Consider the following 57,671-nt stretch of genomic DNA (forward strand, 5'->3'; position numbering starts at 1 on the left):
AATGGGCGTGGGCGCTGTTCATTTTTGTGATTGTATTGAACGCTTACCACTTTTGGCTTGAGTATCGATTTAGCAAGAGCAAGCAAGCGTTGGAGCAGACATCGTTACGTTTAAAAGAGAAAAGTGAACAGTTAGAGCATTCACAAAGAGTCGCGATTGTCGGTGAAATCGGCACCAGTCTTGCCCATGAGCTCAATCAGCCATTGGCAGCCATTCGCAATTATAGTGAAGGCGGTTTACTTCGCTTGGCCAAAAAACGCCCACATGAAGATATTGTCCCTGTGCTTGAGAAAATACAGGGCCAAGTTGAAAGAGCCGATGCAATTATTCAGCGATTAAGAACGTTGATTCGTAAGCGCAGTGTCGACAAAACGTCGTGTGATCTTCAAGTACTTATTGATGACACGATTGAGTTGCTCCATTTTAGAATGCAGAAGCAAAACATTTCTATTGTGGCCAGTACAGAAGGGAACATTCGTCCGTTACTTGTCGATGCAGTTGGCGTACAACAGGTTTTAGTTAATGTGATCAGCAACGCGATTGATGCGTGTACTTTGTTCCAAGAGAAATATCACTCATCAGGTTATCAAGGTAAAATTGCCCTGCATTGCGATTACCAAATCAGTCAACTCTCTATTCGAGTGTTAGACAATGGTACAGGGTTGCAGCAAGAGAATCCGACTCAAGCGTTTGTGAGTAGCAAAGAAGAAGGGCTTGGGCTAGGGTTAGCCATTTGTCGCGATGTGATGGAAATGCATGGTGGCGAGTTTGTCATCAGCTCGATAGCACCACATGGTTGTTTGGTTGAGCTTGTGTTTCCATATCAAAACTAATCTGAACTAGGCATAGGAGCACTCAATGAGCAGCGGTGAAAAGCAGCTACCTGTTTTTGTAGTCGATGATGATGAATCGGTGCGTGACTCGCTCGCTTTTATGTTGGAAGAGCATGACTTCAACGTGACGACTTTTGCTGATGGGCAATCTTTTCTCGATAAAGTGAACATTCATCAGGCCGGATGCGTGATCCTTGATAGCCGAATGCCCAACCTTCGTGGCCAGCAAGTGCACCAAATTTTAAATCAAGCCAACAGCCCGCTAGCCGTTATTTATCTGACAGGGCATGGTGATGTTCCGATGGCGGTCGATGCATTGCAAGCTGGGGCGGTCAATTTCTTCCAAAAACCAGTCAAAGGCGATGAACTGGCACGAGCTATTTTGCAGGGACAGGCGCAGTCTGCCACAAACCTCGATATGGCAGCAGCTAAATCGGCTTATGAATCGCTCACACCTAGAGAAAAAGACATTTTACGTTTGATTATTGAAGGAAAGCGCAACATTCGTATTGCTGACGAACTTTGCATAGCAATGCGAACGGTTGAAGTACACCGAGCTAATCTATTGAAGAAGTTCTCGGCAAAAACCGTCGCAGAGTTGGCATATATTTATGGCAAGCTAGATTAAAGCTTACCGAGTGAAGCCTCTTAAGGTTATTTAGAGGATACAACTTGAGCTTTATGACGACTCGCGTATTATCTTCTTCGTTCTTACTTTATCTGAATTCTTATGAGTTTGTTGACTAAACGACATCACACGCCACATAAGCGGGCAAAATGGCTACTGGCGATTATTGGCTGGGTGGTGGTTGTGTGTCTGATGCAAAATTCAGGCTTTGCATCGTCATGCTCTATGAAATATGAGACGGAATCGCCCGCGGTTTCACTTGCTGATGAGCGTTCGAGCGTCAAGTCGATTGATACTAAAGAAACTAGCAAGTGCGAATTGTCTGAAAAGTTAATTCAGTTTTCTCAACATCAACTCGATGTATTTATTGTTGTTCTGTTTGTAGGTCTTTTTGCTTCGGCAATTTGGTTGTGCAGTGCCTATATTGGTGCGCAACATTGGACGGAACCGATAGGCCGTAAGTATCGAGTCCATCTGACTTTCTGTGTGTTCCGAGAATAAAAGCGTGCTTTCTGACCACTAGCGTCAGTTATTTAGCACCTTTGTCTTTTAACTAGGAATCACTATGAATCAAATTACTAAACTGACTCAGTTTGCGTCCATGTTTTTTATGACGCTTGCTTTGAGTTTGCTCTCTCTGAGTATTTCAGCTCAAACTAATGATACAGGTTGGCTGACCAACCCACAACATCCTCCAGTGCAAACGCGCTTTGTGCTCACTGGTCAACAAGATCCGCAAGCCAAAACACTTACAGGTTATTTGGATGTCAAGTTAACCGGAGACTGGAAAACTTACTGGCGTTCACCTGGTGAGGGCGGCGTAGCACCATCTATTGATTGGCAAAATTCACAAAATTTATCCAAAGTGGATTGGCAATGGCCGCACCCACAAAAATTCGAACTATTAGGTATCGAGACTCTTGGGTATAAAGGCGATACTTTGTTCCCCATGACGCTGCACGTCGAAGACATGTCCAAACCTGTCACGATTGATGCGGTACTGACACTTTCTTCTTGTACGACGATTTGTGTGCTGACCGACTATCAAATTCAATTGACGTTCTTGCCTTCTGATCTAAAAGTCGATGAAGACGTGATGTTCAGTTACGCTCAAGCAGTGAGTAACGTGCCGCAGCCATCGCCGTTTATTGATGTTACTCAGGCGAGTTGGGATGCGAACCAATCGAAACTACAAATCAAGCTACAGAACAGTCAGGGTTGGCAACAACCACAAGTGCTGGTGGATGGCGTCGATGAAGCAACGCGAGACTATAGCTTCAAGCTTGAAGGAATGAATCAGGAAGGAAACATCGTCACCGCGAGCTATATCGTTGATACTTGGCTGGGCGATGTGGAGTTAGATGGTCAGTCGCTGTTTGTGACCATCAAAGACACCAATTTACTAGCAGAAGAAACCACTCAAGCAACTGCTGAGGCAATAGTTGAACCGCTGCCGAGCACGTCTCTAACGAGTGTTTTTCTATTCGCGTTGCTCGGCGGTTTAATTCTTAACATTATGCCTTGCGTTCTTCCGGTTTTGGGGATGAAGCTAAGTAGTATTGTTGCCGCTCAAGGTATCGAGCGTCGTCAAATTCGCGCTCAGTTTGTTGCCTCGTCACTTGGTATATTAACGTCGTTCTGGATTCTCGCTGGTTTTATTTTGGTGCTCAAGCTAACAGGTAATGCCATTGGTTGGGGCGTGCAATTTCAAAGCCCCTGGTTCTTAGGTTTGATGGTGTTGGTCACCACTTTGTTTGGGGCCAATATGCTGGGGCTGTTTGAAGTCCGTCTATCATCGGGTACCAATACATGGCTGGCCTCGAAAGGTGATAACTCCCTAGTTGGTCACTATGTTCAAGGTATGTTTGCTACATTGCTTGCGACGCCTTGCTCCGCGCCTTTTCTAGGAACGGCCGTGGCGTTTGCTTTGGGTGCCGATGTGGTTACGCTGTTTGCTATTTTCACCGCCTTAGCGTTGGGGATGGCGTTGCCTTGGATTATGGTGGCAATTTTCCCAAGTATTGCGCTTAAATTGCCGAAGCCGGGTCAGTGGATGAACGTGGTCAAAAACGTATTTGGTGTGATGATGTTGGCCACCAGCGTTTGGCTACTGTCTTTGATGGCCAATCACCTCCCAGTGTTTTGGGTCATTTTCGCCGGTTTAGTCGCGTTTATTGTTCTGATGATTCGCGTTAAACGCGTTCATGGCGATAAAGCACTCGTGCTATCCGGCTCTGCATCGCTTATCTTAATTGCTGGTGGCCTGTTACTTGGTAGTGTCACTGCCGACCAATGGGCGACACCGCTTCCTGAGGACTTAGCGTGGCAGAAGCTTTCTAACTCGGCGATTGAAGATCACGTCAATAATGGGCGAGTGGTGTTTGTGGATGTCACTGCGGATTGGTGTGTCACGTGTAAAGCGAACAAGATCGGTGTGATCTGGCAAGATCCTGTCTACTCATTGCTGCAAAGCCCTAATGTAGCGACGTTAAAAGGGGATTGGACACATCCGGACGGCTCGGTAACGGACTTTTTACGAGCTCATGGGCGTTACGGTGTGCCGTTTAACATCGTCTATGGCCCGGCAGCGCCACAAGGTATCCCGTTACCTGTGATCCTGACTGATGATGTTGTTTTAAGTGCGGTGAAGCAAGCGAGTGGGGGAGCTATTCAATGAGTTCGACAAAGCGGCGTAGAACATTCCGATATTGGCTCGTTCAAATCGTACAGATGGTGCTCATTGTCACCGTCATTTCCATCGCGATGGATTGGTATCGCACTAAAGATATTCCTAAACAGGAGGCACCACCATTGAGCTCAGTATTGAGCGATGGTGAACACTTCGATGCAATCGCGCAAAGTTATGAACAACCTGTCGTTGTTTATTTTTGGGCGACTTGGTGTCCCGCTTGTAAATTTGTAAGCCCAAGCGTGAGCTGGCTGAGTGATGACTACACCGTAGTTGGCGTTTCTGGCTCGTCGGGACCGAATGAGCGTGTGGCGCAGTTTATGAGGGCAAAAGAATATCGTTTCGAAAACATAAACGATCCTTCAAGCGATATTATGCGCGAATGGAAAATTAGCGTGACCCCAACCATTTATGTTTTAAGAAATGGTGAAATTTCCTCTGTAACAACTGGCGTTACCACTCCGATAGGAATACTAGCGAGAATTTGGTTAGCTCGATAACGTAATAAAAATCCGATATTCAAAATATAGAGTATCGGATTTTTTCTTTTTATTTTCTCGCTCTAACGGGAATAATAATGTGTGCGTATGGCATACCATTCCACATCACGTATGGGCCATCATAACTTGAACCGATGGGTAGATAGTCGAGCAACACTTGGTCTAGGGTAATAATCATCATGTGTGGTTCTTCCAAAATCCATTGGTTATCGTCCGTTATTCCTTCTGAAAATGGGTCGGTGTTATTGGCGCCGCCATCACCCGCTAACATGCCAAAAAGTACAATTAACTGAAATGAAATTAGTTAAATAGTCAGATTAATAAATTAAAGCTCAATTTAATAAAAATTAAAGTTTGATAAATTTAATTATAGAGTGTCCTTAAAAAGGAAGTGTTATCTAAATTTAAAATAGTAATTGATAGTTTTACTATGTTAATTTAAGTGTTCATTTATAAACATTTTTTCGTCTATTAATACGCATGGTTTAAACATCTGGGCTGTCCTGCTTTGAAGCGTGACCAAAAGATGATAAATAGGTGTTTTTAGTGATATGAGCTGAGTTTATTTGTAATCTATATTTTCAACACCTAATTCCCCTCGTATGGCTAATCGTATAAGACAACATTTTATCTTTATTGTTGTCACGCTAAAGCGTACTTTCTTAATTATATGATTAGTTATAAAGGTAACGAGAATGGGATTAAAAATCCGTGGCTCTGTTGGTATAAATGGCACTAATTCGAAAAATGATGTTAAAGCAGTTCAACAATTTTTAAATGATAACCAAAAGAGAATAGGTTTTACCCGACTGTTGGTTGTTGATGGCTCGTTAGGGCGGAGTCCTCATTTGTCGAAAACAGTAGAGGCAATAAAAGTGTGTCAGCGTAAGCTACTTTATATGGTAAAGCCAGATGGTCGGATCGATGTAAATGGTAGAACTCATCGTAAGCTCAATGGATTACCATCCTATAGTTCAGTGAAAAATGATCCTCATGATGCTCAAAAACTAGTAACCAAAGTGCCTTGGATGAAAACAGCGTTGGGAGAAATTGGACAAAAAGAAGTTTCAGGCACTAAGGCCAATCCAAGGATTTTAGAGTATTTTACAGCATCTAAGTTCTGGGGCACTGATGACTCTGGAGGTCAAAATGCTTGGTGTGGTTCGTTTGCCGCTTGGGTTTTTAAACAACACGGAATCACTCCAGTAAAAGAAGCTTATCGAGCAAAGGAGTGGAAGGGTTTTGGTAAAAACATCTCAGAACCTATACATGGAGCTCTAGGGATTAAATCGAGAAAAGGTGGTGGGCATGTTGCTTTTGTCGTGGGAAAGAGCCCTGATGGTAGGCATTTGTACATGTTAGGAGGAAACCAAAGCAACCAAGTCAATATAGCAAAGTACTCTATTGATGTCTGGGACAAGTTCGTAGTACCGAGTAACTACGATGAAACAAAAGGTACTTTACCTGTATATACAAAAGGCTCTGCCTTAGCAGGAACGGAAAGTTAAATATGAAGAAATTTATAAGTTTGCTAGGCTGTGTGAGCTTATCAGCTTGCGCTTCACAGGGAGTGTACTCTCAGAATGAGGTACTCAAAGATGCGATATTTCAAACGCCCTATTCTGCAGTGGTGAAAATTACAGGTTTTGAAAAGTTTGCTGAACACGAGGAAGATGTTCTCTTTAAAGTTCAAGCAGAAGTGATTCAGAAACTTCGTGGAGACGTTGGGTCTGAGATTACTTTCAGTATGTATGGCGAGCTAGGAGATGAGCCCAATATAAACAATGATCCTGTCATTCTCACACTATGTCGTGATAAAGATACATATTATTGGCCTGGAACGGGGGCTGAGTTTGGGGCTAATCAAGAGAACATATTAAACGCTCAAGAAACAGCTACTCACTTGGATACAGAACAGCGCCATTTTGCACATTGTTCAGAATGAAATTGATAGCGGTTGAAACGAGCGGTTACAGAGCATGTTAGTCGCCATCGTAGATAGCGTCTTTGCTGAATGATTCGTCGAGGTTTTTTGGTCTTTGATTGTCAGAGCCGACTGACAAAACCATACCAACTGTGACAACCAAACCGCTATTAAAGCAGGATATTATTCCTTCAACTTTGTGTTTTAGGAGTAGTCATTAGACTACCCAATAAATGTTGGAATAAATAATGACGAAACGTTGGCTTGTCTCCGCTGTGAGCATTGCGCTGCTCGGCGGTGGTACGTATTTCTATCTCCAATCTGCCGCTCAACCAGAATTACTGCCTACATTGATTGTGGAAAAAGGCACGATTGAAAAACAAGCGGTGGCTGTTGGTAAAATTGTCCCTGCACACTCCGTGTCTATCAAGTCACAAATCGACGGTATCGTCGGTGAAATTTACGCGAAAGTTGGTGAAAAGGTGAAGCAAGGCCAGCCGCTGATCAAAGTGCGTCCAAACCCAACCCCCCAAGCATTAACGGATGCATCGGCAGAACTCATGCGTAGTGAAGCCGATCTGGAATCCGCCAAACAAAAACTGTCCAACTTAGAAAGCTTGGTCAAGCAGGACATTATTCCAAGTAACTACGACGAATACGTAAGTGCGCGCTCGGCAGTCAAATCTGCGCAAGCGGACGTATTGCAAAAGCGCCAGAATCTCGAACTCATCCGCAGTGGTGAGGCGTCTATCGGTGATGCGCGTTTAACGTCGACGATCTACGCGCCAATTGATGGCACGGTACTCAACCAGAAAGTTGAGGTCGGAGAGCCGATCATCTCGACTCAATCAAGCCAAGCCGCGACTGAAATGATGTCATTGGCCGACATGAACAGTCTGATTTTTAAAGGTAGCGTCAGTGAGCATGATGCTGCGCAGTTGTCTCCGGGAATGCCCGTTATGTTGACGGTTGCGCCTTATCCTGATGTGGCGATTTCTGGTGTGCTAACCAAAGTAGCGATTCAATCTGAGAACCTTAACTCACCAGAAGGCAACGCTTCGGCTAAAAGTTTTGATAACGGTTTTGAGGTTGAAGTGGGAGAACTCAAGATCCCACAAGATGTGTTGCTTCGTTCTGGTTTTTCATCGACGGCTCAAATCATTCTGAAGACTTCTGAAAACGTGCTCACGCTACCGGAGCGCGCTCTGCAATTTGATGGTGACGCACCGAATGTTCTGATCCCCGATAGCTCAGAACAAGGGTTTCATAAACAACCTGTGAAACTCGGTCTGTCAGATGGCATCAATGTCGAAGTGCTTGACGGCGTGGAGCTTGATGAAGAGGTTATCGACAACAGTATGATGGGAGCGGCGCATGGTTAAGCTGCAACGATCAACAATCGCCTTTGCATTGTTGGCTGCCACGCTCAGTTTGCCGACCTACGCAATTTCTATTGAACAAGCTTGGCAACAAGCAAAGCAGAACGATCCAAATTACGAAAAAGCGAAAATCGGCGTCCAGCTTGGCGAGGTTGGCGTACAGAGTAGCCGCAGTGCGTTATTGCCGGGTTTAAGTGCCAGTGCGTCAGCGGATTGGAATGAGTCCTCAAGCCATTCCAACAGTTACGGCGCTACCTTATCTCAAACTATTTGGGATAGCAGTTTGTGGTCGGAACTGGATCAAGCGAATGCCAATTATCTCAAAGCACAGTTAGAGCTATCTCAATCACATAACGAGCTTGCGCAGAAGTTGCTCACCGCTTACCTAGATGTGGCAAGCGCACAGGGCGACCTCAAATTGGCGCAGTCCAAGCTGGAGGAGGGGAAGGAACTTCTCAACATCATCGAGAAACGCTATCGAGCAGGCAAAGTGAAGTCGGTTGATGTTGAAGAGATGCGAGCGAATCAAGTCTCTGAGCAAGCAAGTATCCTCAATGCAAAAGCCGATCTCGAAGTGAAAAAAGCAGAGCTTGCGGCGTTAATCAATCAAATGCCGGAGAGTGTCGACCAAATTCGAACGGATTCTCTAATTCAGCCGCCGATGCTGGTGGACTCTCTGGATCAATGGCTAAAGCTGGCGAAAGACAGCAGTCCAGAGCTGTTGGTAGCGGCGCAGATGGTGAAAACGAGCGAGTTCGCGAAAGATTCAGCTAAAGGTGGATACTACCCGACCGTCAAAGGCAGTGTGGGCTACAGCGATGGTGACAATCGTTCAAACGGCGAGTTTAACGCTGGGATTAGTTTGAGTTTGCCGATTGACCTCAATGGTGCAGTGCGAGCGAGAGTGGACGAAGCATCGTTGAACATTTTAAACGCCAAGCAAGATATGCGTAGAGTGGAAATTGATATTCAGAAACGAGTTATTCAGCAGTTTACGCAGGTCGATATCAACTGGAATCAAGTTTTGATAGCGAACGAACTGGTTGAGTCGCGCGCCAGAGTGTTGCAAAGCAAAGAGAAACTTTACGACGCTGGTCTGCTTGAAGTGTCGGAAGTTATCAGTGCACACAACAGCTTGTTTGAGGCGAAAAACAGTCTGCAAACCAACTTGTACAGCTATTGGCGTAAGAGAATCGGCTTACTGCAAACCGCAGGGAAACTCGATGACGATACCATGGCGTTGATCTCTCGGGCTTTTCATTCATGAGCAGCCTGTTGCAGCAAACTTGGCAAACGTTGATGGCGCACCGCATGAAAAGCGTGCTAGCCATTATCGCGATTGCTTGGGGCGTGATCTCTGTGGTGGTGTTAATCGCACTTGGCGAAGGCTTTTATCGCCATCAGACCCAGTCGTTTTCATTTATGATTAACAATGTGCAAGTGGTGTTTCCGTCGAGTACCAGTAAACCGTGGCAAGGGTTACCTTCAAGACGCCAAATTGATATACCACAAGAAAAAGTCGACATGATCAAACAGTCGGGCTTCGTGCAACAGGCGTCGAGCGTTTACGCCAAATGGGATGCGAATATCACCAATCTCAAAGGACAGAACTTATCGAGTACGGTCAGCGGTATTGATATGTCTTACTTTCCTTTAATGCAACGCAAGCTGCAATCCGGTTCGAGAAACCTGTCACCAAGTGATATGGACAACCACACTCGCGTGGCGGTGTTAGGCGACCAAATTGCGCAAATGGGCGGAGTCCAAATCGGGGATAGGCTCAAAGTTAACGGCATTCCGTTTTTGGTGATTGGGATAACCGTCGGTGAGGACACTGGCATTTCATTCGGCGATAGCCGCACGGTTTTCATTCCTCAAACAACGTACCGCGATTTGTGGGATGCGAAACCTTGGATGGTATTGATGAAGCCGAGAGACGGGATGGATGCACCGTCGTTTCGACAAAATATCGTGAACTTTTTCGCCAAGCAGCTTCATTTTGACCCAAGTGATAAAGATGCGGTCGAATTACCCGATTTTAGTGAAGGTGCGGCGGTCATCAGTGGAATTTTGCGTGGCATTCAGATTTTTCTCGGAGCGAGTGGCGCGATGACCATGGCGGTCGGTGCGCTTGGCGTTGCCAACATCATGTTTTTATCTGTCACGGAGCGCACGCGTGAAATCGGTGTGCGTTTGGCGATCGGGGCGACTCAAAAATCCATACTCAGTCAGTTTATTCTTGAAGGGCTTATTTTGGTAGCTGTGGGCACGGCATTAGGTCTGATGTTTTCGTATGCCGTGGTGTCTGTCCTAAGCAGCATGGCATTACCGGAATGGATTGGTTTACCTGTGATCACGCCAGATTCCATTGCTTGGTCTTTACTTGTGACGCTTATCTTGGCATTGATGGCATCGTATTTCCCAGCAAGGCGAGCATCGCGTCTCACGCCAGTCATTGCTTTGAGTGCGAGGGCCTAGTCATGTTGTTACCGATGAGACAAATTTTCCAAGAAATGGCTGCAGAAAAGCTGAGATTGGGTTTGACCATTCTGGCTGTAGCGTGGGCGACCCTCTGTATCGCTGCTATGTTGGCGGTAGGTGAGGGTATTCGTCAGGGCGTATTGAAAACCGCACAAAATGGTAACGGCAACTTGATTTATTTGACCGGAGGGATGGCCACCGTCGACCACGGTGCTTTTCACCAAGGTAAGTTTCTGACACTAAAAATGGACGATTCAGAGGTCGTTCGAGCGTTACCTGATGTAAAAAGCGTTGCGCCAACGGCGAAGTGGAAAGAGCGCATCACCGTTGGTGACAGAAGCTCGTGGCAAGAGCCGTTAGCGGTCACGAGCGAGTTTCAATCCATGACCAATTTGGTGCCGATGGCGGGGGGGCGATGGTTAAACCCACTCGATCAAAAAGAGACGCGCAAAGTCGTTGTACTGGGTTATGAACTGGCAGCCGACTTATTCAACCCGAATGAGGACTTTAGTTGGTTTGCGACAGTCACATTGCAAGTCAACCCTGTGGGGAAAAAGGTAAAAATCGGCAATGAGGAGTTCACAGTTGTGGGCGTATTGGAGAAAAACAGCGCCCAAATAGAACTGGGGGATCTTATCAACTATTCCAGCTTTGTGCCGTTAGCGACGTGGAAGCGATTTCATGTCAACGGTGAAATTGGTGGCATCAATGTGCAACCACAAGCCGATGTAAACCGAGAAGCCTTAGCAAAGACGATCAGGCAAGTGATTGCCCGTAAACACGGGGCAAGTGTCAGTGATGAACAGGTCGTCCAAGTCGATGATATGTTCCTTAAACAAAAGAGTATGCAGCAGTTTCTGATAGGTTTGCAGAGTTTTCTTGGCATTATCGGCTTCGTGACGTTAGCTGTTGCTGGCGTTGGCATCGCCAATGTGATGTATGCCACCGTAAAGCGATCTACGCGTGATATCGGCGTGCGCATGGCAGTCGGTACAACCCCAACTGCCATTCGCATGCACTATTTAGTACAGTCTTTATTGACAATGTTGATGGGGGGGGCGCTTGGGTTAGCCGTGACGTACGCGCTGGTGTCTGCCATCAGTTCCATTCCTTTAGAGGGCAATGCCTTTTATGAACAACTGGGTAAACCTGTCCCTGAGTTGTCGTGTGTCGTTGTCGCGATTGTCATCCTCACCTTAATGATCATTGGTGTGGCATCTGCATGGTTACCTGCAAACCGAGCCGCAAAAGTCAGCCCGTTGGAGGCGCTACAAAGTGAATAACAACAATAACTCTGGAAAGAACATGTCGAACAAGCCGCTTGTTGAGCTGACCAACATCTGTAAATACTACTCAAGCGGGGAGGCGGAAGTTCGCGCGCTAGACGGCGTTGACTTAACCATTAATCAAGGCGAGTTTCTTTCGATTCTTGGCCCGTCCGGTTCAGGCAAATCAACGTTGATGAACATGCTCGGCTGTTTAGATAAGCCCACCGATGGCAAGTACCAACTTGGCGGCCAAAACGTCGCAAGTTTAAGTGCGAATGAGCTGGCTGGCATTCGTAACCAAAAGATCGGATTTGTCTTCCAAAGCTTTAACTTATTGGAATACGCGACGGCGCTTGATAACGTGGCACTGCCGTTGGTTTACTCTGGTATCAAAGCCAAAGAACGTCGCCAGCGCGCAGCTAAATTGCTAGAGCAAGTCGGGCTAGGGGATCGTTTAGACCATAAACCAAACCAGCTTTCTGGTGGTCAAAAACAGAGGGTCGCGATTGCAAGAGCCTTGGTCAACGATCCGCAAATCATTCTAGCTGACGAGCCAACCGGCGCGCTCGATTCAAAATCCGGCGCAGAGATTGAAGCCTTGTTCAATCAACTTCACGCCGAAGGTAGAACCTTAATCATCGTGACGCACGATAACGCTCTGGCAGAGCGCACTAAACGCATCATCACCATCAAAGACGGCAAGGTAATTTCGGATAGGGTGCCGGTAAGTAGGGAGAAATGAGCTTTTCTTAATTGAGAACTGAGTTTTAAGGGAAATAGCGATACAGAGGCTATCTCCCTTTACTTTTTATTCGCGATGTTCGTTTTGTCTCTCTTTTATCAAGTCATGCTTTTGTTCTTTAAGTAGAGTGATTGCGAGCTTAGTGTCCTCAATCAATTTACTGTTATCGTTGAGATCTTTGCTCTTCAAAGGCAAAACTAGATAATGAATGCTGCCATCTGCATTCTGTACTCCGGTAGCGATGATGACATCACCTTCAGACGCCGTACCAAAATACTCTGATACGACTTTGGTTTCGCTGACACCGTAGCTATCCAAATAGGATGATTCCGTATTGTCAAACAAGATAGGAACCCCTTGCCTAGCTAATGTTCGCAATTGTTTTTGCTTTTTCTCGTCGAATGGATAGTCGGTCGTACTGATGTAACTTACCTGTTCAGCTTCAATAAAATCGTACAGTTCATTGCTCAGTTCATTTAATGGGGCAGATATCCAAGGTGTAGCTGGAATGACGTCGGAAGTATCATCATTGCCACTTTGTGGTGTTGGAGTGGTAACCACCTTTTGAGCAGCATTGCTCTCAGGAGGCGTTACACTTATTGTCGCAGCGTCTTCTGTCTTGATTTGCTCGTCAAGGCTTGCAACAGGTTCGGTCTGGGCATTCTTGTTATTTGAATTAATCAGAAATATGGCGAGTACTGCACCAAGTGCTAGCGCCGATCCAGTCAAGAGTTTTTTGTTACTTGTCATGTGTCATGTCTTACCGTTTATTTCATTAGTAAATACGGCGGCCACTTATTTATTCCGTGGCCGCAGGCTAATAAGTTAGTGGTAGAGATCGTCATTCCAAGAGATAGTTACGGCTCGGCTAGTCTCTGTCCATTGACTGCTATCACGATTTTTCTTCCAGGTATTTTCTGGTGTGGTATACCAGCTACACCAGTCGCGACCAAAGTAGTAATTGGTTTTTCGCCAACCAGCAACCAGCTTGACCTCTGATGTATCTAGGCCATCTTGAATGTCATTTTTTCTATATACGACGCCGACTTGTGGTTTAAAATCTGAACGCATAACGACAGGTAACTCATTGTAATCAATCAAATTACCCATGTCACAACTGGTCCAACGATACAATAACCAGTCTTTAGCTGGCGTATTATGGCGGATAGTCTTGTTTTCAATTAACCAATTAATGCTTTCGTTAGCTTGGTTAAAATCGGCAACCGTTTGAAACTCTGGCTGGTCGTACGTTACACGGTTGCTCCAGGAGATTCCCCCACTAATATTTGGAGAAGTAGAAGCACTGAATCCAAGGTTAAAATCTAGCGACTCACTGACAGATGCCGTTGCAATGGTGTTTTCTGGAGCATGGCTCATGTGGCGTAAAGGGGCGCCATTTAAATAGCTCAGTGCCAGCTTAAAAGCCGTTGGAACGGTGTAACGGTAATCTCCCCCAGTGGCAAAACCATAGATTTGTTCTTTGTTTGGAACATTAGTCATGTCGAAGCCAGAGCCGCCATTTAGGATCAACTTAGCTTCTTTAGCGCCATTTGGTAGTAAAGATTGGTTCCAGACATTTTCTAAAGAATAAATTAAGCGGATTTTTTTCGAGCGTGCATCACCATCATCAAGCTGAAGCAACGTCGAAGTGTAAGATTTTAATGTATCTTCAGCATGTGCTGGTGCTAAAGAACCAAGTAAAGCGAGTGCGATAATACTCGCGGAAAGATGCTGTTTTTCCATTATTGTTTCCTATTAGTCAGCCCATAAAGACTTTTGTTTTAAACTATCTTGATGGGCACTTTATAATTATGGACAGGTTATAAATTCAAGCTCAATAAATGAGCGGTGAAATAGTGCATCTTGTTTTTTATTAAAAAAAGAAAAAGGATAGATTCGTGGGATTAATGTCTCATAGTTTTTAAATTCACCTCTCAACTATAATAAATAAGAATTTGGTTATTAAGTCTTGCCTTTTTAAGTTATTACTTAATTTTAATTTTCTAATGTTATATTGAGCTTTTTTATTGATAAAAGTGAATTTTATAAATGTTAGCCATGTTATTTTTAGGGTTTTTGTTATACCAAACTAAGTAAAGTATCGTTATGTGGTCATCTCGGGTTTATGGTTTTAATTCAAATTAAAATAGTGGCTTATGTTTTTTTTGTTGTTGTTTTTTAGAGCTTAATGTAATAGTTGAGTGATAAAGTCCGTCAATGAAGTTGCCATGTTCGTGTATGAAGTTATATGTGCTTTTACAGCAGGGAGTTAAACTTTACGTTTAAGATGGTAAAGATAGAAAAAGAAATAAATAAGATAATTAAATAATCATGTTTCCGAGAATATAAATGTAACGTACTTCTAATTAAACGAATGCTTGAATAAACGATGGAGTGTGAAAAGTACTATTTAAGTTACGCTGTCCTATATTCCAGTTGGCATCTTGTTTATACAATGCGTTTTCTCGGCTTAAAACTGGTTTACGTACTGCTAATCTCTTATCCGTTTCTTAATTACACATATTGGCAATATGCTCGCCAAGTTACGTGTATTGGTGTCAATGAAAAACAGTATCTACGATAGCTCTCTCAGGGTTGGAACTGCCACTATGAATTTCCTTCATGTTCAATGTGAAACAATACCAATATTACTCAACTCGTGAAGCAAGTATAAAAAACGGACTGCTCTGGTGTTAGGCACTGCGACCACCGTTTTTAGTACGAACTGTTCGTCGTGAACGCTGCGCAACCTAACGATTGGGAAAACCAAAAAACAAAAAATGTCCCCATGCACAGAGTTAGGAAAAGTCTGCTTTATCTAAGGAAATAGGATACCAACTCACGATGAATAACGATTTCACATTTGCTATCAAAAGCATTCGCTTTGATGAGAATTACCAACCATCAGACAACACGCGAATCACTACCAACTTTGCTAATCTGGCTCGCGGAAACTACCGCCGAGAGAATCTGCGCAATGCGCTCCGAATGATCGATAATCGTTTTAATGCGTTGGCATATTGGGATAACGCGCAAGGTGACCGCTACTCCGTTGAACTTGAAATCATCTCCGTTGATATGGATATCCAAGGTAGTGGAGAAGCCTTCCCATCGATTGAAGTGCTCAAAACTAACATTGTTGACCACAACACTAACGAGCGTATCGAAGGCATTGTGGGCAATAACTTCTCTTCATACGTTCGTGATTACGACTTTAGCGTTTTGCTGTTGGACCACAACAAAAACCAGCCACAGTTCAGCATCCCAGCGAACTTCGGTGATTTGCATGGCAAACTGTTCAAAGCTTTCGTTAATTCTGAGTCTTATAAACAGCATTTCAAAAAGCTGCCAGTGATTTGTCTGAGTGTATCGGACAACAAGGTATATCGACGCACCGAAAACCAACATCCTGTTTTGGGCTTTGAATATCAGCCGAACGAATCTTCGTTGACGGAGCAATACTTCAAAAAGATGGGCTTACAGGTGCGCTACTTTATGCCGCCAAACAGTGTTGCACCATTGGCATTCTACTTCTTCGGTGACTTGTTGAACGATTATTCAAACCTAGAGCTTATCAGCACGATAAGCACGATGGAGACATTCCAGAAGATTTACCGACCTGAGATTTACAATGCCAACGCGGTTGCCGGTAATTGCTACCAGCCAAACTTAAAAAACCTAGACCACTCGCTAACTCAAATCGTTTACGACCGAGAAGAGCGCAGCCAACTGGCGATTGAACAAGGGAAATTTGCCGAGGAGCATTTCATCAAACCTTATCAATCTGTGCTTGAACAATGGTCTGCAAATTACGCGTAAAAGATAACGAGAATCTAGAAAGGAATGACGATGAAAACACTATTACCGACTTCAACGGCTGGCAGCTTACCGAAACCTGCTTGGCTGGCCGAACCAGAAAAACTTTGGTCACCGTGGAAACTGCAAGGTGAAGAACTGATTGATGGCAAACGCGATGCGCTACGTGTCGCTTTGCAAGAACAAGAACTGGCAGGCGTTGATATCGTCAGTGATGGCGAGCAAACTCGGCAACATTTTGTGACGACTTTTATTGAGCATTTAAGCGGCGTAGATTTTGAAAACCGCAAAACGGTGACTATTCGCAACCGTTATGAAGCAAGTGTTCCGACTGTGGTTGGCCCAGTAAGCCGCACAAAGCCCGTGTTTGTTGAAGATGCCAAGTTCTTGCGTCAGCAAACTAAGCAACCTATCAAGTGGGCGCTTCCAGGCCCTATGACGATGATCGACACACTTTATGATGATCATTACGGTAGCCGTGAAAAGCTGGCTTGGGAATTTGCAAAAATCCTCAACCAAGAAGCGAAAGAGCTTGAAGCGGCAGGTGTCGATATCATTCAGTTTGATGAGCCTGCGTTTAATGTGTTTTTCGATGATGTGAACGAGTGGGGCATTGCGTGTTTAGAGCGTGCGATTGAAGGGCTGAAATGTGAAACTGCAGTGCACATCTGCTATGGCTACGGCATCAAAGCGAACACGGATTGGAAGCAAACGCTAGGCACTGAATGGCGACAATACGAAGAAGTATTCCCGAAGCTGCAGAAGTCTAATATTGATATTATCTCGCTTGAGTGTCATAACTCACGAGTGCCTATTGAGTTACTTGAGTTGATTCGCGGTAAGAAGGTGATGGTTGGTGCGATTGACGTCGCTACTAACGAAATTGAAACGCCAGAAGAAGTGGCGAACACACTGCGAGAGGCGTTGAAGTACGTTGATGCCGACAAGCTTTACCCATGTACCAACTGCGGTATGGCGCCTTTGTCTCGTGAAGTATCGACCGCTAAGCTCAATGCGTTAAGTGCGGGTGCGGAGATCATTCGTAAAGAGTTGGTGGGTTGATATTAATACTTAGGCTCCGCACCATGAACTAAAGTTAGAGTCATTCTAGCGAGTTTAAATGAGACTAGGAATCGGTTTACTGCTCGCTAGGAAATAGCGATAACTTCCGCACTTCAAAGCTCTCGGTGGGGAGCTCCTGAATCACCTCGTCCCTCGCTGTTCAGGATGACGGATGTTGGAAGATATATTGCTCGCCACAACCCTAGTTATTAGAGCAGTTTCAGGATAGCGTCATTCCAGCGAGTTTAAACGAGACTAGGAATCTGATAACAGCTCGCTGGTAAATGACGAGAACTTTCGCACTTCAAAGCACGTGATTAGTAGATTCTGAATCACTTCGTCCCTCGCTGTTCAGGATGACGGATGTTGGAAGATACGTTACTCACATACCCAATTATTTGGCTTGTATTCAATTTTGGGTCATTCCAGCGAGTTTAAGTGAGACTAGGAATCGGGTTACTGCTCGCTAGGAAATGACGATAACTTTCGCACTTCAAAGCAGTCGGTGAGTAGCTCCTGAACCACGCTCGTCCCTCGCTGTTCAGGATGACGGATGTTGGAAGATACGTTACTCACATACCCAACTATTTGGCTTGTATTCAAATTTTGGTCATTCCAGCGAGTCTAGACGAGACTAGGAATCTACTAACAACTCACTGGAAAATGGCGATAACCTTAGAACTTTACAGCACTCGGTGAGTAGATCCTGAACCACGCTCGTTCCTCAATGTTCAGGGTGACCGTTTTAAATAAAAATGCCGCTCACAGTAAAGTGAGCGACATACATTTCCCGTTTCCAGCCTCGGCCAGATTTAATTCAACTCCACGTTCTTCATCTCAGGATGCTTTAGCAATATCACACGAATCCAGTGATGCACCACCCACATCACCATCGCGGTGAGCAGAACAGCAACGAAAATCGAGCTGAACCGGTACAAGATCGAAAAGAACGCGTCTTTTTGTTCTGGCACCAATGAAGTCGTCAGCGGAACCGATAGGGCAGACATGGCAGAAAACGCGATAGCCGCTTTAATTTGCCCCTTTGTGAGCCACAAGCAGAATGGCCCCATTGCAATGGTAAAGGCGAGCCAAAAGAGTAGCCCATGCCCATACCAACTGCCCAATATCAGCTGAACAGCCATCCCTGCGATGCAGCCTAGTGCGGTGCCGATGATGCGAATTTTTGCCATGGCGAGCGAGCCTGCTAAAGTCATTGGGGTTAGGATGATCAAAATGGAAGCTTGTGCGGATAACGAGTCATATAAGTCCGCTACTTGGAATACGATAAACGCCGCCATCGCCACTACCCAACCCATGGCAACTTGGCTGATGTAGTCAATATCGCTTTTCACTGGGGTCGACATCTCAATGTGCTCGGTGGGGGACTTTGGCTCAGGGAACAACCAATACGCGAATGCGCAAACAAAAATATTGCTGAACGCCATCACCCACATGTTGACATTGAACTCTTCAATATCCATGAAGTTATAGCTGGCAAAATTCAACACAATTGAACCCACTAACAGCCCCATGTAACCAAACAAATAGGTTTTCTGGTTCATCATCGCAATGCACTTGAACAGCATCATGATTCCGACGGCTACGGTCATTAATGTTGGATGAAACTGCAAGTATTCCAGCAAAAATGTGGCTTGTATGGTTGTCCACACCGCAGAGAAAAACACGATCAATAAAGCCGCTAGATTAAAGTGGTCCATTCTGCCCAATATAAACAGCGGCATCATGATGGCAAAAAATCCGTAAGACCAACCGAAGATCATGCTTAGCGCGAGCCCTAAAGAGCAGCCGAACCAAATTCGTAAGGTTTTCATTGTCGCCGCCTAGTAAATGAAGTGGAACCAGCTTACGAGGTGAATCTGTGCTTGCGCCATCAACTGCCAGAAAATGCTGTTGTCTGGGTACAAAACAATGGTAGCGCGAGAGCCGACAAACAGTGCTGGTGGTAACTCTTCGCTGCTGGTTAGGTTCACTCGTGTACGCTGCGCATCACGTACCCAGCGGTTGTTCACTTCCACTTTGGTCAGTGCGCCATTAGGCGTTTGTTGTGCGGCTGCTACACCGTAATCGCGGCTAGCTAAATCAAAGTCGTACACCGAACCTGGGTTGGCATCAAATGTGACCAAGGCGTGGAAAGTCTTGTCTACGTTCGCGACGGATTTTTCACGAAAATCAGCGGCTACCCAGAGTGATCCTGTTGGTACAAATGTCAGCAATGGCATGTTGGTGTTTGCCATAGTGCCAACTTCTAGTTGCAGGTTGGTCACGACACCATCACTGGGAGCGAGTACCGCGGTATTTGCCAAATCAAGTTGCGCCTTTTCGATGCCGTTTTTGGCAATTCGAACGGCGGTGCTTTGACCTTTTTGATCGCCTAATTGCGCCTCAATGACTTTTAAGTTTTGTCTTTCCGCTTTAAGCGCTGCACGTGATACCTGATTTTGGGCAAAGGCATTATCGAGTGTCGATTGAGAGATGACTTTCTGCTTCGATAACGTCAGTAAGCGGTTGTATTCGCGGTGTGCATTATCAAATGTCGCTTGTGCGCGGGCAATATTGGCAAGAGCGGCTTCGCGTTGAGAATACAGCGTTGCTTCTTTTTCATAAGCGGATTGCAGAGACAGCTCCGCCTGTTCAAGTGCTATCTTGTATTTACGATCATCAATCGTAAACAACACATCGCCTTTTTGAACGGACTGGTTATTCTCGATGAGAACGTCGGTCACTTTACCAGATACCTCGGGCGCGACTTGGACAACGTATCCTTGCACTCGTCCTTCGGTCGTTAAGGGGGCGTGGCGGTCAGCAATGATAATGTACAAAAATAGTACGATGAACAGGACAATCAAAGTTCGCATCCAGTGTTTGAATTTTTGGTCAGCCGTCATTACAAGTTCCGTTAAACATATTGGATAGCGGATTATAGAGAAGTCACTCACAATTCAGTAGAATGATAATACGAACATAAATGACCTAAAAATAGGACAATGAACGTTAGTTTTGATGATATTTACCTATTCACTCAGACGGTGGTTCACGGCGGTATAAGTGCAGCGGCAGAGGCGAATCAACTACAACGATCAAAAGTGAGTCGTCGCCTGCAAGAATTAGAGAAATCGCTCGGGGTACAGCTTTTGATTCGCACAACACGCAGCATTGAGTTGACGGAGCACGGGAAACGCTTGTTTGAGTTGGTGGGGCAGCCTATTGACCATATTCAGCAAGGTTTAAATGCCATGCACGAATATCAACAAGAGCTGACGGGCAAGGTGCGTTTAGCCATTCCTTCCGCATTGATGAGCTCTGCCGCGTTTAACGCGATCATCACCGAGTACACAACGCGGTATCCGGATATTTCGGTCGAGATTGAAAACCATCAAGAGAGTGTCGATCTCAAGCGTCAATCGTTTGATTTGCAGCTTCTTCCGAGCGTGGTCAAAGTCACCGATGACAGCTATGTGCAGTTCAGTCTTTTGCCTTATCGTAGTCACTTTGTTGCGTCAAAAGCCTATCTAGAATCGCATCCGCCAGTAAAAACGGTGGAAGATCTTAAGCAGCATCGCCTTTTAACTAATCGTTACAATGCTGATTTGCTCGATTCAGATCTGCATGTGGCGTTGCGCTCGGACGACCTCAACTTGCTGCGCTCGATGGCGATAGCAGGAAACGGCATCGCGTTTATTCCACAAATTCATTCCAAGCCTGCATTGCGAGATGGTTTGTTGGTCGAGGTGCTGCCTCAATTCGCGCATCCGAAGCAGCATCTTACTCTGATTTATCCCTCGGCCTTATTTCTGCCCAATAAAGTCAAAGCCTTGATTGAGCTAATTCGAGAGAAATTTAAATAGTCAGTTCAAACCACTCTTAACTAAGAGCAAATGTGTGAGCGAAGGTCATCTTTCTAGGTTTTAGTGCTCTAACATGAAAGGATTCTGATACATTAACTATTGCTCAACTTGTTGAGTATGGTTTGTGGTCGCACAAGATAGGAGATGGAAATGTTATCGAAAGGAAACACGGGCCTGATTGTGGTGGATGTTCAGGGCAAACTCGCTACATTAATGCATGAAAGTGACGCTCTGATTGAAAATATCACGAAACTGGTAAAGGGCGCCAAAGCACTAGATTTGCCTATTCTGTGGCTAGAACAGAATCCAGAAAAATTGGGCCCAACCGCGGAGCCGATTCGTGAAGTGCTTGAAAGCACGCATTTACCTATTACCAAGTACACGTTTGATGGTTGCAAAGAGGCGACGTTTAAGGTCGCGGTGGAGAACGCGAAAGTTGATACCTGGTTGGTTTGCGGTATTGAATCCCACATTTGCGTCTATCAAACCGCGGTTTCTCTGCGTCAGTCCGGTTATCGCGTTGAATTAGTCACAGATTGTGTATCTTCCCGAACCGCTGCCAATAAAGCGCTCGCTCTTGCGAAGTTAACCGCAAACGGTGTGGTGCTCACTGGGTTAGAAATGTGTTTGTATGAAATGGTCGAAGATTGCCGAGTACCTGAATTCAAAGAAATTCTGGCGCTCATCAAATAGTGGAATCACTGTAATCAGCAACAACTTTATTTGAACACGCTATTCAAATTCTCGTTGATATCTTGGCAACATCGACTCGTTGCCAAGTAACCCGCCTTGGTGAATGTAAATCACCGTTCTATCTGTGTTCTCTTCCAACCAAGGGGTGAGGCATTGCCACATATACGGGTCGTATAACAGGTCAAATTCGAGGTCGGTTTGTTCAAAGAGTGCTTTCCATGTGATGTAATCTTCTTCGTACAAGCGGCCAAAATGGTGTTTGTTGCGCACGCTTAAAATGGTTGGGTGGCTGTTTTCACCGAGCTGGTTGAACTGCTCAGTTAAGTAATCTGCATCGCCTACGCAAGGGCAAGTTAGCACTTCTATGCCGTGTGGGCTTAAATGTTTATGAAGATATAAAGCGGTCGTGCCAGTGCCTGATGGCAGGGCGACGGTAAACTGTTCTTTACCTCTCAATCGCGTCCAATCAAGAATTTCTCGTGCTAACTGTTTGATGCCAGCTTCAGCGAGGTGGGAACGTCCACCCTCTGGAATAAGCAATGTCGACTCATCTAATCTTCGTACCTGGTGGACGTATTCAATAGGGTGGAGTTCGCTACCGATGTCTTGCATGGCGGTGATTTTCATACCCAAATCGAGAGCGCCGCGATAGTTTCCGATGGGGGAGCTTTTTAGCCAAGATGGAATGTGATGAACATAAAACTCAAATGCCCAACCTTTAATCTGGGCGAGAGCCGCTAGCGAGTACATGGCATTAGATTGAGCGGAGCCAAAGCTTATTAACGTGGTGATGTCGGGATTTTGCTCTTCCATTAACGTCATAAACTTACGTGCTTTGTTCCCAGAAAAGTGAGAATGCAGCATGTCATCACGCTTAAGAAAAAACGTATGACCGTTGAAGTTGTGTTGAGTTATCGGGCTTTCAGAGAGTTTCATGTGACTGCTGACGTGTCCAACCACGCGACCTTGCCGTTAAAAAGGGCGCGTAGTGTAACGCCATTAAACCCAGATAAAAAGTCTGTGTTTCAGTACAACCATTTCGGTTATTCCTGATGCTCTGACGCAAGATCAATTACTGCCTCACAACCACCTTCTGGATGTGTACCAATCTTAAATTGCCAGCCATAGCGTTGGCACAAATCGTCCACAATCATCAAACCTAATCCGTGCCCATCAGAATGTGGAATGGTTGAAAAGCCTTCACCTTCATCGCGCACCGAGATGGTGTTTTCATCCATATTGATATGAATTGATCCCGAAGGTGTCGCAGCGATGCCGTTGCGAATCAGGTTGCCAAGAATAATGGTCAACACGGCATTGGTCGCGCGCGTTCTAGGGTTGCCGTCGATCTGTACATCAAAGCTGAGTGCTTTCTCATCCGCCTGAGCTTGGCTTTGGAAGATGATTTGGTTGAGTTCTTCTTCGGTGATGCTGCGCACTGGTGAATCATCTGCATTACGCTCGTAACGCACTAAGCCGAGTAGGGCATCTACCATGGTCGACATCTGCTGCGTTGCATCTTGAATTCGGTTCACTTGGCGAGTCTGGAAATCCGTGTTCGCACTTCTCGCCAGTAGGCTGCTTGAGCCTTTCATTACGGTTAACGGTGTACGCAGTTCATGGCTTGCGTATCGTGCAAAGGCTTGCTCGCGCTTGATGACTTGGTTGATTTTGTGGCGATACTCATTCAACTCATCCGCGAGGGTTTGGAACTCTTTGGCTGATCCCTCTGGCACGCTAAAAGTTTGCGTAGCATCGCCTTGATGATGGTCGAGTTGAGTTTTAAGCGCATTGACGGGTTCAATCAAGCGTTGTGATAAGCGCAGCAGGAGGCTACCAAACAGGAACACCAGCACGGCGACAATGGACAGCACCATAGCGACGACGAGAATGAATTCCTCTGAGGTGATCTCGATTTCATCAATCAAGGAAACCAGAATAACGGGATGTTCAACGCCTTTGTAGGTGTAAGCGCTCATGTAAACCATGCGCGAGTATTCACCGTCTTCTACTTCATCAAGAAAGTGCTTTTGACCAATCAGGTATTTTTGATAGCGCTCGGCAACCAATGAGATGTCGTTGTATGCAGTGGTGAGCAGGTCAAGCTGAATACTGCCTTGCTCTGGGTGGGACTGGAAATGTTCAATTGCTTCTTTTTTGTCGACCATAATACGACGCTCGCCCACGCGGTCTTCAGACCAAAGCAGGGAGCCGGTAATCAACAAAAAGCAGAAGATGCCAATCACGACCGACACAAAAGAGAAAAACAGAGCGAGTCGCCCTGTCATACTTTGTGTGCTTTGCGTGCTAGCAAGTAAGCGATTGATCATGCACCTGTCTCCAAGCGGAAGCCAACTTTCGGCACGGTGATAAGCACATGTTGTTCAAATGGCTTATCAAGTTGGTTGCGAAGTTGGTAAATGTGGCTGCGCAGAACGTCGTTGTTCGGCTCGTTCTCTTGCCAAAGTTGGAAGGCAATTTCTTCGCGTGTCACTACGTCTGGCGCGCTTTTCACAAGCATTTCCAGAATGGTGTAAGTGGTAGGGTTTAGCGCCAACAGTTTATCTTGGCGATAAGCTTTACGCGTTTTTTGGTCGATAGACACTTCACCGTATTCCAACTTGCTCGATGCGACAGTGCCACGGTAACGGCGGATCAGTGCCATCATGCGCGCTTCAAGAATATCCAGATCGAAAGGTTTGGTCAGATAGTCATCCGCACCGTGTTGGAAGCCTTTGAGCATATCGTCACGGCTATCGAGCGCCGTCAGCATAAGTACCGGTGTGTTGTTGCCCGCGTCGCGAAGTTTATTACACATGGTCAGGCCATCCATGCGTGGCAGCATGAGATCGAGCAAGATGATGTCGAAGGTGTTTTCCATCGCTAGTTTCAGGCCGAGTTCGCCGTTGTCTGCATAATCGAGTTCCATACCTGCACACTCAAAATAATCGAACAGCATGCCTGCGATTTCTCGATTATCTTCGACTAAAAGTACGCGTTTCATGTATTTCTCTCCAAGTGGGCAGGTGCTCGAAAATAAGATTTCGTCTTAACCGAACATTATTCACTAAGGACGTGAAAAAGATGTCAATAACATCTCTTTCACGTTGATGTTTGTAGACTGGATTCATTCATCGGATTTAGTGGAAGAGTAGCATGTCAACCTTCAACATTCACGCTGCAACCTTTTCAAAGGTGAGCCAACACACTGAGCCTAAAACAGTTTTGTCTGTTGTGGTGCCATTCTTTAACGAGCAAGAAGTCTTACCTGAATTTCATCGTCGTTTAGCCGCCGTTTTGGATGAAATGCCAGAACGCTGTGAAATCGTTTATGTGGACGACGGCAGCAAAGACGAGAGCCTAATGATCGCGCAAAACTTTTCTCAATCTTCTAGCGACGTTCGTTGTATTGCACTAAGCCGTAACTTCGGCAAAGAGTCCGCCATGAGCGCTGGCCTGGAACACTGCCAAGGTGAAGCGGTGATCGTGATTGATGCCGACTTGCAAGACCCGCCGGAGTTGATCCCGCAAATGGTATCAAAATGGCGTGAAGGGTATGACGTGGTGAACATGCAGCGCAGCGAACGCCACGGTGAAACTTGGTTCAAACGCTTCTCGGCCGCTTGCTTTTATAAAGTGCTTAACAGCATGGCGAAATTGGATGTGCCTGAGAACGTGGGCGATTTCCGTTTACTGAGCGCAAAAGTGGTTAAACACATCAATGCGTTGCCAGAGCGTAACCGATACATGAAAGGCATCTTTTCTTGGCCGGGTTTCAAGCAAGTGACGGTTCAGTTTGAGCGTGACGCTCGTTTCTGTGGTGAAACCAAATGGAACTACCTCAAGCTGATTGGCCTTGCAATGGACGGCATTACCTCGTTTTCCATTCGTCCTTTGCGTTTAGCGACACTTGCCGGTGCATTGGTGGCGTTCAGTGCCTTTATCTATGGCGCATTCATAGTGATGAAAACTGTTGTATTTGGTGAGCCTGTCACTGGCTACCCATCCATGATGGTCGTCCAACTTGCATTGGGCGGTGTGCAACTGCTGTCGATTGGCCTTTTGGGCGAATACATTGGCCGCATTTTTATCGAGACCAAGCAACGTCCTCTTTATCTTGTTCAGTCTGTTTACGAGCAGCCTGCAAAACATCAATCCATCCAAACCATGAAGTTTAAACTGGGAGAAACCGCGTAATCATGAGTATTAATAAAACCCATCTGTGGTTGTTGTTGGCGTTTGCTCTTTTACTCCGTCTTATTTCACTTGCCGCTTACCCTTTGATGGACACCACCGAAGCCCGCTACGGCGAAATGGCGCGCTTAATGGTGGAAACAGGCAATTGGCTTACCCCACAGTTTGATTATGGCGTGCCTTTTTGGGGGAAGCCACCCCTGTTCACGTGGATGAGTGCTTACGGCATTGAGTTGTTTGGATTGAATGAATTCGCAGTGCGCGCGCCTCATTGGTTGGCGGGTGTCGCGACTATTATTTTTGTTGCAGCCATGGCGCATCGCGCTGGCTTTAACGCAGTCATCGCAGCGTTGGTATTGGCGACGTGTGGCATCTTTTCAATTGCGGCGGGTGCAGTGATGACAGACATGGCACTGACATTGGCAATGACCATGGCGATGGTCGGCTTTTACTACTGCTGGCTTGGCAAAGACAAACACAGCCGATTGTGGGGTTATCTCGGTTTCTTTGGCTTGGCTTGCGGGCTGTTAGCAAAAGGTCCGGTGGCGATCGTGATCATGGGCATCGCAGTGTTTCCTTGGCTTGTGATTCAGCATGGTTTCTTCGGTGCCTTCAAAGCCTTGTGGCAGCGTTTTCCAATTGTGTTGGGGTTGGCGCTCATGCTGGCGATTGCTCTACCTTGGTACATCATGGCTGAAATGGCGACGCCTGGATTTATTGATTACTTTATTGTTGGCGAGCACTTTAAGCGTTTTGTTGTCAGCGGTTGGGAAGGGGACCTGTATGGCTCTGCTCATGATCAACCACGTGGGATGATCTGGGGATTCTGGCTGCAATCGGCTGCGCCTTGGTCAATTGTATTGCCTATCTTGGCAAGGAAACGTCGTAAGGTACTCAAAGCCATTGAAACGGATCATCAAGGTCTATTTAGCTTCCTGATGTGTTGGCTGATTTCACCAATGATCTTGTTCACCATGGCTGGGAATATTTTGCCTGCTTACGTGCTACCGGGTGTGCCTGCATTGGGTATCTTGATTGCAATGCTGGTGGATAAACACGATTTCAAATGGCTGACCGGAACGGCAGCGGTGTTGCCAGCCCTGCTTATGATTGCGATGTTGGTTTTGAATATGGGCAAAGCAGATAGCCGCAGCGATCGCATCATCTTCGCGCAAATTAATGACAACGCTCCGGTCTTCTACATTGGTAAGCGCCCGTTCTCAGGTCAGTTCTATAGTCATGGTCAGGCGAAAAAGCTTGAAGATAAGAATGACTTAAACAATCTGAAGAAATTCCACCTGATTGGTAAATCGCAGCAAGTGGATAGCATGATTCATGAAAATGCGTTGAGTTGTACCAATGAGTTCACAGCAAAATCGAAACGCTCACTCTACACTTGTGTGGTTGGGTAACGGAATGCGCAAATTACCAAAATTTGCTTCGCTGGAAAGGTTTGCTTCGTTAACAAGGTTTGCTCTAGTAGGTGGTGTCGGCTTTATGGTCGACACCCTTATCTTTTCTGTGTTGTTCCATTGGTTTGGTCTGGATCTGATGCTGGCTCGTGGGATAGCATTTTTGTTTGCAGCAACCACGACTTGGCTTGGCAATCGCTGGCTGACTTTCTCTCAAGCAGAAAAAACCAACCCTTTCGCTCAATGGCAAAAATTTATGGCGAGTGCCTGTATCAGTGCTTTGCCGAACTTTATTGTGTTCAAAGGCGTAACGCTCGCCCTAGGAACGCAAGGGTTGATGGTCTATTTGGCTTTGAGCTTAGGCATATTGGCAGGCATGGTGAGCAATTATTTGCTCAGTGCAAAATGGGTGTTTAGTAGAGGATAGAAAGGTTCGGGCTTACTCTCCTATCCTCGAGTTAAAAATTCGTTATTTGAACCAATTTTTCTTTTTGTACATCAGAGTAAACCTAAAGCTTTTCATGGGGGATGTAAAAAGGTAAATAAGCCAAGGTTTATACCTTGGCTGCCGTTAGTTCAGATTTTGATTGTTCGATTTCAGATTCCGTTTGCCACTTGCCGTTGTAAAGGTATTCACGCTCAGGAAGTGGGGCATTTGACGCCCTTAAATCAAATACCTCTTCGGTTTGATATTCTCTACTACAAACTGGAATACTAAAGAGCCTTGATTCTGGCTTTGCTTCAAACAGCTTTTTATGATCATCGACCTCTTTACAATCCAGTTTGTAGTCCTCTGACAGTTGTGTGACCATGGATTCTAAATCCGCTTCAGTTTTAAAGAAAACATAACAATCTGATCTATCTTGTGAGCGAAAGATAGTCTTATGAGCAGTATCTCGATATCTGCATATGTCATGCTTAAAATAGAACTGGATCACTTTCCTTTTTTTATTGTAGTCCGCAAACAGCCAATCCTCACGCTCTCCGATTCTCACTTCTGTTGGTTCATCTGGTTGGCGTTTAAGCATTTTAAAGGAGACTAATATAAAAGCACCAGCGCCTGCTAACGCCATCGGGCCAACCATCGCTACCATCACCACACACACCACTGCACCTATCCAGCCAACGGCTTGCGTGGCGGTATTCACCCACTTAGGCATGTTACGACGTTTCTTCATCACAAAGCCTTTGTCAGAAAAAATATAGTCATAGCGATAGTCGAGGCCAATCGTAAGGTAAAAGGCTCCAGACACCATCACCGATAAAATAAAAGAAAAAATAGTTACGTCAACCGTGTCACTCGTATGTATAAACAAAGTTAATAGGAATGGAGCGATCACAAATGGAAACGCAAAAAGTTTAAAGTAATAGCGAAATGGTTCCTCTACATCATACTTATGCCATGTTCTGACATTATCGCCTGCGAGTATTTCTTGCTCTTGCGCCTCTTGATAAACTGCTAATTCTTCTGGGGTGACGTAAAATGGTGAATATGCCAAGGGTTACTCCTTGGTTGTATTCAGTTCTGCTTTGCGCTGGTCGATTTCCGCTTCGCTTAGCCATAAGTCACCACGCAAGTATTTTAGTTCGGGTAATGTGGCATTCTTATTTCTCAGGCTATCTACTTCGCTTAGTAGATATTTAGTTCCTCTTACTGGAATATCTTGAAGTTTTTCGTACATTAGGCCTGTATTGAAAAGCTGTTTAATGTTGTTTTCTTCAGAGCATTCGATGTTCCACTTGTTAACTAACAACTTCAACAAGTAATCCACTTCTGATTCAGTTTTGCAAAATATATAACTTCGACCACGAGTTTGGTTTCGACTGACTTCTTTATGCTCAATGTCAAAGAAATAGCAGTCGTCAAATTTGTGATAAATCACAATGAGTTTTCGCTGTTTGTTGTATTGAGCAAACAATGAGTCTTTGCGAAGCCCCACTCGTACTTCAGTTTCTTCTTCAGGTTGGCGCTTCAGCATGCGAAATGAAACTAAAATAAATCCACCAGCACCGACTAGAGCCATTGGTCCTACTGCGATTACCATAAATACGCAGACTACTGCTCCAAACCAACCCATCACTTGCGCTGCTGAGTTCACCCAAGTAGGGAGATCACGTCTCTTTCTCAAGACCATGCCTTGCTCGGATATGGTGTAGTCATAACGATTGTCTAAACCAAATGTAAGATAAGAAACACCGGACATGATTATCGTTAAGCCTGATAATATGTAGGTCAAGAGCATCTGACTACTATCGTGCAGAAAGTAGGTAAGGAAAAATAATGGGCTGACTGCGGCTATAGCAATTGATAAGTATAAGTATCGAAAAGGCTCTTCAATATCGTGCTTGTGCCAGGTTGTGAGCTCTTTCCCTTTTAGAATTTGTTGCTCTTGTTCTTCTTGATAAGCCGAAAACTCGTCTGGCGTGATGTAAAAAGGTAAATAAGCCAAGGGTTACTCCTGTAAGCTAAGTTCACTAGTATCTGAAGTTAATGAACTTCTGATCGTTGCTTGTTTAGTATTGTCTGAAATCGCCGTATAAGTTGCACGCTGTTTTGCATTATTTTGGAACCAGTACTTACGGCTTAATTCGTTTTCATCATCGAGGATGTATTCTATCTCAAATGCTAGATAGTCAGTTGAGTCTTTCATAGGTAAACTCAATTTATACACGCTTTGAGAGTTTGTGGAGTTCATCGGGCTATTCAAGGTTTCTAGATCTACTCCGGTGTACCAAGTTCCTGATATCAATTCTCCCTTAGTTACAGAAGTATTTGTCCGAAGTTTAATTCCATCTCTTGCTATTTTGGTAGGAACTTGGATATGCAACGCAATACCAAACAGCTCCTGCATTGCTGATGGGTATTGCGTTGATGAATTGGGAACAACCCGCATCATTGGCACTTGGTAGATTGATGGTTTATTTATGATGGTTTGTAAATCAAATAGTGCCTTTTGTACTAATGAAGAGTTGTGTTTTTCTCGTTCTAACAGATCTGGAGACTGACTCCATTGTGCTCTGGCGGAATTATATCCCCACGGTAATTTATCTAACCATTTTTGAAAATCGTCTTGTTTGAACTTGCTCATTACATAGTTGCTCAAAAGGTAAATTGCAGTTAGCCCCATAATGACAAACATGATTGGCCCACCGAAAAGAACGTTTGCTGACCATACGCCAGTTATTCCTCCTACAGCTTGAAAGGTCCCTACTGCTGTAAGTCCAACTAAAGAAGAAAAGTTGAAGTATCCCGCAATTTTTGCAGTGCCATTCAAACTATCAAGTTGTTGTAACGACCGGTAAGCTTCTATCCCTGAAGCTAAAGCACCTATTATTCCTGTTACCGCAAGCCATTTGTTGAAAATTTTAAGATCACTCAAAGAAGAAATAGGTATTGTGGTATCACGTTTCGCCATTTCTTTTAGGGCAGATAAAGAACGTGCTCGTAGCGTTTTATCTACTCTTACGTTGTCCCAAAGTTTACCGGTGCGAATACCCGTCCAAGCGTTGACTGTATAAAAAAGCTTTTGTTGGATATCCAAAAATTCATCTGAGGACATTAATCCAGTGTCTTGAATACTGCTCATGGCATCACCAAGCGCGATGCAGTTAAATACTAATGCCATAAAGCCTAGACCACCGGCATTCTCGAACAGTTTATTCAAATCATCGAGCTTATTCATAGCGATCCCAGTTCTAAGCTCGACGGTTCTTTGCGGTAGATCATCGGGTAATTCAATATACTGTGGGTACTCCAATGTAGCCACAGCGAGTGCCTTCTTAATTCTCTTTTTATTTTTTAAAGCTGTTGTGTATTTAGAGTCAGCTTTGCGGTTGTTTTTCTGGAAGTCAGCAATGACCGCATCGTTTTTCTTGAGCTCACTTAGGTAATCATTTACGCGTGTTTTCCATTTTTCAAAATCGCGAGCGTAGCTTTCATTTACAGTCACCGGCATATTGTGTGCCATATGCTCTGCAATAACGGCAAACAAATAATAGCTCTGACGGTTCAGAGGTTTAGCTAAAACAGGCATCAGTAAAATCGATGCTTGTGAAGTCATGCTAACGCCAAACTCTACAACGCCTTTTGCAAGTGCACCTATTGCAGATTTAAAGATAATGTCCAGCTCTTGGAAACCTTTGGCGATATCCTTGAGAAAGTCCGTTTCCGCAGTGTTTGGGTTGGAAACAAAATCCATGATCTTAGAGTACATGCTCACACGGTTGCTGGTAGCCGAGATCCGGTCCATCAACTGATTATCAGCATCAGAATTTTCTGAGGTGATCGACTGTTCATTCTGCGCCTCAGTAATATTCTTCTCCATCACTTTAAATAAGCTTCGGCTAAACCCAGAGGCATAGAGAGCAAGTAAACTGGTTGGTTTCTCCCATTGGCTTTCAGCCCATTGGCGGTCTTCTTCTTGTATCACCAAAGTAAATGACTCAACCGCTTGCTTGTGTAGTTGATACAAGCTGTACTGCGTGTCTTCGCTGTATAGGTCGAAGGTTCTTTCGAGATGATGCGGCGTTAAGGACTCCATTACTGCGATAAAGTCGCGTTTGACCGAAACCACTTGGGCTAGCATGGTTTCTTTTTGTTCTGACAGCTCTTGCATCTCGCTCAGCATTTGCTTCCAGTTGAGTTGCTTGCGCCAGCGTTCAGTCGCTATCCATTGCTCGTATTTACCAAATCGGTTTGCTGAAATGCCATATTTTTTCTGTATGGCCTCTGCTATTTCTGAAGTGGATTTTTGGTAATCATCGATAGCTTGCTGGGAAAATGAAGACGGCATTCCTTTGATGATAGCTGCTTGAGATTCACTGGTAAGGTCAACCATTGTTGAGTTGTCATAGTAATCCGCCATGTCCATATAGAATTCAAGCTCTTGGTTTTTGCGCTTTACTCCTGTAGGCATGTCTATATTGTCACTTGCACCAAACATGCACAGCTGCATGGCGGTCTGCATCAAGTTCCACTGGTTTGAAAACTGGTCAGTGAAAAGGCGGTAAGGGCTTGCGGCACCAACAAAATGCAGTGACATATCTTGAATGTCTGCGGCGTAATCTTTTATTGCGACGAAGTATCCTGATTCTTCTTCTGGAATCGCAGAGGTTAAATCGCTTTCGACTGCGACAGGTTTAAAGACAGAACCATCTTCATCTGCTTTGGTGGCGATGCCAGAATCCGCAAAGCGACCATCATCGACGGCAGAAGTTTCAATATCAGCGACTTGGGTTAACTTATCTATTGGTGCAATGTTGTGCTGATTCTCGTTTGAGGACAGAACAATGGTTTGCATGCGATCGATATGATTACTCGGATTGTTAAGTACGCGCATGAACGTGTGCCATGTCCAGCGGTGCTCAGAGAAGCAAATCGATAGTACGCTTCCGTTGACGTAAGTAAGGAAGGGCTTTGCATCTTGTGGTGTCCCACGCTGCTCTGATTTTGGGCTTTCTGATTCTCCCAACTTATAGAGCGTGAATTGCGTTCCTTTGATTTCGTATTCGTCTAAGCTTTTGTTGATTGCATCATAGACATACAGCCAACCGTCGCGCAGTTGACGCAGGGTGTAACCAACGGTATTGAGTTTGGCTGGGCCTTGGCCTTTCCATTCTTCAGGCAAACCAAAAGGTTGTGTCTCTTCTGTTTCTAGCTGATCGATGGCATAGCGGACTGGGATAAAGTGCGCAGGTGATGCTTCCGTTGCTTCTTTCTCAGTTTTTAAATTGAGAGGCTCTGGTTCAGACGGCGGTGGCGGATCGATTTTTTTTGTTTCTCCCTCCCAAAACATACTGCGCTCTGGGGGTGAGCCAGCAAGATCATCGGATTCCGTGGTTGGAACGATATTTAGCGATTTCAGTGTACCATCGCTTTCAAATGCCTGAACGGCCTCCTCATAGGTATAGCTGTTGTCATACCAGAACATAGAAGTTTTTGGGGGAAGTGGATTATTCATCGTTAGCCCATGTTTAAGAGTTTTACTCTGTTACGCAAATATCGCACCAAAATAAAGCAATTAAAAATCAATGAGTTAGATTTTTATGGTTTGGCGTCAATCAAATAATTGTTTGTTTTTCCAATAAGTTGGTTGGTGTTTACCATTTTTTGTATTGATTGAATCAAAGTTTGAGTTGTGAGTGATGCCTCAGTGAGCCGACAAAACAAAAGGGCTCCAGAGTTACCTCTGGAGCCCTTTCTAGTATCTAAGTGCTAAAGAGTTAGCGACGCTTTGGTTTACGTTGACCAGTTGGTTTGCCTTGTGCTTGTGGGCGACCTTGGCCTTGCGGCTTGCTACCTGCCGGGCGGTTTGCACCGTTGCCGCTAGGACGTTGGCCGTTGCTTGCAGGGCGTTGACCACCTGTAGCTTTACCCGAACCGTTACGGTTGCCAGATGGTTTACCATCTTTTGAACCGCCTTCAGAGCGTTTGTTCAAATGACCACCGAAGCCTGGTTGGTTTTTGGTATGTTTGGTTGCAAAGCGGTTTGCCCCGTGACGACCAGATTTACGACGTTGCGCAGGTGTTTGTGCTTCAATGTCTTCTGCAGGAACGAGACAGCCTTGTTTGTCACCAATCAAATGTTTTTTACCCATACTGACTAGGGCTTCACGGATCATTGGCCAGTTTGCTGGATCGTGATAACGCAACAGCGCTTTATGCAGGCGACGTTGACGTTCACCTTTTGCTACAGGTACATCTTCACGTTTTTTGTACTTCACGCGTTTCAGAGGGTTTGTCTCTGAGTAGTACATCGACGTTGCGTTACACATTGGCGAAGGGTAGAAGTTTTGTACTTGGTCACATTCGAAGTTGTTCTTTTTCAGCCACAGAGCAAGGTTCAGCATGTCTTCGTCTTCTGTGCCTGGGTGCGCAGAGATAAAATAAGGGATTAAGTACTGCTTCTTGCCTGCTTCTGCACTGTATTTCTCGAACATCTCTTTAAAGCGATCGTACGTACCCATGCCTGGCTTCATCATTAGATCAAGAGGACCTTTCTCTGTATGTTCCGGTGCAATCTTCAAGTAACCGCCTACGTGGTGAGTCACGAGCTCTTTCACGTATTCTGGTGATTCAATCGCAAGGTCGTAACGTACGCCAGATGCAACCATCACTTTCTTCACGCCTTCAACTTTACGCGCTTCGCGGTATAAATCGATCGTGTGTTTGTGGTCTGTGTTTAGCTTGTTACAGATGCCCGGGAATACACAAGAAGGACGACGACAGTTCGCTTCCGCTTTTGGATCTTTACAGCCCAGGCGGTACATGTTTGCAGTCGGGCCACCAAGATCGGAAATTGTGCCGGTAAAGCCTGGAACTTTGTCGCGAATTTCTTCAATCTCGTTGATGATAGACTCTTTCGAACGGTTTTGAATGATTCGACCTTCATGCTCGGTAATCGAACAGAAAGAACAGCCACCAAAGCAACCACGCATGATGTTTACAGACGTCTTGATCATGTCGTACGCAGGAATTTTTGCTTTCCCGTACATAGGGTGAGGGACACGCGCGTAAGGCAGGCCAAACACAAAGTCCATCTCTTCGGTCGTCAATGGAATTGGAGCTTGGTTTACCCAAAGTTCACGATCACCATGGCTTTGAAGTAACGCTCGACCAGAGTACGGGTTCGTTTCTAAATGCAGTACACGACTTGCATGCGCATAAAGAATGCGATCGTTTCTTAGCTTTTCAAACGAAGGTAAACGGACCGCAGTCGTCGCAGCATCGTGGCGTGATGGGCGAATTGTGATTGGTTGTGCAACTGGCTCGTCTTTTTTAGTTTCACACTGAGTTTCTACTTCGTATGGGTTCTTTGGTACGAACGCTTCTTTACGAGGTTTTTCAATGCGAGAAGAATCAATAACCGTGTAGCCTTCTGGCGCCGCTGGCAAGTTCACGGCAGTACCACGAATATTGGTCATGGTGCTGATGTCTTCGCCGTTTGCGATGCGATGTGCTACTTCGACAAGTGCGCGCTCTGCGTTACCAAAAAGTAGGATGTCTGCTTTTGCATCAAACAGTACAGAACGGCGAACTTTATCTGACCAGTAATCGTAGTGCGCCACACGGCGTAGGCTAGCTTCGATACCACCTAAAACAATAGGTACTTCTTTGTATGCCTCACGACAACGCTGAGAGTAAACCAAAGTCGCGCGGTCTGGGCGTTTACCACCTTCGTTATTCGGTGTGTACGCGTCATCGTGACGAAGCTTTTTATCCGCGGTGTAACGGTTGATCATGGAGTCCATGTTACCCGCAGTGATCCCGAAGAACAGATTTGGCTTACCAAGTTGCATGAACTCATCTTTATTTTGCCATTCTGGTTGAGCAATGATACCGACACGGAAACCTTGTGCTTCTAGCAGGCGGCCAATGATAGCCATACCAAAGCTTGGGTGATCCACATAAGCGTCACCGGTTACAATGATAATGTCACAGCTATCCCATCCTAGGGCATCCATTTCTTTGCGACTGGTCGGCAAGAAAGGTGCCGTACCAAAACACTCTGCCCAGTATTTTTTGTACTCATGAATAGGAGTGATGTTATTGGTCATATTTTGCTCTCTGTTCCAGGGAGCGCGAATTATAGCGATTTGATTATCAGGTATCTATAACAAACTCATCTATTCCAGCTTAGTTCATCGAGTTTTATTTGGTTTGTAAAAATATCAATGCTCTATCGGCGATTTTCTGTCTAATTTCACCTTGAAAGCCTCATGGTTATAGATCGGTTCATGAAAAATGTCGCAATCTTAATACAAAGTATAAGCAATGGTGTGCTTATATGGGGTAAAGCCTATAATCAAATTAGTGCATATTAAATGCAAAAGGCTGAGCTGCTCTGGAAATAGTTCTAAGTCGATAGGCTTATCGTTGACACAATCCATCTATAAAGAGGATCGGCAGGTCCCAACTGGAATGTCGCGAATTGACTGTGAATTTTGAGCCTTGGGCTAATTACAAAAAAAGGGGCTAGGGTATGAGTGAATCTACGACAACAGTGCATCCAAAAATGCAAACGACTTCCAGTCTAACTCCTGTTATAGAGTGGTCTTACGATATTGATACTCGCGAGTTCGAATGTGATCAGCAAGGAATGGCAAAGGCATTTGGGATAAGTACGCCAGTAACCAGCCTAAATAACTTGTTTGATCATATGCTGATGGGGCAACAAGAAACGCTAAAACAACGAATTCTAGAAGTGGAACTCTTTGGCGGACGGGGGCGGTTTTCTTGTTGCATGATGCTAAAAAACGTTAACTTAGTGCACGTTACTATTAGTTTTGAAAGGCTCAATAAGCGCATTATCCAAGGCACTATCATTCCACAATTAACAATCACTGGTTGCGAGGAGTTAGCGACAATCCTCGAAACGATTTTTGATTTGCCGAATGTGGGCGTTTTAGTTGCCGATGAAGATACGCGCATCTTAGGTTGTAACCGTGCCTTTGAGTTACAAATGGGCTATCAAAACCGAGATCTGGTTGGGCTTAAAACTCATATTTTCAGTACCTCTCACCATAGCCAAGCGTTTTATGATCAGCTGTGGCAGCAAATTAATGGTGAAGGATGTTGGTGTGGTAACTTGCTGAGCAAAACAGCAAACGGTAGCAACCAAGCTCATCATCTTTGTATTTACCGACTTACGTTTCATTCTGGACGAATTCTTTATCTCGGATTTTCTACGGATATTTCTGCTTCGTTGTTGTGGATGAAAAATCGTTGTGAACAACAGCATGATTGGGCTGCCTTTTTACCAACGAGGAAAGAATTTGAACTCCAATTAGCTACCTTAGCGAATGAAAGCAGAAATAAAGAACTCAACATTGTTATGACACTCAGACCCAAGTTTTCGGAGAGATACTTGCTTGAACAGCAATTAGGTTTTGCAGATTTTATTATGCGAAGTCGCTACATCAGTATTGCGGGGCAGTTATCTCGGGACGTGTTTGTCGTATGCTTGCAGACCCCTCATTGTCAATGGTTGAGCCCGGTTCGTTTGATCCAAATTGCCATGAAAGGATTCTTTAATGAGCTTAGAAATGAAATGGGCACAAAAATGCATGCCACTATCGTTAAAGGCCAAACTGGTGTGTCAATCCTTGGCTATGATACGAACCGACCAAGACAAGCGCTAGCACATGCAGCGCAAGCGATGTTGTCCTCTATTTCCGGTGAAGGCAGCTATTTCAACTTTTACGACAGTGAACTTCACTCTGAATTAGTGAAGCGCCAACATCTCGAGGCGTTTTTGGAGGCGCAAATAGAGAGTGGACTAGTGGACGTTTACTTTCAACCGATTATCGACGTTCAAACCGGAAGAGTGGTTAAGTTCGAGGCCCTCGCACGCTTCTATGATGAAAATGATGCGTATTGTACGCAGAAGATGATCGCTATTATTGAAGATCTAGAACTCATAGCGGCACTTGATGATGTGGTCTGTCAAGCTGCGTTGAAGCACTTTCCGCGCTTACAAGAAATTTATGGCGAGGAAGTGGGCGTGACCATCAATCGCTCCCTCAATACGAAATTGGATTCTCTTCAGATCCTTCAGCGGTCGCATGATTTGATTAAAGCCAGTGGTGTAGACCCTAAGCGAGTAACTATCGAGCTAACAGAAACCGCGTATTTTGAACAAGATGAGGAGCATACTCGAGCTCTAGAGGAAGTGCGGAAAGAGGGCATTGAGATCGCGATTGATGACTTCGGTACTGGGTATTCTTCTTTTTCTTATCTAGAAAAAGGGCAGTTTGATTTACTGAAAATAGACCGAAAATTCATCAAGAACATTCATAAAGGGAGCACCAGCTATAACATTGTGAAAATGGTCACCGAGCTTGCACAGCAAATGAATGTAAAAGTGGTTGCTGAAGGCGTGGAATCTAAGCAAGAACTTCAAGTATTGGCAGAAATCGGTGTCGATTACATGCAGGGCTTTCTATTTTCTGCTGCCGTGCCTGTCGATTTGATGGATAAAGCGAACAGTTATGGGCATCTGTTCTCTGACATCGCGATTGAGTCTAAGCAAAGTGATGTGTTGCAATCTGTGAGCCATGAACAAGTCAGGTCTATGGACCCTGGAGAACCGCTCTCCTTGGCAGTGGAGTACATGAATTTGAATCCAAGCTCGCCTTTAGTTGTTCTCAATGAAAATCGTTGTGTTGGGTTAATTACGAAAGAGACGGTGAATTTACACCTAACGCCCTCGATGGGCACAGAGCGAGAAACTGAACGAGAAAGCCGAATTTGGAAACGTCCTGTTAATCAGATAATGAGCACCGATTTTGTGTTGGTTGATGAGGATTTACCTGTCTCTGTTATTCGAGAGTTGGTTAAAACCGGCATTCGTTTCCCTTGGGTACTGTGTAATACCAAAGAAGAGTACCGTGGAGTTTTAACGCAGGAAGACGCGTTGAAGTATCTTGCCTCTCTGTGAATAAAATTGTCTTACCGTTTTAGCTCATTTGGGGGCCGACTTTCGGTGGTTTGGCGATAGTTGATTTGATATTATCGCCCCCCAAAATGACTTTTGAGCGTGCATTCAACATGATTCAACAATTGCTGGTTACTTTCCCTCCGATGCTATTTGGCGCACAAGCGCTACTGACTTTGCTTCTAATAAAGGGCGATATTTGTCCTGGTCAGCGAGGACGTCTTCATAAAATGTTGCCAGCAGTAGCTGTATTGTGGCTCGCTGTTGCGTCACTTCGCATTGAAGCATTTATGATCGTGTTTGCTATTTTCTACTTCTATTCTCAGGTTCAAACCAAGAAAACGCGTGAGAAAGGGCCACTATGGGCGATGCATTTAGCGAATGGTTTGGCCTTTGCGTATGTGAGTATTCAAGTATTTGAGCAATCAAGCTGGCCAGCATCGATAGCGATGGCGCTAATGATATTTTTCCTTGGGGCGTCATTTTCTCAATTGCTGCTTACGATAGCTCGCAGCAGATTACAGGCATTTCACCGTATTTTACCAGTTACGGGCATTGTGTCTGGAATGCTATTAGTCATCGCAACGTTGTTTGCTTCTTACCAGTTAAATGAAGCCACACTAAACGCTGCGACACAGCCGATCTTGCTGTCTTTAGCTATGCTAATTTCTTCAATTATTGTGTGGTGTTGGCATATTTTTACGCATAAGAAACCAGAAAAGGTGCAACTGAGCGTTGCCTTGCTTCTAGCACTCGCGTCGATGACGAGCCTGCAAGGTTTATTCTCTCTCGCGGCTTAACCTCTATTCTAAAGACAAAGCTAGACAGCTTATATCCAAGTGCTTTCTTGGTGCTTGGGTATAAGGTGATCACGTTTTAGATCGCACTCACTTTAAATTCGCGTGATTACTACTACGCTTGTTTATATACCTTGTCGAAGAGGAGAGTCGCGATGGATTTAAGCAATGTAGGTAATCTGGACAGCACTATTTTGCTAGGTATCGTCAACGAAAAGCTACGTTTAGAGTGCGACAGTTTTGACGAGTTAGTATCAGTGTATGAGATGGATGTAGAGTCTGTAGTCGGCAAGCTTGATATGCTCGGTTATCAGTACGATCCATTGACTAACCAATTTAAAGCATATCAACGCTAAGCCTTTCATAATCCAAATCTTTTAAGCCACCTTGATTCCGTCAAGGTGGCTTTTACATTGTAGCCTCGCGGTTGCGAAAAAAGCTTGTAAGTAACGCTTCTCTTTCTCTGAGTGACGCGTTGCTGCAAACAAGCGACGCCATAAGCCTTGGCCGAAAGGTTTACTGGTAATAAGACCTTGGCGAGAAAATTCAGAAATCGCCCAATTGGGTAGTGCGGCCACCCCCAATCCAGCAGAGACCATCTGAACTAACATGAGAGTGTTGTCGGCTTGCTTCCATTTCGCAGGTTCTATTCCTGCTGGCTGAAGAAAGTGTTTTACGACGTCTAGCCTTTGTTTTTGAACAGGATAAGAGAGCATGGTTTGATCTGCGAGATCTTGCGGATCAATAATTTCTTTTTCCGCCAATGGGTGGTTGGTTGCGGTAATTAAACGCATTTCAAAGTCGAATAGAGGCTCGTAGTGGACTTCGGATCGAGGTTGGATATCGGAAGTAATAACAAGATCGAGTTCGCCTGCCAATAGAGCTGGGAGTGGTTCAAAGCCAAAACCAGAGGAAAAGTCCAATGTTACGCTTGGCCAAGCAAGTTGGTACTCCCTAAGTGCAGGCATTAGCCATTGGAAGCAAGAGTGACATTCAATGGCCATATGTAATCGGCCATTGACGTCCTCTTTCAAGCTCGCTAAATCATTTTCTGCTCTTGCGAGTTTCGGAAGGATATCTTCTGCAAGACGCAATAGGATTTCTCCCTCTGAAGTGAACTTCACCGGACGAGTCTTTCTCAGGAACAGTTGCCCTCCAATTCGCGCCTCCAAATCTTTGATCTGATGAGACAGTGCCGACTGAGTGAGATGCAAAGCGGTCGCTGTCGCCGTTAGAGAGCCAGTGTCTCGAAGCGAAGTGAGTGTCCGCAAATGTTTTAGCTCTATCATGAATTCCTTTCATCCTTTGTTGCTCGCTATGAACAGAATAGCAATCGTGTAAATAACTTAACGACAAAAAATGGATATGTAAACGTCTAGACGTCTATTTGTTGTTTTTATTTGCGAATCATGTCGCTTCATGATGAATTTTTTTAATAAACAAGTTGAATAAATGGACGTTGTTCTAATATCAGATGAGAGCGATAGTTTAGCCATCCAGACATCTTATTCTTTACCGAAAGATGCTCTGATCCAAACAAATTGAACAAAATTGAGAAAGGAATAGGGACATGGCGACAACGACTCACATACTAGGTTATCCACGCATTGGTGAAAAAAGAGAATTAAAATTCGCTCAGGAGAAATACTGGCGAGGAGAAATTGATCAAGCTGAGCTTAAAAAGGTTGGGGCAGATCTACGCGCCAAAAACTGGCAAACACAAACGGATGCTGGTCTGAGTTTTGCCACCGCTGGCGACTTCGCTTGGTACGATCATGTACTGACGACCACGTTGCTATTGGGTCATGTGCCAAAGCGTCACGCTGATGGTTTCCCTAACCTGGATACGTTGTTCAAAGTGGGTCGCGGTCAATCTCAGGCGGGTTGCAGCTGTGCGGGCGCTGCGGCATCGGATATGACCAAATGGTTCAACACAAACTACCATTACATTGTCCCTGAATTCAGCAAGGACGATACGTTTGAAGTGAGCTGGCCGCAACTGTTTGAAGAAGTCAACGAAGCGCTTCAAGCTGGCCACCAAGTGAAGCCTGTTTTGCTTGGGCCAGTCAGTTACCTTTACTTGGGCAAAGAGGTCGAAGAAGGGTTTGACCGCTTAACCCTGCTACCACGCTTACTTACTGCTTACCAAGCTATTTTGGCAAAGCTAGCAAGTCAAGGTGTTGAGTGGGTTCAGATTGATGAGCCAATTTTGTCACTGGAGCTAGAAAGCAAATGGGCTGATTCGTTTAAGCTAGCCTACCAAGTGATTCGAAGCGATGTAAAAGTGCTGCTAACGACGTACTTTGACTCCGTAAGCGATACGCTAGACAAAATTGTAGAGCTACCGGTGGATGGTTTGCATATCGATTTATCTGCCGTCCCTCGGCAGCTTGACGATGTGGTTGCCAAGTTACCGGAGGGGTGGGTGCTTTCTGCCGGCGTTGTGAATGGTCGTAACGTGTGGCGTTCAGATTTAAGTGCCCAACTCGAGCGTCTACAGCCAGTCAAAGAGAAACTGGGCGACAAACTTTGGGTTGCCAGTTCATGTTCTCTGCTACATAGCCCTGTTGATTTAGCACTGGAAACAGAACTGAGCGAAGAAGTAAAAAGTTGGTTTGCCTTTGCAAAACAAAAAGTGGCAGAAGTCGCCTTGCTTGGCCGAGCGCTCGATGGTGACCAAAATGCGATTCTCGCTTGTGATACCTATAGCCAGCCAATCAAAGCGCGCAAGACAGCAACACATGTGAATAAACCTCAAGTACAAGCGCGTTTAAACAACATTACCGCGTCACTTGCCGAGCGCAGCGCACCTTATGCAGAGCGTGCTGCGCATCAAGCTGAAGTATTGGGCTTGCCTTTGTTGCCAACAACGACAATCGGCTCTTTTCCTCAAACGGGTGAAATCCGGGTGCAGCGCAGCGCTTATCGTACAGGTCAATTATCTGAGTCTGAATATATCCAAGCACTTAAAGGACATATTGCTGACGCAGTAAAACGTCAAGAGGCGCTCGACCTAGATGTGCTTGTTCATGGTGAAGCAGAGCGTAACGACATGGTGGAATACTTCGCTGAGAACTTGGCGGGTTTTCAAACGACCAAATTTGGTTGGGTACAGAGTTATGGTTCTCGCTGTGTGAAACCTGCCATTGTAGTTGCTGACATTGAACGTGAAAAACCGATCACGGTTGAATGGTCGACGTATGCCCAGTCGCTAACCAGCAAACAGATGAAAGGCATGTTGACTGGACCAGTAACGATTTTATGTTGGACGTTCCCACGTGAAGACATCACGCGTCAAGAAATTGCGCAGCAACTTGCTTTGGCACTGCGTGATGAGGTGTCTGACCTGCAAGATGCAGGCATCAATATCATTCAAATTGACGAGCCAGCCATTCGAGAAGGTTTACCACTCAAAAAACGCGATCACAAAGCGTACTTAGAATGGGCCGTAAATGCGTTTAAGGTTTCTGCGGCAAGTGCAAAACCAGAAACTCAGATTCACACTCATATGTGTTACAGCGAGTTCAATGAAATCATTGATTCGGTTGCGGCACTCGATGCGGACGTCATTACCATTGAAACATCTCGCTCAAATATGGAGCTGCTGAAAGCATTTGAAGAGTTCAATTACCCGAACGAAATTGGCCCTGGTGTTTATGACATTCACTCACCAAACATTCCTACGGAAGAATGGATTGAAGGTTTAATCAAGAAAGCGGCAGAAAAAATTCCGGCTCAACGTTTGTGGGTAAACCCAGATTGTGGTCTGAAAACACGAAACTGGAAGGAGACAGAAGCGGCATTGGCGAATCTGGTTTCAGCGGCGAAGAAGCTCCGTGCTGAGCTGGCGTAACACGTCGTTACAGCAAATAAAAACGGAGACTGTGGTCTCCGTTTTTCTATTCTTAATTGTTAACTTTCGTTTTCAGATTATCCAATAATAGCGAATCATCGTCTCGTGCCGAAAGCAACAAAAATTACTGTAGCTACTTCACCTGAGTACAAGTCTGTGCGGAAACCAACTCATCTGCCATCAACTGACCGCGAGAATTACGTACCTTAATACGATACATCAAGCCCATATCAATTTGCTTGCGAACTTCTGGGTTGCTGCAGTAGGTATAGATACTGGTATTCAGTACTTGATTTAACGGCTTTGCACCGAGTGCGCCATCGTTATAAATCATCATCATCTCTACAACATTTTTGTTGGATGAGACACGCATTATTTGCAGTGGACCGTACTCTAAAGGGAGGCCCGCAGACAAGACTCCTGCTCGGTTTGATGCCATAAGCTCAAGTTGGCGCTGATTATCATCGGTTGATGAACAGCCAGCCAGAGCACCAAATACCAAGAAAAGACACAGTAATTTTTTCATAAATTAAAACACTTTTTTGAACGGTTTCACGATAACATGATCGTAAACACCAGCCGCTACGTAAGGATCGGCTTCTGCCCACGCTTTAGCATCCTCTAGAGAGGCGAATTCAGCGATGACAGTTGAGCCCGTAAATCCAGCTTCACCAGGATTGTCAGAATCTATCGCAGGCATCGGACCAGCTGTAAGAAGGCGACCTTCGTCTTGTAGCTTTTGTAAGCGATCCAAGTGTTGTGGGCGAACGCTCATGCGTTTTTCCAACGAGTTCTCAACGTCCTGTGAAAAGATGACATACCACATAGCATAGTTCCTTAATTGGTAGGGTAAAGTGTTAATTTAACGCCTTTTTTGTGTCTCTCACAAGTGAACAACAGAAAATGTGAGATCCTTTCTAACTGTTAGCGTTGTAGGTTGACTAATTCTGAACCGGACGTGGTTTACCTTCACTGTCAATGGCTACGTAGTTGAAGGTCGCATCACAAACCATGAAGCGTTCGCCAACACCGTGAGCTTTGACGGGTTTGACCCATACTTCCAAATCGACACTCATGGATGTGCGGCCGATCTTAGTGCATTCGCCGTAGCAGCATACGACATCGCCCACACCAACAGGTTTTTTGAACGTAATGCTTGATACCGAAACGGTGACAACGCGACCACAAGAGATCTCTTTTGCCAGAATCGCGCCCGCTAAGTCGAGCTGAGACATTATCCAACCGCCAAAAATATCGCCATTGGCGTTTGTATCTGCAGGCATTGCAAGGGTACGAAGCAGCATTTGACCTTTCGGAGAGCTAATTTCTTGACTCATTGTGACATCCTAAATCTTAAAGGCGCTCAAACTAAGCGCCAACATAGTAAATACCTAGAACCAAAGGTCCTTAAAAAACCGCAGATACCGGACCAGAGAAAGTTGGTTTACAGCAGCAAGAATGGTCTGAAAACGGTACGTTGTTTGAGCGGTTTACTGATACATGGAGCAAAACAGCGACCCTAAGGTCGCTGTGAAGTCGCGGATTATAGCAAAACTGAGTTTTTAATCATCAGTGGACACATCGGATGAGTTATTTTTTTGTTCTTTTGGCATGTGTTTATAAATGTAAAAGCCAGTCGCAATCATGTAGGCAAATGTCGCGATCAACATTCCAAATACTTTGAAGTTAACCCAAACATCCAACGGCAATTCGTAAGCAATATAAATGTTTAGGCCAGCGAAGAATGAGAAGAAGCCAACCCAAGCCCAGTTAATCTTTGCCCAAACAGCGTCAGGTAACGTAATTTCCTTGCCTAGCATACCTTTGATGGCTGATTTTCCCAATGCGTGGCTCACTGCTAAGCCAATCGCCAGAATCGCGTAAATGATGGTGACTTTCCACTTTATAAAATTGTCGTCGTGGAAGAAAAGGGTCATGCCGCCGAAGATAGTGACGATAACAAATGTTATTAGCTGTATCTTTTCGACTTTCTTATACAGCGCGTAGGTGACGACAAGTTGAATGGCTGTTGCTACGATCAGTGCACCTGTCGCCACGTAGATGTCGTACAGCTTGTATAAAGCGAAGAAAACGATGAGTGGTATAAAGTCTAGGATCTGCTTCATGATGGCAAAATCTACCTAATTATTGAATTGAAGACAGTCTAACGGAATCTGACAAGATGTGAATACTGAGGAAGTTAAGGTAAGAATAGTAACGCTTAGTATATCGTACAGCCCGCAAGCTTCTTCCATGTCGAAACAGCAAATGGAAGGAATAAAAATTGCCGCGTGAAGCGGCAATAGAGTTGAGAGTTTTAAACCTTAAGCCACACGTTGATATTGGGAAATAAGCGTTTTTACATCTTCTAAATAGCCTTCCCGCAGTAAGTTATCGACCGTTGCTTCTAGCTCTTCGAGAGACATCGTGAAGCAAGTGGATTTACCAGTCATCAGGGTCAGATATTGATGATACTCTTCTTCTGTATAGTGGCCTAAGCGATCAAGTAACAGTGTTTTGATTCCATGATGAATCAAGCCGTAGTATGTATGTCGATGAAGTAACATGGCGATCTCCTTATCAAGCTCATACGCTACTCATTTGCAGCCTGCTTGACCTTCTGGATAATTCGATTTACTCCAATAATGCACATCTAGTGCCAATTCTATATTTGCAAATTAAAAAGTGTTGGAAGGTGCAAAATTCTCGTTCTGTAACCATCTTTGGATGACGACTTGAAGTGCATTTAACGTGGTGGGCTTTTCGAGCCTGTCATCCATGAGTGTCGAAATTAGCTCCAACTCTCTAGCTCCAGACTCACCAGATAAGGCAATGATTGGAACGGAGGATGTGATTTGCTTAATCCGTTGGCTGGCGTCAAATCCATTCATTACCGGCATTTGGACATCCATAAGAACGAGATCAATCTTGTGAGAGTGGAAGAGTTCTACCGCAGAGGCTCCATTATTTGCTTGTAAGCTGTTGACTCCCAATCTTTTTAAATACATCTGTACCAAGGTGCGTTGCACCTCTTTGTCATCTACAATGAGCACTGTTGGTGCATCTTTACATACTTGTACGTGTTGAGCTGAATGATTTTCAGAATGTGATGCAGTTGCTTTCCAGCTATCAAAGTCCGGTGCTCTTAATGTCTCTGGTTTTGGTGCGTTTGGTACGACTGGGAAATACAAGTAGAATTCTGTGAACTCGTTCAATTCAGACTGGCACTCTATTCGTCCTCCGAAGGAGCGCATAACACGTTGGCAATAGCCCAAACCTAAGCCACTGCCTCCGCTTTTTTGATACGAGAAAAAGTCATCAAATATCTTGTGTAAGATACTGCTATCTATACCTGGCCCACTATCTCGGAAGATCAGAATGTTTTCGTAAGCCCCCGTCTGGGTACGAATCTCAATTTGACTGTCGGGATAAGAATCAAAATAGTAGATAGCGTTACGAATCAAATTGAAAATGACAAAGTTAAACAGGGTCTCATTTAACTTCGCGACAAAATCGTGTGCCTGTGGCAGGTTAATTCTCTCTATTATTTGATCGTTTTCAAAACCATAACGGCTTACTGCTTGGTCGATGGCTTTATGTATGGAAGTGAGAGCTAAAGGCTCATGCTCTGGTGAGCTGTCACTAACTTCTCGTAAAATAATATCGATAAGTTGTCGACCGCGTTGTATAGCGGCTTCACCTTTATCAATTTCTCTTTTTAGCGTATCCAGTGAAGCGTTTGACTCTATATGCTGTTTTAAAGCTTCAAATTGTAATTGTACTTGAGCGAGAGGGTTACGCATTTCATGTGCAATGGAGTTAGCCAGCGCACGGCTTTGGCGTACCTTTCTATCGGCTTCAATGGTGCTCTGGATGCGAACTAATAACGTTTGCAGAGCTGAGATTTCTTCATTAGAAAACAGCTTATTATCTATTTTATGTGAAGAAATTAGTAAGTGAGTAACAGACTTTCCACGACCGAAGAGAGGCATAACGAGCGCAGTATTGCTTGAGCGCATGCGCTCGTAGAGCTTTCTCATCGACCCTTTAGAAGAGGAGGCATAATCAATTTCTTCAGACAACTCATCTAGCACGAGAACTGACTTGCTTGACGGCAGGTACTCTTCGTAAAACGTTTCTGTGTAATTGCTAGTGACTAGCTGCAGCTTGTTGTTTGGTATGTTAAGTAACGATGCCAACTGATGCATAGCATCATCTATTGAGCGTTTAAACTCTTCCTCTAACCCAAGGATTTGCTGAACGGGAGTGTGTCGTTTCCCATAAATAAAATACGAAGCGTAACGACTGACTCGCTTAAAAAGCAAGTGCCAAGTGATACCGATAAGCGCACATAAAGGTACCGCAACAAGCCATTGGTTATCTTCAGAGATAGGAATAAATATCGCCCCTAGCGGCAGAACAAAAATGGCGCAGACTAAGAGCGCGCTTACCGTTAAGTACGTGAGATATTTAGCGCTGTAGAAGCGAGAGGTAAGTAGGGCATAGCCCACAAACAACATTTCGCTGATTGAAAGTGCTGGTGGTAACCAAGTTAGGGAGAAGTCGCCAAGGAAATACGTCATTCCAAGGTGTATCACTGCCGTAGATAACATGAATACCAAAATGCCAGCTATCATATAGTTGCTTTTTGCTAGCGTGAGCTTGCTGCTGTTCGCGCGCATGGCAATCAAGTTAAGCAGCGTTAGTACCACGAAAGCTAGCAAACTAATGAAAAAATATGAGGTATGTGAGCCAAATTCAATGACGAACTGGCTTGGACCACTAATGGTGACATTTTCGACAGTAAGATTCGGCACTAAGTTGATGTACAGTGAATACGTTGCTAGTGCGACAAAGACGACTTTTTGCCAGACTTTGACCGCTGTTTTTTTAACATCTGCGGTTAACTGGCAAGAAAAATAGAATGCAAACGCAAAGGCGAAAAAAGACGCTAAGTTCGCTAACTTAGCCATAAAGATGCCACCAACAGAGCCTAATTCTGGCAATAAATCGGTATGGAAATAGGCGTTGCTGCTTATCCAAACAATGATACAGCTGGAATAAGCGATGTAAGGCGCGTGATGCGAGCCTAAGATTGATTCACTCTTCTGTTTTAGGCGATAGCAGTAATACAGTAGCCAAGCGAATACTATTAGTACAGTCGCGTACAATGCCATTGCTTTTGGGTAAAAGAGACCGTGCAAATGAACATCAAGCATGCTCATTCACCTTTTTATCCATTCTTTTTGTTCGTACGCAATGTTTGTAGTCGCGAAATTGTATGTCTTGAAATGCTTCAACCATCATACCTAAATTCCAGAAACCGCGGTATGTCTTGGTACCGTCACCGTTAATGTCGCGGTATCCTGAGTGAAAGTAGGCACTTAAATCAATAGATTGATAGAAATTTAACATAAATACTTGCTCAATAATGGTAAAGCCGAGCTTATAGCCTGTTTTATAAAGCTCACTCATCATTGTTTTTTGCGCCAGATACAAAAAATACAGCTTTTGTTGGATGTTGCCTCCCACCGTAAGGCGCAGCACTTCGCAAACCGCTTCAGTGTTCTTTACACGAGATTGAAACTGAGCATCAAACTCAATAAGAGTGTGCTCATGAGTTAGAGCACGACACTCCAAAATACCCAGTTGATTGAGAACACTGTACCCATGATTAGGAAAGCAAAACTGCCATTGTTCGTTACTAAACTGTGGTGAGTAACTAAGCCAGTTATTTCGTTGATGCCAGCTTTGCACTAAAGCGGAGGAGACCATGATTGGTGAAGATGACGATTTGAGCAAGAGGGCAAAGTGCTGCCCTTTTTGCGAGAGTGATAAAAGAGGCAAGATTTCAAACCATTGTTCAGTTTGGACGAAAAGCTCAAGATTACTCAGTGTGATCGCTTCGGAAATCGGCATTAACGCTGCATGATTTGGCAGCATTACCTCAAGATCGCAATCTGCGATATCTTCAATTAACACGCTAGTATAGCTGTGGTCGTCAAACGGAAGCGGAGTAGGAATCGCAGCTTCGTTTGAAGGATATTTTTGCTTGATTGCTTCGATCTCGCATTGACACCAGAAAACCATCCAATGCGGGTAACAATCTGCGGCAAGTTGTTCAAGTAAACGAATCTCTTTGGAGAAACCTGTCGGATACTGTTGCACTAAATCTCGATAATCCATTAACTCAAATAGTGCAGAAAGACTTTTTGATGCGTGTTTAGGAAAGAGAGATTTAAGCAGTTTTATTCGATACAGAGCAACCTGTTGAAAAAGAGCATCTCGTTTTTGTTTCGTTAGGGTAAGAATAACTGAGTCAACCAGGGCCTGCTGCTTTGATTCGATCGGCAAATTTATTTTGGTGAGATATTCCAAAGATTGCTCAAGACTCATGATATAACCTAGCTCTAACGTTTTGTTATATTTTGTAATGGCTTATATCATTTTGAAAAATTTATGCCATCGGTTTCTATTTGTATAGTTACGTAATGCAAGAAAAGACAAAAAAACCGCTCATTATGAGCGGTTTTTGGTCTATTCAAGAAAGGGTTAGGCTTCTTGCTTTTTTAGCTCAGCTTCTGCCGTTTCTTCTTCAATTAGCGCATCAACGATAACTGCACATGCAGCATCACCTGTGATGTTTAGTGCTGTACGAATCATATCGAAAATACGGTCAAGAGCGAATAGCAGCGGTAGACCTTCAATTGGAATACCAGCGGCAAGAAGCACGGCAACCACTAGGAAAGAAGGGCCAGGAACACCTGCTTGACCAACCGCACCCAATGTAGACGTTACGATAATTGCAATGTAAGCGCCCATGCCTAGATCGATATTGAACAGTTGAGCAAAGAAGATAGCAACCAAGCCATAGTAAATCGCATTACCTGACATGTTGATCGTTGCGCCTAGAGGCAGAACAAATGATGCAGTTGAATTTTTTACGCCCAGCTCTTTTTCACAGGTGTCCATTGTGACAGGCAGTGTTGCCATAGAAGACGCTGTTGAAAGTGCAACTGCTTGCGGTTTCTTCATTGAAGACAGGAATTTCTTCGCAGATGTCTTCGTGAAAACATGCACCATTGCTGGGTAAACAACGAAACCGAAGATTAGGATGGCGGCAACGTAAACAACGAACAGTTTAAACACCACCATTAGCGCACCAAAACCAAACGTACCGACGGCTTCTGCCATCAGACCAAATACACCGATAGGTGCAATGATCATTACTTTGTTGATCATCCAAACCATTGCGTCAACGATGCAGTTGACACCATTGATGATTGGTTCACGACGCTCTTTTGCTTGCTTAGAAATCGCAATACCAAAGAACATACAGAAAACGAGGATCTGTAGGATGTTTGCTTCATTTAGTGATTGGAAAACGTTGGTTGGGATCATACCAGTGATGGTTGCCCAGAAAGTCGGTAGTTCACCTTTTGAAGCGTATTCTGCTGAGAACATGCCTTCAACGCCAGAGACGTCGATACCCATGCCTGGTTGGAATACTTCACCCATAAATAGTGCAAGCGCAACGGCTAGGGCGGATGTTAAACCAAAATAACCTAGAGTGACGATACCAACTTTACCTGCTGACTGGCTGTTCCCAAGACCAGCGGCGCCAGAAATCAAGGCTACAGCAACCAAAGGAATAACCAACATTTTGATTAAGTTGATAAAGATAGCACCTAAAGGAGCGAACACTGTCGCATCATGACCCATCATGGCACCAACGGCTGTGCCCACGATCATGGCGATTACGACTTGTACGCCAATGTTGTTTAGCAAACTCTTTTCTTTTAACACTTCCATAACCTCTGTGCTAATAAAATGTAAAATCCTAAAATTACCCACTAACCATAAATGGATTTACGGATAATTATCTCGCCTTGCTTTTTACACTTATCGTTTACAATTGGCAATATGCAGCAAGGTATTATTGATGGATTAATCGATATTTTATTGACGAGCGATAAAGTTTTGTTCAATAGCAAACGTTTGCTATTGATTTTTCTTATAAGGGTTACGCTTGGGATTGTTCAAGTTTATTTTTCTTTATTTGTTTTCTTTTTGTTAATTTTAACCGCTTTTGTATTTGCTATTGCAGTCAGAGTTTTTAGTGACTTGGGGTGATATTTATAACAATTCATCTCTTTCAAGCTCACACTTTTATTAATTTGCCTTCTGAAATGTTAATTGCTTTACATTCTTAGTTCTGATTGCGTTGTAAACATAATGTTAAATGGTAATGACTGGTGAGAATCAAATGCTGACGATCCAGTGTTAAGGATAACTTGCTTAGTTAATGCTCCTGAGCTGATTAGACGAGAAAGACAAGTAAGAGGTGAAGAGACTATGATGAATCTTGCTGCTGCGTTACAAAGAAATGCTGCGAGTAAACCAGATAAAACGGCGTTGATATGTGGCGCTGAAAAGATAAGTTATGCGCAATTTGATGCGATCGCTGGCAAGATCGCAGCGTCTTTAATCAATAAAGGCGTAAAGCCAGGTGACCGCGTTGCGATTTCATGCCCAAACATTCCTTTTTTCGCGTTTGTTTATTATGCAATACAAAAAGCTGGCGCGGTTGCAGTCCCATTAAATGTGCTTTTGAAAGCGCGAGAAATTAAGTATCACTTAGAAGATTCAAAAGCGAAGTTTTATTTCTGCTTTGAAGGGACGAAAGAACTGCCAATGGCAAAAGAGGGTGTAAAAGCCTTTGAACAAGTCGATACATGCGAAGGCATAGTCGTACTGACTCAATCTCAAGATCAAAGCTATTGGAATGGTGTAATAACTCTCAATGCGTTTATAGCCGATGTCCAACCGTTGCCAGATTATATACCGCGTAATGCGGATGATACTTGTGTGATTTTGTATACATCAGGCACGACAGGCTTACCAAAAGGCGCTGAGCTGACTCAGCAGAACATCATAATGAACGCTCTGGTGGCACAAAACATTATGGGCAGCCAGGCCGATGATATTCACTTAGTAACTTTGCCTTTATTTCATACATTTGGTCAAACCGTCCACTTAAATGCTAGTGTTTTGGGCGGGGCAACATTGGTGTTAGTGCCTAGGTTTGAGCCTAAACATGTTCTTGAGCTGGTGGAAAAACATAGGGTGACGATATTTGCTGGTGTGCCAACGATGTACATCGGTCTGCTTCATGTGCAGCATCAATTTGATACCTCGTCATTGCGTGTTGCAGTAAGCGGTGGTGCGTCATTGCCAACCGAAATCTTTCGAACCTTTGAAGAAACATTTAATGTGCCGATCTTAGAAGGATACGGGTTGTCGGAGACAAGTCCTATTGCATGTTTTAATCATTTGGATCAGGAGCGCATACCAGGCTCGGTAGGTCAACCGGTTCAAGGTGTCGAAGTAAAAGTTATCGATATTGAAGGTAATGCACTACCGATAGGCGAAGAAGGTGAGATTGTTGTGCGTGGTCATAATGTTATGAAGGGATATCTTGACCGCCCAGAAGTTACTGAATCTGCACTACAAAATGGTTGGTTCCATACTGGTGATGTGGGCCGATTTGACAGTTCAGGTAATTTGTTTATTGTCGATAGAATGAAAGATCTGATCATTCGAGGTGGATTTAATGTTTATCCCAGAGAAATTGAAGAAGTTTTCATGACTCATCCTGCAGTTTCAATGGTCGCGGTGATAGGGATTCCAAATGAAGAGTATGGCGAAGAGATAAAAGCCTACGTTGTACTTAAACCAAAAGAATACATTGACGCCGATTCATTACAAAAGTGGGGTAAAGAGCAATTAGCCTCGTTTAAATATCCTCGTTATGTCGAAATTCGTGAGCACCTCCCGATGAGTGCGACAGGAAAGATTTTGAAACGTGAGTTGAAATCTGAATTGAATATAGCTTAGTCAATTCAATGGTCTTTGTGTCACAGCGCCACTTGCCTAAGCGCAAATGGTGTTGTGCTCTTGACCAATTAGATGCATAAGGTTTTTAGCTATCGTTAGACAATACTTACCGTTTGTTGAATGGATCTATTGCTCGAGTTTTTTAAAGTATTCTTCTAAGCGCTTCGGATTGGTAATGGTTACTGAGCCATAGTTTAGCTCTAGCATCCCGATACTTTCTAATCGTTTTAGTATCTTGTGTACACTCTGACGAGTTAGCCCCATCATGTTAGCGATATGTTCTCTTGTTACCCTGACAACGCATGGTCGAGTATCGATCGCTTGATTAAGTTGGTATTCAGCAAGCAGCAGCAACCTTTTGGCGACTCGTTCTTCAATTCCTCTAATCGCGTCATCTTCGATAACAGAAATAGCAGACCACAAGCGGCGGCTAAGTAAGTCGAGTATAGTGGGGTAACTTTGAGGGTATTTGGCGAGTAATTGGCGAAATTTATCTCCAGGAAGCTCCATTACAGTCACGTCAGAATGCGCGGTCGCACCAAAAATACGAGGCATACCGGGAGAAAAAACATTGTCTCCAAACCAGCCACCAGCTTCGAAAATCATCAGTGTGACTTCTTTGCCTTTTGAACTAATTGAGTTCACTCTCACTGCACCTTGAGCTATGACCATAAGAGAAGATTGAAGCGCACCTTTATTGCAAATCAGTGCTTTTTCGTCGAAGCAGCGAACCTTAGTCATTTGCGCTGCTTCACTAAGCCCTTTATCTGGCAGCCCTGATAGTACAGGACATTTGGCTAGCAGTGTTTTGACTTCTTCCATGTAGCAACCTTACTGCACATTGCTTTATTGAGTGAGTTAAGTTACCCAAGCTTAACACTCTTTGAGTGCTCTGCTTGAGATAGATTTGGAAAGTGCGGGCGTTGAACAAAAAATGACGTGGTATAAACGCGATAGTAAGAAAACGCCCACTAAACATAATGTTAAGCGGGCGTTGTTGTGTCATATCAAACTGAAATTATTTTTGAGTGGCAGCTTTCATTGCAGAAACGAATTCACCTAGCTTGTCGAGCATAATTTGTGGCTGATCAACGTTCGCTTCAATGATTTTTACCACGGCTGAACCAGAAATTGCACCAGCGGCGCCAGATTCTAGTGCTTGTTTCACCTGTGCAGGCTCAGAGATGCCAAAACCAAGTAGTGCTGGTGGCGCATCAAACTGGTTCAGTCTATCGAGCATATGACCTACAGGCATGTTTGCTTTGGTTTCTGCGCCAGTAACACCTGCACGAGAGAGTAGGTAAGTGTAGCCGCCACCTAACTCTGATACTTGCTTCAGTGTTTCATCACTTGCCGTTGGTGGTGCGATGAAGATTGGGTGAATACCAAACTTTTCTGCAGCAGCAACAAATTCGGCACTTTCATTAGTTGGTACATCTGCAATCAAAACAGAATCGATACCTGCTTTTGCACAACGCTCATAGAAGTTCTCGATACCACGAGAGTAAACAAGGTTCGCGTACATAAGAAGACCAATAGGTAACTCTGGGTATTTAGCTCGGATCTTACCGATTTGCTCGAAGCAGATATCTGGTGTTGCACCTGAATCTAACGCGCGAATGTTAGCGCCTTGGATGGTTGGGCCATCGGCTAGCGGATCTGAGAATGGAATACCAAGTTCAAGGGCATCTGCGCCAGACTCAACCAGTGTTTCCATGATTTTGTAAGACTGCTCTGCGTTTGGATCGCAAACCGTTACGAACGGTACAAATGCGCCTTGGTTCTTTTCGTTTAGGCGCGCAAACATCTTCTCATAACGGCTCATTAGATCGCTCCTTTTTCTTCTAGGATGGCATGTACAGTGAAGATATCTTTATCACCACGACCAGATAGGTTAACAACCAGCAATTGCTCTTTTTCTGGATTCTCACGTGCCATACGCAGTGCGTGTGCCACGGCGTGAGAAGATTCAAGTGCAGGGATGATGCCTTCATGGCGTGCAATCTCTTGGAATGCTTCTAGCGCTTCATCGTCTGTCACGTTGTCGTATTCAGCACGGCCAATTGCGTTTAGGTGTGCGTGCTGTGGACCAACTGAAGGGAAATCAAGGCCAGCAGACACCGAGTAAGACTCTTCTACTTGGCCGTTTGGATCTTGCATCAATGGTGCTTTCATACCGAAGAAGATGCCTGTTTTACCATGCTTAAGTGGTGCACCGTGCTGGTCAGTATCGATACCTTTACCTGCTGGCTCAACACCAATTAGGCGAACGCTTTCTTCTTCGATGAAGTCAGCAAACATACCAATTGCGTTTGAACCACCGCCCACACATGCGATAACCGCATCAGGAAGACGACCTTCACGTGCCAAAATCTGATTCTTCGTTTCTTCACCAATCATGCGTTGGAAGTCACGCACGATCGTTGGGAATGGGTGAGGGCCTGCCGCTGTACCTAGTAGGTAGTGCGCGTCTTCATAAGTTGCAGACCAGTCGCGTAGCGCTTCGTTACATGCATCTTTAAGTGTCGCTGAACCCGAGTGGACAGGAATAACTTCTGCGCCCATTAGCTTCATACGGAATACGTTCGGGCTTTGACGCTCAACGTCTTTTGCACCCATGTACACGCGACACTTAAGGCCAAGCAGTGCACATGCTAGTGCGGTTGCAACACCGTGTTGACCTGCGCCAGTTTCAGCGATGATTTCGTTTTTGCCCATGCGTTTCGCAAGTAGCGCTTGACCCAACACTTGGTTGGTCTTGTGCGCGCCACCGTGAAGTAGGTCTTCACGTTTTAGGTACAGTTTGGTTTTCGTACCTTTGGTTAGGTTACGAGTTAGAGTCAAAGCCGTTGGACGGCCCGCATACTCTTGAAGAAGCGTCATGAATTCGCTGCGGAATTCTGGATCTTCTTGCGCGTCGATAAACGCTTGCTCTAGTTGCTCCAGTGCTGGAACTAGAATTTGCGGAACGTACTGACCGCCGTATTCGCCAAAGTAGGCATTCAGTTTTGCCATCGTTATATTCCTTCTCGTATTTTTCGCTACGAATAGCTTTAAATTTTTTAGCTGATATCCAGCTTTAGTAGTTGCGAATAGCAGTGAATGCCGCGAGCAACTTCTGTGAATCTTTTTTGCCTGGTGCGCTTTCTACACCAGAGTTTAAATCTAATCCCAAGCAACCTAGTGTCGCTGCTTGTTGAGCATTTTCTGGCGACAGTCCGCCTGCTAGCATAATTTGGCTTGGGTTGCCAATCAGTGACCAGTCGAACACTTGACCGGTTCCGCCAGTTTGAGTGCCAACTTGCGCATCTAATAAATGGCGGTCAATGTTTTCTGCTAGCAGTTCTGGCTTGGCATCAGTCACGCCGTAAGCTTTCCAAATTTCTACCGTTGCTGGCAGTTCGGCTTTGAGTTGGTTTACGTAAGCTTGGTCTTCTTGACCGTGCAGTTGCACCGCTTTTAAACCCAAAGAGGTGACGACAGAAGCAACAAAATCGATATCGTGATTTTGGAAAACGCCTACATAGTTCAGTGGAGCACCGCTCATGGTTAAGCGAGCACCTTCAAGGTCAACCGCACGCTTCGACTTCTCGACAAAAATCAGGCCACCAAATACTGCGCCAGATTGATACGCTTTTGCTGCGTCATCTGGATGCGTTAAGCCACACACTTTGTTGTCGCCTAACGTCACTTTACGTACAGCAAGTTCTAGGTTGTCTTCCGCCATCAGTGAACTACCAATCAAGAAGCCGTCTGCGTATTCCGCTAAGTCACGAACTTGTTGATGTGTATAAATGCCAGATTCTGAGATTACTGTTGCGTTAGGAGCCAGTTCGCGAATAGTCGGTGCCAGTTCTTTTGTACGATTCAAATCAGTACTTAGGTCGCGAAGGTTACGGTTATTGATGCCGATAACGCGTGCGCCCAGCTTAACGGCACGATGAAGCTCTTCTTCGTTGCTGACTTCGGTCAAGATACCCATGTTCAGGCTGTGTGCTGCTTCCTCTAGCGCTTTGTACTCTTCGTCATTCAGGACAGAAAGCATCAGTAGCACGGCATCAGCACTGTAATGACGTGCTAGGTAAACTTGGTAGCTATCTACCATGAAGTCTTTGCACAGAACGGGTTGTTTGACTTGACCACGTACTTGAGGAAGAAAATCAAAGTTACCTTGGAAGTACTTCTCGTCTGTTAGGACTGAA

The 57,671-nt window shown here is 44.7% G+C and carries 49 protein-coding genes (2 of these 49 only partly in view); 24 read left to right on the forward strand and 25 right to left on the reverse strand.

Translation table 11 applies throughout. The features are described 5' to 3' along the window. The 5 genes from R7D93_RS05410 to R7D93_RS05430 all read left to right on the forward strand — a co-directional run. Positions 1 to 833, forward strand: partial view of a sensor histidine kinase gene (locus R7D93_RS05410; protein WP_225495407.1) — the 3' portion only. The gene continues 991 nt to the left of window position 1, outside the view; only the last 833 of its 1,824 coding nucleotides appear in the window; the start codon falls outside the window, past its left edge; the stop codon is at positions 831 to 833. A 25-nt stretch (positions 834 to 858) separates the two neighbouring features. Next, complete coding sequence (locus tag R7D93_RS05415; protein ID WP_025767241.1) at positions 859 to 1,461, forward strand: response regulator transcription factor; 603 nt, start codon at positions 859 to 861, stop codon at positions 1,459 to 1,461. 102 nt (positions 1,462 to 1,563) lie between these two features. Then, the gene (locus R7D93_RS05420; RefSeq protein ID WP_005376702.1) at positions 1,564 to 1,962 is read left to right on the forward strand and encodes a hypothetical protein; all 399 of its coding nucleotides are present in this window, start codon (positions 1,564 to 1,566) and stop codon (positions 1,960 to 1,962) included. Between the two features lie 64 nt (positions 1,963 to 2,026). Then, positions 2,027 to 4,138 carry a protein-disulfide reductase DsbD family protein gene (locus R7D93_RS05425; protein WP_225495406.1) on the forward strand — a complete coding sequence of 704 codons (2,112 nt, stop codon included), beginning with the start codon at positions 2,027 to 2,029 and terminating at the stop codon, positions 4,136 to 4,138. Next, positions 4,135 to 4,650 carry a protein disulfide oxidoreductase gene (locus tag R7D93_RS05430; RefSeq protein ID WP_064368627.1) on the forward strand — a complete coding sequence of 172 codons (516 nt, stop codon included), beginning with the start codon at positions 4,135 to 4,137 and terminating at the stop codon, positions 4,648 to 4,650. Before R7D93_RS05425 ends, R7D93_RS05430 begins: the two co-directional genes overlap by 4 nt. A 49-nt stretch (positions 4,651 to 4,699) precedes the next feature. Here the strand turns inward: R7D93_RS05430 and R7D93_RS05435 are convergent, their stop codons facing one another. Then, positions 4,700 to 4,921, reverse strand: a complete 222-nt coding sequence (locus tag R7D93_RS05435) for a hypothetical protein (RefSeq protein ID WP_225495404.1) — start codon at positions 4,919 to 4,921, stop codon at positions 4,700 to 4,702. A gap of 424 nt (positions 4,922 to 5,345) precedes the next feature. On the opposite strand from R7D93_RS05435, the gene R7D93_RS05440 reads away from it, so the two are divergent. From R7D93_RS05440 to R7D93_RS05470, 7 genes are all read left to right on the forward strand, one after another. Beyond that, complete coding sequence (locus R7D93_RS05440; protein ID WP_017821644.1) at positions 5,346 to 6,158, forward strand: TIGR02594 family protein; 813 nt, start codon at positions 5,346 to 5,348, stop codon at positions 6,156 to 6,158. A gap of 2 nt (positions 6,159 to 6,160) precedes the next feature. Continuing rightward, a complete protein-coding gene (locus R7D93_RS05445) occupies positions 6,161 to 6,595 on the forward strand; it encodes a hypothetical protein (RefSeq protein WP_225495402.1) in 435 nt (144 codons plus the stop codon). A 227-nt stretch (positions 6,596 to 6,822) separates the two neighbouring features. After that, on the forward strand, positions 6,823 to 7,956 hold the full coding sequence (locus tag R7D93_RS05450) for an efflux RND transporter periplasmic adaptor subunit (RefSeq protein ID WP_005385784.1): 1,134 nt from the start codon (positions 6,823 to 6,825) through the stop codon (positions 7,954 to 7,956). After that, a complete protein-coding gene (locus tag R7D93_RS05455) occupies positions 7,949 to 9,220 on the forward strand; it encodes a TolC family protein (RefSeq protein ID WP_225495400.1) in 1,272 nt (423 codons plus the stop codon). The genes R7D93_RS05450 and R7D93_RS05455 overlap by 8 nt, the downstream gene beginning before the upstream one ends. After that, entirely contained in the window at positions 9,217 to 10,431 is a 1,215-nt protein-coding gene (locus tag R7D93_RS05460) for an ABC transporter permease (RefSeq protein WP_225495398.1), read from the forward strand. The genes R7D93_RS05455 and R7D93_RS05460 overlap by 4 nt, the downstream gene beginning before the upstream one ends. A 2-nt stretch (positions 10,432 to 10,433) precedes the next feature. Continuing rightward, complete coding sequence (locus tag R7D93_RS05465) at positions 10,434 to 11,717, forward strand: ABC transporter permease (RefSeq protein WP_225495396.1); 1,284 nt, start codon at positions 10,434 to 10,436, stop codon at positions 11,715 to 11,717. 22 nt (positions 11,718 to 11,739) lie between these two features. Next, positions 11,740 to 12,444, forward strand: coding sequence for an ABC transporter ATP-binding protein (locus tag R7D93_RS05470; protein WP_025767247.1), 705 nt, complete (start codon positions 11,740 to 11,742; stop codon positions 12,442 to 12,444). Positions 12,445 to 12,510: 66 nt separating this feature from the next. Here R7D93_RS05470 and R7D93_RS05475 read toward each other — a convergent pair whose 3' ends face one another. After that, complete coding sequence (locus R7D93_RS05475; RefSeq protein ID WP_225495394.1) at positions 12,511 to 13,194, reverse strand: topoisomerase I; 684 nt, start codon at positions 13,192 to 13,194, stop codon at positions 12,511 to 12,513. Positions 13,195 to 13,269: 75 nt separating this feature from the next. Next, the gene (locus tag R7D93_RS05480; protein WP_005376731.1) at positions 13,270 to 14,187 is read right to left on the reverse strand and encodes a leukocidin family pore-forming toxin; all 918 of its coding nucleotides are present in this window, start codon (positions 14,185 to 14,187) and stop codon (positions 13,270 to 13,272) included. 1,101 nt (positions 14,188 to 15,288) lie between these two features. On the opposite strand from R7D93_RS05480, the gene R7D93_RS05485 reads away from it, so the two are divergent. Then, on the forward strand, positions 15,289 to 16,263 hold the full coding sequence (locus tag R7D93_RS05485; RefSeq protein ID WP_017636059.1) for a DUF1852 domain-containing protein: 975 nt from the start codon (positions 15,289 to 15,291) through the stop codon (positions 16,261 to 16,263). A gap of 30 nt (positions 16,264 to 16,293) precedes the next feature. Further along, the gene (locus R7D93_RS05490; RefSeq protein ID WP_213966767.1) at positions 16,294 to 17,322 is read left to right on the forward strand and encodes a methionine synthase; all 1,029 of its coding nucleotides are present in this window, start codon (positions 16,294 to 16,296) and stop codon (positions 17,320 to 17,322) included. An 812-nt stretch (positions 17,323 to 18,134) separates the two neighbouring features. Here R7D93_RS05490 and R7D93_RS05495 read toward each other — a convergent pair. Together R7D93_RS05495 and R7D93_RS05500 are read right to left on the reverse strand one after the other, a co-directional pair. Next, the gene (locus R7D93_RS05495) at positions 18,135 to 19,154 is read right to left on the reverse strand and encodes a DUF2955 domain-containing protein (RefSeq protein ID WP_130545125.1); all 1,020 of its coding nucleotides are present in this window, start codon (positions 19,152 to 19,154) and stop codon (positions 18,135 to 18,137) included. A 9-nt stretch (positions 19,155 to 19,163) separates the two neighbouring features. Further along, the gene (locus tag R7D93_RS05500; RefSeq protein WP_064368614.1) at positions 19,164 to 20,228 is read right to left on the reverse strand and encodes an HlyD family secretion protein; all 1,065 of its coding nucleotides are present in this window, start codon (positions 20,226 to 20,228) and stop codon (positions 19,164 to 19,166) included. A 99-nt stretch (positions 20,229 to 20,327) separates the two neighbouring features. On the opposite strand from R7D93_RS05500, the gene R7D93_RS05505 reads away from it, so the two are divergent. Then, positions 20,328 to 21,188, forward strand: a complete 861-nt coding sequence (locus tag R7D93_RS05505) for a LysR family transcriptional regulator (RefSeq protein WP_005494676.1) — start codon at positions 20,328 to 20,330, stop codon at positions 21,186 to 21,188. A 150-nt stretch (positions 21,189 to 21,338) separates the two neighbouring features. Beyond that, complete coding sequence (locus R7D93_RS05510) at positions 21,339 to 21,881, forward strand: hydrolase (protein ID WP_213962766.1); 543 nt, start codon at positions 21,339 to 21,341, stop codon at positions 21,879 to 21,881. Between the two features lie 39 nt (positions 21,882 to 21,920). Here the strand turns inward: R7D93_RS05510 and R7D93_RS05515 are convergent, their stop codons facing one another. The 3 genes from R7D93_RS05515 to R7D93_RS05525 all read right to left on the reverse strand — a co-directional run bounded on the left by R7D93_RS05515 (position 21,921) and on the right by R7D93_RS05525 (position 24,885). Next, complete coding sequence (locus R7D93_RS05515) at positions 21,921 to 22,817, reverse strand: 1-aminocyclopropane-1-carboxylate deaminase/D-cysteine desulfhydrase (RefSeq protein ID WP_225495392.1); 897 nt, start codon at positions 22,815 to 22,817, stop codon at positions 21,921 to 21,923. Between the two features lie 107 nt (positions 22,818 to 22,924). Then, positions 22,925 to 24,211, reverse strand: coding sequence for a sensor histidine kinase (locus tag R7D93_RS05520; RefSeq protein WP_064368612.1), 1,287 nt, complete (start codon positions 24,209 to 24,211; stop codon positions 22,925 to 22,927). Beyond that, positions 24,208 to 24,885 carry a response regulator transcription factor gene (locus tag R7D93_RS05525; RefSeq protein ID WP_005389368.1) on the reverse strand — a complete coding sequence of 226 codons (678 nt, stop codon included), beginning with the start codon at positions 24,883 to 24,885 and terminating at the stop codon, positions 24,208 to 24,210. The genes R7D93_RS05520 and R7D93_RS05525 overlap by 4 nt, the downstream gene beginning before the upstream one ends. Before the next feature lie 152 nt (positions 24,886 to 25,037). Between R7D93_RS05525 and R7D93_RS05530 the strand changes: the two genes are divergently transcribed. From R7D93_RS05530 to R7D93_RS05540, 3 genes are read left to right on the forward strand one after another with little or no spacing between them, the layout of a single operon-like run. Next, the gene (locus R7D93_RS05530) at positions 25,038 to 26,078 is read left to right on the forward strand and encodes a glycosyltransferase family 2 protein (RefSeq protein WP_170897275.1); all 1,041 of its coding nucleotides are present in this window, start codon (positions 25,038 to 25,040) and stop codon (positions 26,076 to 26,078) included. 2 nt (positions 26,079 to 26,080) lie between these two features. Next, positions 26,081 to 27,487: an ArnT family glycosyltransferase gene (locus R7D93_RS05535; protein WP_170897276.1), complete on the forward strand. Its 1,407-nt coding sequence runs from the start codon at positions 26,081 to 26,083 to the stop codon at positions 27,485 to 27,487. Positions 27,488 to 27,491: 4 nt separating this feature from the next. Continuing rightward, entirely contained in the window at positions 27,492 to 27,914 is a 423-nt protein-coding gene (locus tag R7D93_RS05540) for a GtrA family protein (protein WP_033905699.1), read from the forward strand. A 127-nt stretch (positions 27,915 to 28,041) separates the two neighbouring features. Here R7D93_RS05540 and R7D93_RS05545 read toward each other — a convergent pair whose 3' ends face one another. The 4 genes from R7D93_RS05545 to R7D93_RS05560 all read right to left on the reverse strand — a co-directional run bounded on the left by R7D93_RS05545 (position 28,042) and on the right by R7D93_RS05560 (position 36,043). Beyond that, entirely contained in the window at positions 28,042 to 28,986 is a 945-nt protein-coding gene (locus R7D93_RS05545) for a hypothetical protein (RefSeq protein WP_213868116.1), read from the reverse strand. 3 nt (positions 28,987 to 28,989) lie between these two features. Beyond that, positions 28,990 to 29,937 carry a hypothetical protein gene (locus R7D93_RS05550; RefSeq protein ID WP_064368608.1) on the reverse strand — a complete coding sequence of 316 codons (948 nt, stop codon included), beginning with the start codon at positions 29,935 to 29,937 and terminating at the stop codon, positions 28,990 to 28,992. Between the two features lie 3 nt (positions 29,938 to 29,940). Beyond that, a complete protein-coding gene (locus tag R7D93_RS05555) occupies positions 29,941 to 33,447 on the reverse strand; it encodes a T6SS effector BTH_I2691 family protein (protein WP_213868117.1) in 3,507 nt (1,168 codons plus the stop codon). A 262-nt stretch (positions 33,448 to 33,709) separates the two neighbouring features. Next, positions 33,710 to 36,043, reverse strand: a complete 2,334-nt coding sequence (locus R7D93_RS05560; protein WP_213868118.1) for a YgiQ family radical SAM protein — start codon at positions 36,041 to 36,043, stop codon at positions 33,710 to 33,712. 425 nt (positions 36,044 to 36,468) lie between these two features. Between R7D93_RS05560 and R7D93_RS05565 the strand changes: the two genes are divergently transcribed. From R7D93_RS05565 to R7D93_RS05575, 3 genes are all read left to right on the forward strand, one after another. Further along, complete coding sequence (locus R7D93_RS05565) at positions 36,469 to 38,925, forward strand: EAL domain-containing protein (RefSeq protein WP_225495391.1); 2,457 nt, start codon at positions 36,469 to 36,471, stop codon at positions 38,923 to 38,925. Between the two features lie 86 nt (positions 38,926 to 39,011). After that, a complete protein-coding gene (locus R7D93_RS05570; RefSeq protein WP_005389354.1) occupies positions 39,012 to 39,722 on the forward strand; it encodes a hypothetical protein in 711 nt (236 codons plus the stop codon). Positions 39,723 to 39,874: 152 nt separating this feature from the next. After that, positions 39,875 to 40,075 carry a DUF4250 domain-containing protein gene (locus R7D93_RS05575; protein ID WP_005376762.1) on the forward strand — a complete coding sequence of 67 codons (201 nt, stop codon included), beginning with the start codon at positions 39,875 to 39,877 and terminating at the stop codon, positions 40,073 to 40,075. Positions 40,076 to 40,096: 21 nt separating this feature from the next. Here R7D93_RS05575 and metR read toward each other — a convergent pair whose 3' ends face one another. Next, positions 40,097 to 41,008 (reverse strand): HTH-type transcriptional regulator MetR, encoded by a 912-nt coding sequence (gene metR, locus R7D93_RS05580; protein ID WP_005376763.1) that lies wholly within the window; start codon positions 41,006 to 41,008, stop codon positions 40,097 to 40,099. Between the two features lie 281 nt (positions 41,009 to 41,289). On the opposite strand from metR, the gene metE reads away from it, so the two are divergent. Further along, on the forward strand, positions 41,290 to 43,572 hold the full coding sequence (gene metE, locus R7D93_RS05585; protein WP_213868120.1) for a 5-methyltetrahydropteroyltriglutamate--homocysteine S-methyltransferase: 2,283 nt from the start codon (positions 41,290 to 41,292) through the stop codon (positions 43,570 to 43,572). A gap of 133 nt (positions 43,573 to 43,705) precedes the next feature. On the opposite strand, the gene R7D93_RS05590 is transcribed toward metE, so the two are convergent. The 8 genes from R7D93_RS05590 to R7D93_RS05625 form a co-directional block, all read right to left on the reverse strand. Next, the gene (locus R7D93_RS05590) at positions 43,706 to 44,098 is read right to left on the reverse strand and encodes a GspS/AspS pilotin family protein (RefSeq protein ID WP_005386726.1); all 393 of its coding nucleotides are present in this window, start codon (positions 44,096 to 44,098) and stop codon (positions 43,706 to 43,708) included. Positions 44,099 to 44,101: 3 nt separating this feature from the next. Beyond that, a complete protein-coding gene (locus tag R7D93_RS05595) occupies positions 44,102 to 44,398 on the reverse strand; it encodes a YciI family protein (RefSeq protein ID WP_005386727.1) in 297 nt (98 codons plus the stop codon). A 115-nt stretch (positions 44,399 to 44,513) separates the two neighbouring features. Next, on the reverse strand, positions 44,514 to 44,909 hold the full coding sequence (gene yciA, locus R7D93_RS05600; RefSeq protein WP_005376768.1) for an acyl-CoA thioester hydrolase YciA: 396 nt from the start codon (positions 44,907 to 44,909) through the stop codon (positions 44,514 to 44,516). Positions 44,910 to 45,134: 225 nt separating this feature from the next. After that, a complete protein-coding gene (locus tag R7D93_RS05605; RefSeq protein WP_005386728.1) occupies positions 45,135 to 45,698 on the reverse strand; it encodes a septation protein A in 564 nt (187 codons plus the stop codon). A 198-nt stretch (positions 45,699 to 45,896) separates the two neighbouring features. Continuing rightward, on the reverse strand, positions 45,897 to 46,139 hold the full coding sequence (locus tag R7D93_RS05610; RefSeq protein ID WP_017634694.1) for a hypothetical protein: 243 nt from the start codon (positions 46,137 to 46,139) through the stop codon (positions 45,897 to 45,899). Between the two features lie 111 nt (positions 46,140 to 46,250). After that, the gene (locus R7D93_RS05615) at positions 46,251 to 48,791 is read right to left on the reverse strand and encodes a hybrid sensor histidine kinase/response regulator (protein WP_213868121.1); all 2,541 of its coding nucleotides are present in this window, start codon (positions 48,789 to 48,791) and stop codon (positions 46,251 to 46,253) included. Next, on the reverse strand, positions 48,784 to 49,968 hold the full coding sequence (locus tag R7D93_RS05620; RefSeq protein ID WP_005386744.1) for an acyl-homoserine-lactone synthase: 1,185 nt from the start codon (positions 49,966 to 49,968) through the stop codon (positions 48,784 to 48,786). The genes R7D93_RS05615 and R7D93_RS05620 overlap by 8 nt, the downstream gene beginning before the upstream one ends. 156 nt (positions 49,969 to 50,124) lie before the next feature. Further along, positions 50,125 to 51,384 carry a dicarboxylate/amino acid:cation symporter gene (locus R7D93_RS05625; protein WP_005376774.1) on the reverse strand — a complete coding sequence of 420 codons (1,260 nt, stop codon included), beginning with the start codon at positions 51,382 to 51,384 and terminating at the stop codon, positions 50,125 to 50,127. A gap of 543 nt (positions 51,385 to 51,927) precedes the next feature. On the opposite strand from R7D93_RS05625, the gene R7D93_RS05630 reads away from it, so the two are divergent. After that, positions 51,928 to 53,469, forward strand: coding sequence for a long-chain-fatty-acid--CoA ligase (locus R7D93_RS05630; RefSeq protein WP_225495390.1), 1,542 nt, complete (start codon positions 51,928 to 51,930; stop codon positions 53,467 to 53,469). 126 nt (positions 53,470 to 53,595) lie between these two features. Here R7D93_RS05630 and R7D93_RS05635 read toward each other — a convergent pair whose 3' ends face one another. The 4 genes from R7D93_RS05635 to trpCF form a co-directional block, all read right to left on the reverse strand. Beyond that, a complete protein-coding gene (locus R7D93_RS05635; RefSeq protein WP_182016734.1) occupies positions 53,596 to 54,291 on the reverse strand; it encodes a Crp/Fnr family transcriptional regulator in 696 nt (231 codons plus the stop codon). Positions 54,292 to 54,487: 196 nt separating this feature from the next. Beyond that, positions 54,488 to 55,294 carry a tryptophan synthase subunit alpha gene (trpA, locus tag R7D93_RS05640; protein WP_047009991.1) on the reverse strand — a complete coding sequence of 269 codons (807 nt, stop codon included), beginning with the start codon at positions 55,292 to 55,294 and terminating at the stop codon, positions 54,488 to 54,490. Next, positions 55,294 to 56,484 (reverse strand): tryptophan synthase subunit beta, encoded by a 1,191-nt coding sequence (trpB, locus tag R7D93_RS05645; protein ID WP_005376781.1) that lies wholly within the window; start codon positions 56,482 to 56,484, stop codon positions 55,294 to 55,296. The genes trpA and trpB overlap by 1 nt, the downstream gene beginning before the upstream one ends. 64 nt (positions 56,485 to 56,548) lie before the next feature. After that, a protein-coding gene (gene trpCF / locus R7D93_RS05650; protein ID WP_225495389.1) for a bifunctional indole-3-glycerol-phosphate synthase TrpC/phosphoribosylanthranilate isomerase TrpF crosses the window boundary here: on the reverse strand, positions 56,549 to 57,671 show its 3' portion. The gene runs 317 nt beyond the window's last position; only the last 1,123 of its 1,440 coding nucleotides appear in the window; the start codon falls outside the window, past its right edge; its stop codon occupies positions 56,549 to 56,551.

The sequence above is a fragment of the Vibrio sp. YT-15 genome, from assembly GCF_033337445.1.
GTDB classification, from domain to species: Bacteria; Pseudomonadota; Gammaproteobacteria; order Enterobacterales; family Vibrionaceae; genus Vibrio; species Vibrio alginolyticus.

Excerpts from the sequence above, each read along its gene's own strand:
- R7D93_RS05415 (WP_025767241.1), top strand. The coding sequence starts at position 859 with ATGAGCAGCGGTGAAAAGCAGCTACCTGTTTTTGTAGTCGATGATGAT.
- R7D93_RS05420 (WP_005376702.1), top strand. The coding sequence starts at position 1,564 with ATGAGTTTGTTGACTAAACGACATCACACGCCACATAAGCGGGCAAAA.
- R7D93_RS05425 (WP_225495406.1), top strand. The coding sequence starts at position 2,027 with ATGAATCAAATTACTAAACTGACTCAGTTTGCGTCCATGTTTTTTATG.
- R7D93_RS05430 (WP_064368627.1), top strand. The coding sequence starts at position 4,135 with ATGAGTTCGACAAAGCGGCGTAGAACATTCCGATATTGGCTCGTTCAA.
- R7D93_RS05435 (WP_225495404.1), bottom strand. The coding sequence starts at position 4,921 with ATGTTAGCGGGTGATGGCGGCGCCAATAACACCGACCCATTTTCAGAA.
- R7D93_RS05440 (WP_017821644.1), top strand. The coding sequence starts at position 5,346 with ATGGGATTAAAAATCCGTGGCTCTGTTGGTATAAATGGCACTAATTCG.
- R7D93_RS05445 (WP_225495402.1), top strand. The coding sequence starts at position 6,161 with ATGAAGAAATTTATAAGTTTGCTAGGCTGTGTGAGCTTATCAGCTTGC.
- R7D93_RS05450 (WP_005385784.1), top strand. The coding sequence starts at position 6,823 with ATGACGAAACGTTGGCTTGTCTCCGCTGTGAGCATTGCGCTGCTCGGC.
- R7D93_RS05455 (WP_225495400.1), top strand. The coding sequence starts at position 7,949 with ATGGTTAAGCTGCAACGATCAACAATCGCCTTTGCATTGTTGGCTGCC.
- R7D93_RS05460 (WP_225495398.1), top strand. The coding sequence starts at position 9,217 with ATGAGCAGCCTGTTGCAGCAAACTTGGCAAACGTTGATGGCGCACCGC.
- R7D93_RS05465 (WP_225495396.1), top strand. The coding sequence starts at position 10,434 with ATGTTGTTACCGATGAGACAAATTTTCCAAGAAATGGCTGCAGAAAAG.
- R7D93_RS05470 (WP_025767247.1), top strand. The coding sequence starts at position 11,740 with ATGTCGAACAAGCCGCTTGTTGAGCTGACCAACATCTGTAAATACTAC.
- R7D93_RS05475 (WP_225495394.1), bottom strand. The coding sequence starts at position 13,194 with ATGACAAGTAACAAAAAACTCTTGACTGGATCGGCGCTAGCACTTGGT.
- R7D93_RS05480 (WP_005376731.1), bottom strand. The coding sequence starts at position 14,187 with ATGGAAAAACAGCATCTTTCCGCGAGTATTATCGCACTCGCTTTACTT.
- R7D93_RS05485 (WP_017636059.1), top strand. The coding sequence starts at position 15,289 with ATGAATAACGATTTCACATTTGCTATCAAAAGCATTCGCTTTGATGAG.
- R7D93_RS05490 (WP_213966767.1), top strand. The coding sequence starts at position 16,294 with ATGAAAACACTATTACCGACTTCAACGGCTGGCAGCTTACCGAAACCT.
- R7D93_RS05495 (WP_130545125.1), bottom strand. The coding sequence starts at position 19,154 with ATGAAAACCTTACGAATTTGGTTCGGCTGCTCTTTAGGGCTCGCGCTA.
- R7D93_RS05500 (WP_064368614.1), bottom strand. The coding sequence starts at position 20,228 with ATGACGGCTGACCAAAAATTCAAACACTGGATGCGAACTTTGATTGTC.
- R7D93_RS05505 (WP_005494676.1), top strand. The coding sequence starts at position 20,328 with ATGAACGTTAGTTTTGATGATATTTACCTATTCACTCAGACGGTGGTT.
- R7D93_RS05510 (WP_213962766.1), top strand. The coding sequence starts at position 21,339 with ATGTTATCGAAAGGAAACACGGGCCTGATTGTGGTGGATGTTCAGGGC.
- R7D93_RS05515 (WP_225495392.1), bottom strand. The coding sequence starts at position 22,817 with ATGAAACTCTCTGAAAGCCCGATAACTCAACACAACTTCAACGGTCAT.
- R7D93_RS05520 (WP_064368612.1), bottom strand. The coding sequence starts at position 24,211 with ATGATCAATCGCTTACTTGCTAGCACGCAAAGCACACAAAGTATGACA.
- R7D93_RS05525 (WP_005389368.1), bottom strand. The coding sequence starts at position 24,885 with ATGAAACGCGTACTTTTAGTCGAAGATAATCGAGAAATCGCAGGCATG.
- R7D93_RS05530 (WP_170897275.1), top strand. The coding sequence starts at position 25,038 with ATGTCAACCTTCAACATTCACGCTGCAACCTTTTCAAAGGTGAGCCAA.
- R7D93_RS05535 (WP_170897276.1), top strand. The coding sequence starts at position 26,081 with ATGAGTATTAATAAAACCCATCTGTGGTTGTTGTTGGCGTTTGCTCTT.
- R7D93_RS05540 (WP_033905699.1), top strand. The coding sequence starts at position 27,492 with ATGCGCAAATTACCAAAATTTGCTTCGCTGGAAAGGTTTGCTTCGTTA.
- R7D93_RS05555 (WP_213868117.1), bottom strand. The coding sequence starts at position 33,447 with ATGAATAATCCACTTCCCCCAAAAACTTCTATGTTCTGGTATGACAAC.
- R7D93_RS05560 (WP_213868118.1), bottom strand. The coding sequence starts at position 36,043 with ATGACCAATAACATCACTCCTATTCATGAGTACAAAAAATACTGGGCA.
- R7D93_RS05565 (WP_225495391.1), top strand. The coding sequence starts at position 36,469 with ATGAGTGAATCTACGACAACAGTGCATCCAAAAATGCAAACGACTTCC.
- R7D93_RS05570 (WP_005389354.1), top strand. The coding sequence starts at position 39,012 with ATGACTTTTGAGCGTGCATTCAACATGATTCAACAATTGCTGGTTACT.
- R7D93_RS05575 (WP_005376762.1), top strand. The coding sequence starts at position 39,875 with ATGGATTTAAGCAATGTAGGTAATCTGGACAGCACTATTTTGCTAGGT.
- metR (WP_005376763.1), bottom strand. The coding sequence starts at position 41,008 with ATGATAGAGCTAAAACATTTGCGGACACTCACTTCGCTTCGAGACACT.
- metE (WP_213868120.1), top strand. The coding sequence starts at position 41,290 with ATGGCGACAACGACTCACATACTAGGTTATCCACGCATTGGTGAAAAA.
- R7D93_RS05590 (WP_005386726.1), bottom strand. The coding sequence starts at position 44,098 with ATGAAAAAATTACTGTGTCTTTTCTTGGTATTTGGTGCTCTGGCTGGC.
- R7D93_RS05595 (WP_005386727.1), bottom strand. The coding sequence starts at position 44,398 with ATGTGGTATGTCATCTTTTCACAGGACGTTGAGAACTCGTTGGAAAAA.
- yciA (WP_005376768.1), bottom strand. The coding sequence starts at position 44,909 with ATGAGTCAAGAAATTAGCTCTCCGAAAGGTCAAATGCTGCTTCGTACC.
- R7D93_RS05605 (WP_005386728.1), bottom strand. The coding sequence starts at position 45,698 with ATGAAGCAGATCCTAGACTTTATACCACTCATCGTTTTCTTCGCTTTA.
- R7D93_RS05610 (WP_017634694.1), bottom strand. The coding sequence starts at position 46,139 with ATGTTACTTCATCGACATACATACTACGGCTTGATTCATCATGGAATC.
- R7D93_RS05615 (WP_213868121.1), bottom strand. The coding sequence starts at position 48,791 with ATGCTTGATGTTCATTTGCACGGTCTCTTTTACCCAAAAGCAATGGCA.
- R7D93_RS05620 (WP_005386744.1), bottom strand. The coding sequence starts at position 49,968 with ATGAGTCTTGAGCAATCTTTGGAATATCTCACCAAAATAAATTTGCCG.
- R7D93_RS05625 (WP_005376774.1), bottom strand. The coding sequence starts at position 51,384 with ATGGAAGTGTTAAAAGAAAAGAGTTTGCTAAACAACATTGGCGTACAA.
- R7D93_RS05630 (WP_225495390.1), top strand. The coding sequence starts at position 51,928 with ATGATGAATCTTGCTGCTGCGTTACAAAGAAATGCTGCGAGTAAACCA.
- R7D93_RS05635 (WP_182016734.1), bottom strand. The coding sequence starts at position 54,291 with ATGGAAGAAGTCAAAACACTGCTAGCCAAATGTCCTGTACTATCAGGG.
- trpA (WP_047009991.1), bottom strand. The coding sequence starts at position 55,294 with ATGAGCCGTTATGAGAAGATGTTTGCGCGCCTAAACGAAAAGAACCAA.
- trpB (WP_005376781.1), bottom strand. The coding sequence starts at position 56,484 with ATGGCAAAACTGAATGCCTACTTTGGCGAATACGGCGGTCAGTACGTT.